General features: G+C 71.8%; 48 protein-coding genes, 1 pseudogene and 1 riboswitch (2 of these 50 only partly in view). Of the genes and pseudogenes, 20 read left to right on the top strand and 29 right to left on the bottom strand.

Annotation, left to right across the window (positions count from 1 at the left end; all coding sequences use genetic code 11):
• The 3 genes from rsmH to NAG42_RS12885 form a co-directional block, all read right to left on the bottom strand.
• Nucleotides 1–127, bottom strand: the start of a protein-coding gene (gene rsmH, locus NAG42_RS12895) for a 16S rRNA (cytosine(1402)-N(4))-methyltransferase RsmH (RefSeq protein ID WP_250030471.1). The gene continues 947 nt to the left of window position 1, outside the view; the window shows 127 of its 1,074 coding nt (coding positions 1–127); the start codon lies at nt 125–127; the stop codon falls past the left edge of the window.
• A gap of 262 nt (nt 128–389) precedes the next feature.
• Nucleotides 390–821, bottom strand: a complete 432-nt coding sequence (gene mraZ / locus NAG42_RS12890) for a division/cell wall cluster transcriptional repressor MraZ (protein ID WP_250030470.1) — start codon at nt 819–821, stop codon at nt 390–392.
• A 659-nt stretch (nt 822–1,480) separates the two neighbouring features.
• On the bottom strand, nt 1,481–2,122 hold the full coding sequence (locus NAG42_RS12885; protein WP_250030469.1) for a C40 family peptidase: 642 nt from the start codon (nt 2,120–2,122) through the stop codon (nt 1,481–1,483).
• A gap of 180 nt (nt 2,123–2,302) precedes the next feature.
• Nucleotides 2,303–2,479: riboswitch (cyclic di-AMP (ydaO/yuaA leader) on the bottom strand.
• Between the two features lie 466 nt (nt 2,480–2,945).
• On the opposite strand from NAG42_RS12885, the gene NAG42_RS12880 reads away from it, so the two are divergent.
• The 3 genes from NAG42_RS12880 (at nt 2,946) to NAG42_RS12870 (ending at nt 5,724) form a co-directional block, all read left to right on the top strand.
• The gene (locus tag NAG42_RS12880) at nt 2,946–4,166 is read left to right on the top strand and encodes a Mur ligase family protein (RefSeq protein ID WP_250030874.1); all 1,221 of its coding nucleotides are present in this window, start codon (nt 2,946–2,948) and stop codon (nt 4,164–4,166) included.
• Between the two features lie 29 nt (nt 4,167–4,195).
• Nucleotides 4,196–4,906, top strand: a complete 711-nt coding sequence (locus NAG42_RS12875) for a type 1 glutamine amidotransferase (protein WP_250030468.1) — start codon at nt 4,196–4,198, stop codon at nt 4,904–4,906.
• 155 nt (nt 4,907–5,061) lie between these two features.
• Entirely contained in the window at nt 5,062–5,724 is a 663-nt protein-coding gene (locus NAG42_RS12870) for a TVP38/TMEM64 family protein (RefSeq protein WP_250030467.1), read from the top strand.
• A gap of 437 nt (nt 5,725–6,161) precedes the next feature.
• Here NAG42_RS12870 and leuS read toward each other — a convergent pair whose 3' ends face one another.
• Both leuS and NAG42_RS12860 read right to left on the bottom strand, forming a co-directional pair.
• On the bottom strand, nt 6,162–8,972 hold the full coding sequence (gene leuS / locus NAG42_RS12865) for a leucine--tRNA ligase (RefSeq protein ID WP_250030466.1): 2,811 nt from the start codon (nt 8,970–8,972) through the stop codon (nt 6,162–6,164).
• A 173-nt stretch (nt 8,973–9,145) separates the two neighbouring features.
• Nucleotides 9,146–11,977, bottom strand: a complete 2,832-nt coding sequence (locus NAG42_RS12860; RefSeq protein WP_250030465.1) for a M36 family metallopeptidase — start codon at nt 11,975–11,977, stop codon at nt 9,146–9,148.
• Between the two features lie 307 nt (nt 11,978–12,284).
• On the opposite strand from NAG42_RS12860, the gene NAG42_RS12855 reads away from it, so the two are divergent.
• The 3 genes from NAG42_RS12855 to NAG42_RS12845 are packed head-to-tail and all read left to right on the top strand — an operon-like array spanning nt 12,285 to nt 17,070.
• Nucleotides 12,285–13,334: an AAA family ATPase gene (locus NAG42_RS12855; protein ID WP_250030464.1), complete on the top strand. Its 1,050-nt coding sequence runs from the start codon at nt 12,285–12,287 to the stop codon at nt 13,332–13,334.
• 2 nt (nt 13,335–13,336) lie between these two features.
• Entirely contained in the window at nt 13,337–14,635 is a 1,299-nt protein-coding gene (locus NAG42_RS12850) for a DUF58 domain-containing protein (RefSeq protein WP_250030463.1), read from the top strand.
• Nucleotides 14,632–17,070, top strand: a complete 2,439-nt coding sequence (locus NAG42_RS12845; protein WP_250030462.1) for a transglutaminase TgpA family protein — start codon at nt 14,632–14,634, stop codon at nt 17,068–17,070. The genes NAG42_RS12850 and NAG42_RS12845 overlap by 4 nt, the downstream gene beginning before the upstream one ends.
• A gap of 56 nt (nt 17,071–17,126) precedes the next feature.
• Here NAG42_RS12845 and NAG42_RS12840 read toward each other — a convergent pair whose 3' ends face one another.
• From NAG42_RS12840 to NAG42_RS12775, 14 genes and pseudogenes are all read right to left on the bottom strand, one after another.
• The gene (locus tag NAG42_RS12840; RefSeq protein WP_250030461.1) at nt 17,127–17,588 is read right to left on the bottom strand and encodes an STAS domain-containing protein; all 462 of its coding nucleotides are present in this window, start codon (nt 17,586–17,588) and stop codon (nt 17,127–17,129) included.
• 289 nt (nt 17,589–17,877) lie between these two features.
• Complete coding sequence (locus NAG42_RS12835) at nt 17,878–18,264, bottom strand: SCO2097 family morphological protein (RefSeq protein ID WP_250030460.1); 387 nt, start codon at nt 18,262–18,264, stop codon at nt 17,878–17,880.
• 100 nt (nt 18,265–18,364) lie between these two features.
• Nucleotides 18,365–19,660 (bottom strand): DNA polymerase IV, encoded by a 1,296-nt coding sequence (dinB, locus tag NAG42_RS12830; RefSeq protein WP_250030459.1) that lies wholly within the window; start codon nt 19,658–19,660, stop codon nt 18,365–18,367.
• Between the two features lie 82 nt (nt 19,661–19,742).
• Nucleotides 19,743–20,903 carry an alkaline phosphatase family protein gene (locus NAG42_RS12825; protein WP_284045307.1) on the bottom strand — a complete coding sequence of 387 codons (1,161 nt, stop codon included), beginning with the start codon at nt 20,901–20,903 and terminating at the stop codon, nt 19,743–19,745.
• A 169-nt stretch (nt 20,904–21,072) separates the two neighbouring features.
• Nucleotides 21,073–21,819 (bottom strand): methyltransferase domain-containing protein, encoded by a 747-nt coding sequence (locus NAG42_RS12820; RefSeq protein WP_250030457.1) that lies wholly within the window; start codon nt 21,817–21,819, stop codon nt 21,073–21,075.
• Between the two features lie 32 nt (nt 21,820–21,851).
• Nucleotides 21,852–22,235 carry an SSI family serine proteinase inhibitor gene (locus NAG42_RS12815; protein WP_250030456.1) on the bottom strand — a complete coding sequence of 128 codons (384 nt, stop codon included), beginning with the start codon at nt 22,233–22,235 and terminating at the stop codon, nt 21,852–21,854.
• 35 nt (nt 22,236–22,270) lie between these two features.
• On the bottom strand, nt 22,271–25,618 hold the full coding sequence (locus NAG42_RS12810; RefSeq protein ID WP_250030455.1) for an error-prone DNA polymerase: 3,348 nt from the start codon (nt 25,616–25,618) through the stop codon (nt 22,271–22,273).
• An 11-nt stretch (nt 25,619–25,629) separates the two neighbouring features.
• Nucleotides 25,630–27,450, bottom strand: coding sequence for a DNA polymerase Y family protein (locus NAG42_RS12805; protein WP_250030454.1), 1,821 nt, complete (start codon nt 27,448–27,450; stop codon nt 25,630–25,632).
• Nucleotides 27,451–27,881: 431 nt separating this feature from the next.
• Nucleotides 27,882–28,562, bottom strand: a pseudogene (gene imuA' / locus NAG42_RS12800) (DnaE2-dependent mutagenesis accessory factor ImuA'); the annotation flags it as partial.
• An 805-nt stretch (nt 28,563–29,367) separates the two neighbouring features.
• Nucleotides 29,368–29,769 carry an SAV_6107 family HEPN domain-containing protein gene (locus NAG42_RS12795; RefSeq protein ID WP_250030452.1) on the bottom strand — a complete coding sequence of 134 codons (402 nt, stop codon included), beginning with the start codon at nt 29,767–29,769 and terminating at the stop codon, nt 29,368–29,370.
• Nucleotides 29,770–30,744: 975 nt separating this feature from the next.
• Nucleotides 30,745–31,740, bottom strand: coding sequence for an NAD(P)-dependent alcohol dehydrogenase (locus NAG42_RS12790; RefSeq protein WP_250030451.1), 996 nt, complete (start codon nt 31,738–31,740; stop codon nt 30,745–30,747).
• A gap of 313 nt (nt 31,741–32,053) precedes the next feature.
• Nucleotides 32,054–32,710 (bottom strand): response regulator, encoded by a 657-nt coding sequence (locus NAG42_RS12785; RefSeq protein ID WP_250030450.1) that lies wholly within the window; start codon nt 32,708–32,710, stop codon nt 32,054–32,056.
• On the bottom strand, nt 32,711–33,814 hold the full coding sequence (locus tag NAG42_RS44875; protein ID WP_250030449.1) for a sensor histidine kinase: 1,104 nt from the start codon (nt 33,812–33,814) through the stop codon (nt 32,711–32,713). It lies immediately after the preceding gene.
• Nucleotides 33,815–33,853: 39 nt separating this feature from the next.
• Nucleotides 33,854–34,735, bottom strand: coding sequence for a bifunctional helix-turn-helix transcriptional regulator/GNAT family N-acetyltransferase (locus NAG42_RS12775; RefSeq protein ID WP_250030448.1), 882 nt, complete (start codon nt 34,733–34,735; stop codon nt 33,854–33,856).
• A gap of 39 nt (nt 34,736–34,774) precedes the next feature.
• Between NAG42_RS12775 and NAG42_RS12770 the strand changes: the two genes are divergently transcribed.
• The 8 genes from NAG42_RS12770 (at nt 34,775) to NAG42_RS12735 (ending at nt 41,899) form a co-directional block, all read left to right on the top strand.
• The gene (locus NAG42_RS12770; protein ID WP_250030447.1) at nt 34,775–35,569 is read left to right on the top strand and encodes an SDR family NAD(P)-dependent oxidoreductase; all 795 of its coding nucleotides are present in this window, start codon (nt 34,775–34,777) and stop codon (nt 35,567–35,569) included.
• A 75-nt stretch (nt 35,570–35,644) separates the two neighbouring features.
• Nucleotides 35,645–36,910, top strand: a complete 1,266-nt coding sequence (locus NAG42_RS12765) for a ferredoxin reductase family protein (RefSeq protein WP_438872400.1) — start codon at nt 35,645–35,647, stop codon at nt 36,908–36,910.
• Nucleotides 36,911–36,920: 10 nt separating this feature from the next.
• On the top strand, nt 36,921–37,409 hold the full coding sequence (locus tag NAG42_RS12760) for a YbaK/EbsC family protein (protein ID WP_250030446.1): 489 nt from the start codon (nt 36,921–36,923) through the stop codon (nt 37,407–37,409).
• Nucleotides 37,409–38,053, top strand: a complete 645-nt coding sequence (locus tag NAG42_RS12755; RefSeq protein ID WP_250030445.1) for a monooxygenase — start codon at nt 37,409–37,411, stop codon at nt 38,051–38,053. Before NAG42_RS12760 ends, NAG42_RS12755 begins: the two co-directional genes overlap by 1 nt.
• A 7-nt stretch (nt 38,054–38,060) precedes the next feature.
• Entirely contained in the window at nt 38,061–38,639 is a 579-nt protein-coding gene (locus tag NAG42_RS12750; RefSeq protein WP_250030444.1) for a GNAT family N-acetyltransferase, read from the top strand.
• Nucleotides 38,626–39,381 carry a carotenoid biosynthesis protein gene (locus tag NAG42_RS12745; protein WP_250030443.1) on the top strand — a complete coding sequence of 252 codons (756 nt, stop codon included), beginning with the start codon at nt 38,626–38,628 and terminating at the stop codon, nt 39,379–39,381. The genes NAG42_RS12750 and NAG42_RS12745 overlap by 14 nt, the downstream gene beginning before the upstream one ends.
• A complete protein-coding gene (locus NAG42_RS12740; RefSeq protein ID WP_250030442.1) occupies nt 39,378–40,466 on the top strand; it encodes a glycosyltransferase family 2 protein in 1,089 nt (362 codons plus the stop codon). The genes NAG42_RS12745 and NAG42_RS12740 overlap by 4 nt, the downstream gene beginning before the upstream one ends.
• Complete coding sequence (locus NAG42_RS12735) at nt 40,463–41,899, top strand: phytoene desaturase family protein (protein ID WP_250030441.1); 1,437 nt, start codon at nt 40,463–40,465, stop codon at nt 41,897–41,899. The genes NAG42_RS12740 and NAG42_RS12735 overlap by 4 nt, the downstream gene beginning before the upstream one ends.
• A 217-nt stretch (nt 41,900–42,116) precedes the next feature.
• Here NAG42_RS12735 and NAG42_RS12730 read toward each other — a convergent pair whose 3' ends face one another.
• Nucleotides 42,117–42,884, bottom strand: coding sequence for an SDR family NAD(P)-dependent oxidoreductase (locus NAG42_RS12730; RefSeq protein ID WP_250030440.1), 768 nt, complete (start codon nt 42,882–42,884; stop codon nt 42,117–42,119).
• Nucleotides 42,885–42,982: 98 nt separating this feature from the next.
• Here NAG42_RS12730 and NAG42_RS12725 point away from each other — a divergent pair, with 98 nt between their 5' ends.
• Nucleotides 42,983–43,585: a TetR/AcrR family transcriptional regulator gene (locus NAG42_RS12725; protein ID WP_250030439.1), complete on the top strand. Its 603-nt coding sequence runs from the start codon at nt 42,983–42,985 to the stop codon at nt 43,583–43,585.
• Nucleotides 43,586–43,606: 21 nt separating this feature from the next.
• Here NAG42_RS12725 and NAG42_RS12720 read toward each other — a convergent pair whose 3' ends face one another.
• A complete protein-coding gene (locus tag NAG42_RS12720) occupies nt 43,607–45,292 on the bottom strand; it encodes a substrate-binding domain-containing protein (protein WP_250030438.1) in 1,686 nt (561 codons plus the stop codon).
• Nucleotides 45,293–45,760: 468 nt separating this feature from the next.
• Nucleotides 45,761–46,108: a class I SAM-dependent methyltransferase gene (locus NAG42_RS12715; RefSeq protein ID WP_250030437.1), complete on the bottom strand. Its 348-nt coding sequence runs from the start codon at nt 46,106–46,108 to the stop codon at nt 45,761–45,763.
• Between NAG42_RS12715 and NAG42_RS12710 the strand changes: the two genes are divergently transcribed.
• Complete coding sequence (locus NAG42_RS12710; RefSeq protein ID WP_250030436.1) at nt 46,107–46,814, top strand: maleylpyruvate isomerase family mycothiol-dependent enzyme; 708 nt, start codon at nt 46,107–46,109, stop codon at nt 46,812–46,814. The genes NAG42_RS12715 and NAG42_RS12710 overlap by 2 nt on opposite strands.
• Here NAG42_RS12710 and NAG42_RS12705 read toward each other — a convergent pair.
• A complete protein-coding gene (locus NAG42_RS12705; RefSeq protein WP_438872407.1) occupies nt 46,811–47,734 on the bottom strand; it encodes a LysR family transcriptional regulator in 924 nt (307 codons plus the stop codon). The two genes, NAG42_RS12710 and NAG42_RS12705, sit on opposite strands and share 4 nt — an antisense overlap.
• A 71-nt stretch (nt 47,735–47,805) precedes the next feature.
• Here NAG42_RS12705 and NAG42_RS12700 point away from each other — a divergent pair, with 71 nt between their 5' ends.
• Genes NAG42_RS12700 through NAG42_RS12690 form a run of 3 tightly spaced genes read left to right on the top strand, consistent with a single transcriptional unit; the run spans nt 47,806 to nt 51,229 of the window.
• Nucleotides 47,806–48,534 carry a succinate dehydrogenase cytochrome b subunit gene (locus tag NAG42_RS12700; RefSeq protein WP_308201146.1) on the top strand — a complete coding sequence of 243 codons (729 nt, stop codon included), beginning with the start codon at nt 47,806–47,808 and terminating at the stop codon, nt 48,532–48,534.
• Between the two features lie 2 nt (nt 48,535–48,536).
• Nucleotides 48,537–50,483, top strand: coding sequence for a fumarate reductase/succinate dehydrogenase flavoprotein subunit (locus NAG42_RS12695; RefSeq protein WP_250030434.1), 1,947 nt, complete (start codon nt 48,537–48,539; stop codon nt 50,481–50,483).
• Nucleotides 50,483–51,229, top strand: coding sequence for a succinate dehydrogenase/fumarate reductase iron-sulfur subunit (locus NAG42_RS12690; RefSeq protein ID WP_250030433.1), 747 nt, complete (start codon nt 50,483–50,485; stop codon nt 51,227–51,229). Before NAG42_RS12695 ends, NAG42_RS12690 begins: the two co-directional genes overlap by 1 nt.
• 225 nt (nt 51,230–51,454) lie before the next feature.
• On the opposite strand, the gene NAG42_RS12685 is transcribed toward NAG42_RS12690, so the two are convergent.
• The 5 genes from NAG42_RS12685 to NAG42_RS12665 all read right to left on the bottom strand — a co-directional run bounded on the left by NAG42_RS12685 (nt 51,455) and on the right by NAG42_RS12665 (nt 56,862).
• A complete protein-coding gene (locus tag NAG42_RS12685; RefSeq protein WP_250030432.1) occupies nt 51,455–52,657 on the bottom strand; it encodes an MFS transporter in 1,203 nt (400 codons plus the stop codon).
• Between the two features lie 60 nt (nt 52,658–52,717).
• Nucleotides 52,718–53,206: a DUF2857 domain-containing protein gene (locus NAG42_RS12680; protein WP_250030431.1), complete on the bottom strand. Its 489-nt coding sequence runs from the start codon at nt 53,204–53,206 to the stop codon at nt 52,718–52,720.
• A gap of 41 nt (nt 53,207–53,247) precedes the next feature.
• Nucleotides 53,248–54,096, bottom strand: coding sequence for a deoxyribonuclease IV (locus tag NAG42_RS12675; RefSeq protein WP_250030430.1), 849 nt, complete (start codon nt 54,094–54,096; stop codon nt 53,248–53,250).
• On the bottom strand, nt 54,087–56,033 hold the full coding sequence (gene pknB, locus NAG42_RS12670; protein ID WP_250030429.1) for a Stk1 family PASTA domain-containing Ser/Thr kinase: 1,947 nt from the start codon (nt 56,031–56,033) through the stop codon (nt 54,087–54,089). Before pknB ends, NAG42_RS12675 begins: the two co-directional genes overlap by 10 nt.
• A 115-nt stretch (nt 56,034–56,148) precedes the next feature.
• Nucleotides 56,149–56,862, bottom strand: coding sequence for a hypothetical protein (locus tag NAG42_RS12665; protein WP_250030428.1), 714 nt, complete (start codon nt 56,860–56,862; stop codon nt 56,149–56,151).
• A 33-nt stretch (nt 56,863–56,895) separates the two neighbouring features.
• Between NAG42_RS12665 and NAG42_RS12660 the strand changes: the two genes are divergently transcribed.
• The gene (locus tag NAG42_RS12660; protein WP_250030427.1) at nt 56,896–57,246 is read left to right on the top strand and encodes an Rv2175c family DNA-binding protein; all 351 of its coding nucleotides are present in this window, start codon (nt 56,896–56,898) and stop codon (nt 57,244–57,246) included.
• Nucleotides 57,247–57,266: 20 nt separating this feature from the next.
• On the opposite strand, the gene NAG42_RS12655 is transcribed toward NAG42_RS12660, so the two are convergent.
• Nucleotides 57,267–57,671 carry the 3' portion of a polyprenyl synthetase family protein gene (locus tag NAG42_RS12655; protein WP_250030871.1) on the bottom strand. The gene runs 651 nt beyond the window's last position, so only the last 405 of its 1,056 coding nucleotides appear in the window; the start codon falls outside the window, past its right edge; the stop codon is at nt 57,267–57,269.

The raw sequence follows: 57,671 nt of genomic DNA, 5'->3' as shown, positions 1-57,671 counted from the left end.
CCAGACCCAGCGTGAAATCGACGTGCACGGCGCCCGGCAACTGGAGGGCCGGGGTGAGCAGCTCGAGGCAGCGCTCGAGCAGCACCGGCACGTGCGTGCCGCGAAGCTCCCCCATGTCGACCCCCACTCGCTGTCACGCGCGCCCCGCACCGGCACCGACCTGCCGGCTGTTCAGTCACACCGCCGCGTCCGTCACCGGACGCGGTTTCCCGGGCGCCCGTCCGTACCGCCAGATCCCCATCCGCTCGTGCCCGTTGCCACCGGGCGCGCCCTTGGCCGGACACGCGCCTGGCGCCGGGGAAGAGGCGCCAGGTGCGGGAGCGGCTGGAGATCTCGCAGTACGGAGAGGGTGACGTCCGGGCCATCGCGGACCGGCCGAGTGCCACGCCTCACAGTCCGCCGGGCAGCACCCCCTCTTCGATGTCGGCGAACTCGTCCTCGCTCGCCGCGAGGTAGTCCTCCCAGGACTGCTTGTCCCAGATCTCCACGCGGGTGCTCGCCCCGATCACCACGAGCTCACGGTCGAGACCCGCATAACCCCGCAGATGGACGGGGATGGTGACCCGCCCCTGCTTGTCGGGGATCTCGTCGTGCGCGCTGGCGAAGAAGACCCGGCCGTAGGCCCGGGCCGCCTTGTTGGTGACCGGCGCCTCCCGCAGCTGGCCGGCGATGCGCTGGAACTCCGGCATCGGGAACACGTACAAGCAGCGTTCCTGCCCCTTGGTGATCACGACACCTCCCGCCAGCTCATCACGGAACTTCGCCGGAAGGATCAGCCGACCCTTGTCATCGAGGCGTGGGGTGTGCGTGCCGAGAAACATCGGCGCCACCCCCTGCCCCCGGGCGGTTCGCGGTCCGCCTGTCAACTCGGGCCGGCAGGCCCCTCAGGTGAGGTTCTCCATCGGCCCTGCCACTGCGCTCCACTCTACTCCACTTCCCTCCACTCGCAAGCGGAATGGGCGGGGTCGCGAAGGTTGCTCGCGCACGAATTCCCAGCTCAGCGAGGTGGGGGGAAGGTGGAGCGGCAAACCATGATCAACCCCGTCCGGTTTCCGACATCCTCCAAGTCCGCAGTCTAGAATCGTCACGAACACGCCCAAAACTCCCGGCCGAGATCACTGTCAACCCCCTCCGGGGAGGAAAGTGGAGGGCCGCGGAGCGGATGGTGGAGCGCGCCGGGGAGTGGGCCGGGGAGGACGGCAGATGGGCGGCCAAGTCGCCGGACGAGGCCGCGCAGGGCGTCGGGCACGCGCGGGAACGCGTCGTCCGGCCCGAGACGACGCCGGGCACGCGCCGCAAGACGGCGGGCGCGGCCAAGGCCACGAGAAGACGTGGGGCGGTGTGGAGAGGTTGCGATCGCCGTGGGTACGGCGAAGGGCTCGACCGGTGGTGTCGGTCGAGCCCTTCGCGAGTCGGTGGGCGGAGACAGAAGGGCGCGACCGAACCGGTCGCGCCCCGCTGAGTCCTGGTCCGTGCTTGGCTAGGCCAGGCGGCGGACCACGTAGTTGCTGCCGATCATCTTGCGCTTGGAGACGCGCGCGCCCGTGTGCGGCGAGTCGTACATGTAGCCGCTGCCGGCGTAGATCCCGGCGTGGTACCCGTACGAGCCGTTGCGGAAGACGATCAGGTCGCCGATCTGCTTGTTGCCCTTGGCGACCGACTTGCCGTAGTTCTGCTGCGAGTTGGCCTTGTGTGGCAGCTTCTTACCGATGGTCTTCCGGTAGACGTACATCGTGTAGCCGGAGCAGTCGAAGCGCGAGGGGCCGGCCGCACCGAACTTGTAGAGCGACCCGACGTGCTTCTTCGCCTCGTTGATGATCTTGTTGCCGTTGGGCACGACGCTGATGTACGTCTTGCCGCCCGCCAACGAGGAGAACTTCGAGGAACCGGCGTAGACGGCCCGGAGATAGCCACTGGTCTTCGGGGCCATGGAGAGCGCCACCGAGCCACTGCTGCCGAGCTTCTTCGACGTCTGGTTGACCCACTTGCCCTTGCGGAACGCCTGCAGGCGCACCGTGCCGGACGTGACCACCTTGCCGTTGGCAGGGTTGATGTACTTGGCGGTCACCTTGACCTTCGCGCCCGACTTGATCTTGCGAGTCGAGTACGTGGTCTTGACCACGGGCCTGACCTTTGCCGCCGCCGAAGCCGACACCGCCGTGATGGGGGTGGCGGTGGCAGCACTCGCGGGCGAGCTGCCGATCAGCTGGCCGGCGCAGAGGCAGAGACCCAGTGACAGTGCGATGGTGCCGGCGCCGCGCGTGCGGCGTCCACGGCTCGAACTGTGCTCGTGCACGGTAGAGATATCCCTCCGGCACGCCTGCGAGGTTAGCTGTCGGGTTCGGGCGGGAAGGCTTGCCCGGTCGCCGGGTGGCGACTTCACCCCAAGGTCTTCTCCGTGGTCGCCACCGGAGCGGGTGACGCGGAGAGGACCACAATTGGGTCCCCCGTCCCTGCCCCCGTTTGCCTGTCTTGGTCGTACGTGGTGCTCGGGTGGTCGCGTCGACCGGCCCGGGGCAGGGCTCGGCGTGAACCAGGTCGTCGCGAGTCGGGCAGCGGGCGCTGCCGGCCAGACCTTGCTACCCGAAATCCCGGCCGCCTGCTGGGAGCGATCCCGTGACTCTGCGTGTTTGGCATGAGGGTCGCTGTCCGATTTGTTATCGAGCGCAAACAAATGCCATTACGACTCGTAATAGGTGAGCTACGTAGCGTCGAGAGTTACGGGTGAAACACAACACAAAATTCTTCACCACCAATCGGGTGAGGGGACTCCGATATTCACTCTTCCGCTGTTTAAACCTTTCTCACCGGCCGAAATGGGTTCCGCCGAACGGCTGATCTCGATGCCTCACCGGAGCCGTCGGCCCGGGACGCTGAAATCGGACTCTCGGCAACTCGACGTAACGTCCGGTTCCGGTACCCTCGTCGCCGTGACGGACGGGAAAATGCCCCTGAGAGCAAAGGTCGCGACCTCGGTGTCGAAGACCGCGGCCGCCCTCTCCCGGGCAGCGGGACGCGGCGACGGCTCGGTCATCGGCGGCTGGATCGGTCTCAAGATCGACCCGGAGCTGCTGAGCCACCTGGCCTCCGGCCGGGCGATCGCGCTGGTGTCCGGCACCAACGGCAAGACCACGACCACCCGGCTGGCCGCCGCCGCGCTCGGCGTGCTGGGCCCGGTGGCCACCAACTCCTTCGGCGCCAACATGCCCACCGGCCACACCTCGGCGCTGGCCAAGGCGGGGGCCACCCCGTTCGCGGTGCTCGAGGTCGACGAGCACTACCTGGCCCGGGTGATCGACGAGACCCAGCCCCGGGTGGTGGCGCTGCTCAACCTCTCGCGCGACCAGCTCGACCGGGCCAAAGAGGTCGCGATGATGGCCCAGATGTGGCGCACCGCGCTGGCCGGTCACCCCGACGTGGCCGTGGTGGCCAACGCCGACGACCCGATGGTGGTCTGGGCCGCCCGGGGTGCCTCCCACATCACCTGGTTCAGCGCCGGGCAGCGCTGGCACGACGACTCCTTCGTGTGCCCCGAGAGCGGCGACCCGATCGAGCGGGCCAACGGCGACTGGTGGTGCACCGGCTGCCCGCTGCGCCGGCCGCAGGCGCAGTGGCGGGTCGAGGACGACGGTGTGATCGACCCGCGCGGCGACTGGCACCTGGTCAAGCTGCAGCTGCCCGGCACGGTCAACATCGGCAACGCGGCGACCGCGCTGGCCGTGGCGGCCGAGTTCGGGGTACGCGCGATCGAGGCCCTCCCCCGGCTGTCCACGGTCGCCTCGATCGCCGGCCGCTACGCCCAGGTCGACCGGGACGGCCGCAACATCCGTCTGCTCCTGGCCAAGAACCCGGCGAGCTGGCTGGAGGCGTTCGACATGGCCGAGCAGTCGCCCACGCTGCTCTCCATCAACGCCCGCGACCCCGACGGTTTCGACACGTCATGGCTCTACGACGTCGACTTCTCGCCGCTGCACAACCGGCCGGTGCTGATCACCGGCGATCGGGCGTACGACCTCGCGGTCCGCCTCGAAGTGAACGGAATCCCGTTCCGGCACGTGTTGAGTTTCGAGGAGGCCATCCGGTCGGTGCCGCCGGGCCGCCTCGAGGTGATCGCCAACTACACGGCATTCCAGGACATCCGAGCGGAGCTCGACCGTGTCAACTGATCGTTCCCGCGACGGAGAACCGAGGAACCATGAGTGACAGCACGCTACGCATCGTCTGGATCTATCCGGACCTGCTCTCCACCTACGGCGACCGGGGCAACCTGCTGATCCTGGGCCGGCGCGCGGCCATGCGGGGCATCCCGGTCGAGACCTATTCGGTGCGCTCCGACCAGCCGATGCCCTCGACCGCCGACATCTATCTGATCGGCGGCGGCGAGGACGGTCCGCAGGCGCTCGCCGCGCAGCGGCTGATCAACGACGGCGGTCTGCACCGCGCGGTCAACCAGGGCGCCGCTGTCCTGGCGGTCTGCGCGGGTTACCAGTTGTTCGGTCACTCGTTCTTCGCCAAGGGCACCAAATGCCCCGGGCTCGGCCTTCTGGACCTCTCCTCCGACCGTGGCGAGACCCGCGCGGTCGGTGAGATCCGCGGCGACATCGACCCGCGGCTGGGCCTGCCCCCGCTGAGCGGTTTCGAGAATCACGGCGGGCGCACCCACCTGGGCCCGGGCGTCGCGCCGCTGGCCCGGGTGACGGCCGGCATCGGCAATGACGGGCAGACCGAGGGAGCATGGCATGGAAAGGTCCTGGGGACGTACAGCCACGGCCCCGCGCTCGCTCGCAACCCAGCTATAGCCGATCTGCTACTGCGTTGGGCGATCGGCGCGGATAGTCTTGCCCCGGTCGACGACACCTGGCCCGAGAGACTGCGAGCCGAGCGGCTCGCCGCAGCGGGCGCCTGACGACCAGCACCTGACCGACCAGCACCTGACCGACCAGCACCTGACCGACTAGCACAGGGCGGTAAGACTGCATGACTGACATCCTGATCGCCCCGCGGGGCGCAAACCTCGCGACGGACCCTCAGGTTCAGCCTTCGCAGACACAGCCGTCGCCGATGACCTGGAAACGCCGGCTTGTCCGGTTCGGGGTGCTCGGCCTGGTTCTGGCCGGTGTGGGCACCGCGGCCGTGGTCCTGCCGCTTCAGGACATCGCCGACCAGTTCGCCCGGCTCGGTCCGGCTGCCGCGGTCGTCATGGCCGTCGTCGGTGGCCTGCTCCTGTCGGTCCTGGTCCCCCGCACGGCCATCACGCTGGCCTGTGGCGCGGTGCTGGGCGCGGCCACGGGCGCGGCGACCGCGCTGGCCGCCGCGGTGATCGCCGCCGCCGCCACCTACTACGCCGGCCGCTGGGTCGGCCGGGGCGCGCTCGCGGCCCGCACGGGTGGCAAGCTCGAGCGCCTCGACGGCTGGCTCAACCGCCGCGGCCTCTCGGCGGTGCTGCTGGTCCGGTTCCTTCCGCTGGCCCCGTTCGGCCTGGTCGGCTACGCCTACGGCACCACCAGCGTCTGCCGCAAGCGCTACCTGCTCGGCACCACACTGGCCTCGATCCCGTCGGCCGTGTCCTACGCCGTCATCGGCGCCGCGGTGGTGCGACCGGGCGAGATGAGCCCGTTCTCGCTGGCACCGGCCCTGATCGGTTTCACGCTGACCACCTCGATCGTCATCTGGTGGAAGCGCTCCGCCAAGAAAGCCGCAGCAGCGACAGCAGCCGCCGCCTGACCCGCCCCGAGCAGACCCGCCGCGTTGATCACGGCGGGTTTTTGCTTGCCCAGCACACAACGCTCCAGCAAACCAGTCACGCCGCCAGACAGCCCAGCCGCGCTCTGCCCGAATTGTCCCCCGTCAGGCCGCTCGACGCCATTCCGCGTGAAACGCCCCTTCCTCAGACCACTCGGCCGCACTCCGACCGAATTGGCGCAGCGGCAGGGCGCTCGGCCGCACTCCGGCCGAACCGTCACGCTGCCATGGCGGTCGGTTGAGCTCCGGCTGAATTGGCGCGGCGACAGAGCCCTCAGTTGCGCTCCAGACAATTTGGGCGCGCCGGCGGGGTGCTCGGCCGTGCTCCGGCCGAACTGTGCGCCATTAGCCCGTACGAAAAAAAAGCCCAAGCAAAAACCCGCCGCAACAGCACGACGGGTTTGCATTTTGAAGACGAACTAGACGACGACGCTCACCAGCCGCCCACTCACGACGATGACCTTCTTGGGGTCGCGGCCGGCCAGGGCCTCCGCCACCGCGGCCAGGGCCGCCTCGCGCACCTCGGACTCGGCAGCCGTCGGGGACACTTCGACGCGCGCCTTGACCTTGCCGTTGACCTGCACCGGGTAGGTGATCGACTCGGCTTTCAACTGCTCCGGGTCGGCCACCGGGAACGGCGAGTAGGCCAGCGTGCCCTCGTGACCCAGCTTGGCCCACAGCTCCTCGGCCAGGTGCGGGGCGAACGGCGACAGCATCAGCACCAGCGGCTCGATCGCCTCGCGGGAGACGGTGGGCAGCGGGGTCAGCGTGTTGGTCAGTTCGATCAGCTTGGCGATGGCCGTGTTGAAGCGCAGCTCGTCCAGGTCTTCGGTGACTCCGGCGATGGTGCGGTGCAGGTGCTTGCGGACGGCCGGCTCCAGCGGCTCGTCACCGACCCGCACCGCGCCCGACTCCTCGTCGACCACCAGGCGCCACACGCGCTGCAGGAAGCGCTGCGACCCGATGACCGCGCGCGTCTCCCACGGGCGGGAGACGTCCAGCGGGCCCATCGCCATCTCGTACACCCGGAACGTGTCGGCCCCGTACTGCTCGCACATCTCGTCGGGGGTGACGACGTTCTTCAGCGACTTGCCCATCTTGCCGTACTCGCGGATGACCTCCACGCCGTCGAAGACGTACTTGCCCTCACGCTCGGTCACCTCCTCGGCCGGCACGATGACGCCGCGGGTGTCGCGGTAGGCGTAGGCCTGGATGTAGCCCTGGTTGAACAACTTGCGGAACGGCTCGAACGACGAGACGTGGCCCAGGTCGTACAGCACCTTGTGCCAGAACCGCGCGTACAGCAGGTGCAGCACCGCGTGCTCGACGCCACCCACGTACAGGTCGACACCGCCGCAGTCGCCGTCGCGCCGCGGGCCCATCCAGTAGGCCTCGTTGTCTTTGTCGACCAGAGCGGCGGAGTTGTGCGGGTCCAGGTAGCGCAGCTCGTACCAGCAGGAGCCGGCCCACTGGGGCATGGTGTTGGTCTCGCGGGTGTAGGTCTTCAGGCCGTCGCCCAGGTCCAGCTCGACGTTGACCCAGTCCTTCTTGCGGGACAGCGGCGTCTCGGGCTCGCTGTCGGCGTCGTCCGGGTCGAACGTGCGCGGCGAGAAGTCGTCGACGTCGGGCAGCACGACCGGCAGCATCGAGTCGGGCAGCGACACCGGCAGCCCGGTCTCGTCGTAGACGATCGGGAACGGCTCGCCCCAGTACCGCTGCCGGCTGAACAGCCAGTCCCGCAGGCGGAAGGTGGTCGCGCCCCGGCCGTGGCCGTGCTGCTCCAGCCAGGCGATCATCTCGGCCTTGGCCTCGACGACGCCCTTGCCGTCCAGCCAGTCGCTGTTGATCGCCACGTCGTCGCCGGTGAAGGCGCCCTCGAATCCGTCCGGGGCCCTGACCGTACGGATGATCGGCAGCTCGAAGACCTCGGCGAACTCCCAGTCGCGGGTGTCCTGGCCGGGCACCGCCATGATCGCGCCGGTGCCGTAGCCGGCCAGCACGTAGTCGGCGATGAAAACCGGGATGCTGGCGCCGTTGACCGGGTTGGTCGCATACGCGCCGGTGAAGACGCCCGTTTTGTCCTTGCCCTCGGTGCGCTGTTCGTCGGTTTTGGCCGCCGCCTCCGCGCGGTATGCCGCAATAGCCGCATTCGGTGTGGCGTGTCCCCCCGTCCACTTCGCGTTCGTCCCGGACGGCCACTCGGCGGGCGCGATGCGCGAGACCAGCTCGTGCTCCGGCGCCAGCACCATGTAGGTCGCACCGAACAGGGTGTCGGGCCGCGTCGTGAAGACGGTGATCTTGTCGTCGCCGACCGCGAAGTCGACGTGGGCGCCCCGCGAGCGGCCGATCCAGTTGCGCTGCATCATCTTGACCGGCTCGGGCCAGTCCAGCGTGTCCAGATCCTCGACCAGGCGGTCGCCGAAGGCGGTGATCCGCATCATCCACTGCTTCAGGCTGCGCTGGAAGACCGGGTAGTTGCCGCGCTCGCTGCGCCCGTCCGGCGTGACCTCCTCGTTGGCCAGCACCGTGCCCAGGCCGGGGCACCAGTTGACCGGGGCCTCGCTGACGTAGGCCAGGCGGTGGTCGTCGATCAGCTTGCGGCGCTCGACCGGCGACAGCGCGGCCCAGGGCCGGCCGTCCGGCGTGGGCTTCGACCCTTCCTCGTACGCCGAGATCAGCGTCGCGATCGGGCGGGCCTTGCGGACGGCCGGGTCGTACCAGGAGTTGAAGACCTGCAGGAAGATCCACTGCGTCCACCGGTAGTAGTCCGGGTCGGTGGTCGCGAACGTGCGGCGGTCGTCGTAGGCCAGGCCCAGGCGGCGCAGCTGCGTCTTGTAGCGCTCGACATTGGCCGCGGTGGTGACCGCCGGGTGGGTGCCGGTCTGCACCGCGTACTGCTCGGCGGGCAGCCCGAAGGCGTCGAAGCCCATCGGGTGCAGCACGTTGAAGCCGGCCATCCGCTTGTAGCGGGTGTAACTGTCGGTGCCGATGTAGCCGAGCGGGTGACCCACGTGCAGGCCCGCACCGGACGGGTACGGGAACATGTCCTGGACGTGCAGCTTGGGCGCCCCGGCCCGCGGGTGCTGGGGGTCGGCCAGCTCACCGGCCGGGTTGGGCGCCTGGAAGGTCCCGTTCGCGGCCCAGTAGTCCTGCCAGCGCGGCTCGATCTCGTTGGCCAGCGCGGCGGTGTAGCGGAACTTCGGGGTCTCTGACTCGCTCATCGTCGGCATCCGTCTTCTCGTCTCATGGTGGCTGGGCACAAAAAAACCCCTCACGCAGGAGGGGTCGCCGTGCTGGTCCGCTAGACGCGGGAGCAGCACGGCCGGCTAAGAAGCAGGAAACGCCGAGCCATGTGTTGCATGATACCGGTCGCCGCCCGGAAGCGGCGACCGGTATATGTGCGTTACGCCGCCGGTCCGTAGACCGCCAGCTCGGTGCTGTCCTGGAACACGCAGCCACTGGCGGCCGGCGGCTGGCCGACCGGGCAGAGGCCCGCGTCCTGACCCTGCGTGGTCAGCATCGTGTAGCGGACGAACTGGATGCCGTCACCCGTGCCAGCGGCCAGCGCGACCGGGGTCGGCGTGACGGTGCCGACCGGGAAGGTGCCGCTCCCGGCGACCGCCCAGGTCGTGCCGTCGACCGAGGTCTCGACGCGGTAGCCACCGGTCGAGGCGGTCTCGTCGTCACCACAGGTGGCCGACGGGTTGATGACCAGCTCGGACACGTCCACCGCGCCGGACAACCGGATCACGGCGTTCACACCCTCCGGCGCGACGTCCGAGCCCCAGCCCGCGATCTGCGACTGGTCGATCAACTGCGCCGGGCCACAGCCGAACGAGGAGTAGTCGGGCCCGGTGAAGCTGACGATCCCGGCGCCGCCCGAGGAGGCCGCCCAGTCCTTGCGGACCGACCAGTTCTCGGTCTTGGTGCCGGAGTTGATCGACAGTGTCTTCACGACGATGTCGTAGCCGGCACCGCGGGCGAAGACCTTGGCGTACGTGCCCGGGATGATCCCCGAGATCGCGTAGGTGCCGTCCGCGGCCGTGGTGGCCCGGTAGTCACCGGCGAAACCGGAGGCGTGCCCACCGAAGGCGACGGTCAGACCGGCCACCGCGGCACCGGTGTCCGAGTCGGTGGCCTTGCCCTTGAGGGTGCCCCGCGGCGTGTTGGCCGACGGCGGCGTCGAGAAGTCCTCGACCGGCTGCGCGTCGTCACCGTCGATCGAGGCGGCGAAGTAGCCCATGCCCCGCTTGGCGAAGACCTTCCACAGCGCCTTGGCGTTCTTGCCCTTGTTGACGACCAGGTCGGCGGCCAGGATCGAGTTGCGCATGTCCAGGAAGGACGGGTTGTTGGGCGAGAGCTCCATGCTCCGCGTCACCAGCGACTGCGCGGTCTTGCTGCCGACTGCCTGACGCAGGTCCCACAGGGTCTGCGCCCAGATCTCACCGTCGGCGTGCACCTCGGGGCCACCGGCATAGACCTTGCCGTAGTCGCCGTAGGTGTAGCCACCGGAGCCGGCGCCCGCCGTTCCCGGGCAGGCCGTGGCGCTCGCGCCGACGGCGCAGTCCAGGGCCTCGGAGCGGATCGTGCCGCCCGCGGTCCAGTACTTGCCGACCAGCACCTCGCCCGGCTTGGCGGTGTCCTTCTCCAGGCCCTTGGCGACCAGGTAGTCCCAGCCCAGGAAGTCGCCCCAGGCCTCACCCATGGCGCCGCCCTGCTGGCCGCTCAGGGTCGAGTTGCCGTCGGCGTCGACCACCAGGCGGTTCGACAGGCCGTGCGAGTACTCGTGGAACACCACGTCGGCCTCGTCACCGGTGTTGGCGGCGACCGACTCGGGGCCCGGCGTCAGCAGATACATCTGCATGGTCGGCGGGATGCCGTCGGGCGGGGTGTTCATGTTGGCGTTGTCGACGTGCGCCGGGTCGGGCAGGCCGGCCGCGGTGTTCGCGCCGTCCATGGCCTGGCCCTGCACGGCGTCGCCGTCCCGTGCCTCGAAGTTGCCGGCGGCCCGGGTGAAGCCGAGCGGCGCGGCCTTGAGGTGGTCGTGGAAGGTGCCCAGGAACGTGAACAGCTGCACCGCGTTCTGCTTGCGGTTGGTCTGCCACGAGTTGGGCGTCTCCGGGTCCCACGAGCAGGGGAACGCGTCGGAGCAGAGGCCACCGACCTCGTCGTTGAAGTCGACGAACGGGTAGTCCCACTGCCGTACGCCGGACGGGCCGACCTCTTCCGCGGCGTCCGGCAGGTCGTTGTCGTTGACGTCCGACCAGACGTGCGCGACGTTGCCTGACAGCTGGCGCGCGTTGTTCGGCAGCCAGCCCTTGGCGGTCAGGTCGACCGGCTGCTGGGTGCCGCCCTTGGCGGCGCCCGGGTAGTTGCGCCACACGTCGGCCGAGTCGTTGGCGATCGTGCTCTTGCGGTAGAGCACCTCGCCGGTGGCCGCGTCGATCACGTGCACGTAACCCTCGTCGACGGCGATCGTCTGCCAGGCCAGGCGCACGCCCGAGGCGGTCTGGAACCAGACCTTCTTGGCGTTGCCCTGGTCGCTGAAGGTCGTCTTGGCGGCCTCGGTCTTGGTGACCTTGGCGGTGGAGGTGCCGAAGACGTCCTTCACGGCGGCGGCGCGGGCCGCCGTGGCCGAGAGCTTCGCGGCGCCGGCGGTCGCGGGCAGCGACTTGAGCGGCGCGCCGTCGACCTGCACGAGCCGGCCGTCCTTGGTCACGTGCGCCTTGAGGCCGTTGCCGAAGACCGGCACGCCGTCGGCCACCTGCACCCAGCTGAGGTGGTGGGTGCCCTCGATGTCGACGTAGTCCTGGCGGAGCACGAGGCTCGCCAGGTCGGCCGCGTCGAGGCCGAAGACCTCGGGGTGGGCCTTGACGTAGTCCAGCGCGATCTTGGTCGGCTTCTGCTTGCTGGGCCCGGTGAGGAAGCCGTCCAGCTTCGCCACCCGGCGCGGGGTGCCGGTCGCGTTGTTGATGTCGACGATGCCCTGCACCCCCAGGGAGTCACGCAGGGTGTTCACCGCGGCGGCGGCCGGCGCCGGGACGGCGGCGCGGCTCAGGGCGGCGGTCGGTGCGGCGGCCGCGGCGGCGGCCAGGTTCTGGCGGGAGTCGTAATCGGCTCGCCGCTGCGACTTGCTGTCAGTCGCCCCGGTCACGGCCCCGGGTAGCGGCGCGGCCTGAGCCTGCGCCGGCAGCAGCGATGCGAGCAGGAAGACACCTGCGGCTGCCGCCCCCACCCTCCGGGTCGCGGACGGTACGGATAACGGATTCAATTCAGCCCCTCTCGACCGGGCCACACTTGTGAGGCCCGTCGATGGGTGACTCTTGTTGCTGATCGGCAAATATAACTAGAGCGATGTCTGATTCTTTACCCATCTGATACTCATGTCCGGTTGACGGGTGTCGAATCAGCCCGGCGGCCGACCTCGGCGAGTTGCCGTGATCGGGCTAACCTGTGGTGATGGGGTGGGGCGCCCGGCTCTTTCGCCGCCCTTTCGCCCCGGGTGCCCACGATGGGCGCGCATACCAACCTGGAGGAGGCCCGTGACAACCCCGACCTGGGACGAGCCCGGAGGACCGCTGCCGAGCGAGGAGTTCCGCGCCGCGACGCACGCCATCATGGCCAACATCGAACAGGTCATCGAGGGCAAGGGCGCAACGGTCCGGCTCGCGCTGGCGGTTCTGCTGGCCGAGGGCCACCTGCTCATCGAGGACGTGCCCGGTGTGGGCAAGACCAAGCTGGCCAAGGCGCTGGCGCGGTCCATCGACTGCTCGGTGCGCCGCATCCAGTTCACCCCCGACCTGCTGCCCAGCGACGTGACCGGGGTCAGCGTCTACAACCAGGAGACGCGCGACTTCGAGTTCAAGCCGGGCGCGGTCTTCGCCAACCTGGTGGTCGGCGACGAGATCAACCGGGCCTCCCCCAAGACCCAGTCCGCCCTCCTGGAGTGCATGGAGGAGCGGCAGGTCACCGTCGACGGCACGACCTACGAGCTGCAGGCGCCGTTCATGGTGATCGCGACGCAGAACCCGATCGAGATGGAGGGCACCTACCCTCTTCCCGAGGCGCAGCGCGACCGGTTCACCGCCCGGATCGCCATGGGCTACCCCGACCCGCGGGCCGAGCTGGCCATGCTCGACGGGCACGACGCGCACGACCCGTTGAACGATCTGCGCTCGGTCACCGACGCCGCCACGGTCCGCCGGCTGATCGCCACCGCCCGTGACGTGCACGCCGCCGAGGCCGTCCAGCAATATGCGATCGCGCTCGTCACCGCGACCCGGGAGGCCCCGGAGCTCCGGCTCGGCGCGTCCCCGCGGTCGACGCTGCAGCTGATCCGCACGGCCAAGGCGGTCGCCGCGCTCGAGGGCCGCGACTACGTGCTGCCCGACGACCTGCAGGCGCTGGCCGTGCCGGTGCTCGCGCACCGCATCATCCCGACCGCCGACGCGCAGCTCAACCGGCGGACGACCGACGCCATCGTGTCGGAGATCGTGCACCGTCTGCCGCTGCCGCACGACCGCGGGCGCTCACCGTACGACACCCGCAACGGCGGTCCGGCCACCAACCAGTACGAGTCCCGGGGGCGCTGACCATGCGGGAGGCCTTGCGCGGCCTGACCACGCGCGGCCGTTCGTTCCTGGCCGCGGCCGCCGCGGCCGGCATCTCGGCGATCATCCTCGGCGAGCGGGACCTGCTGCGGGTGGCGATCCTGCTGGCCGCCCTGCCGCTGCTGGCCGCGGCATATGTGGGCCGCAGCCGTTACAAGCTGGCCTGCACCCGCTCACTCGACCCGGGCCGGGCCGCGGTCGGCTCGAGCGCGCGGGTGATCCTGCGCCTGCAGAACATGTCCCGCCTGCCCACCGGCACGCTGCTGCTGGAAGACCGGCTGCCCTACGCACTGGGCAGCCGGCCGCGAGTGGTGCTGGAGCGCCTCGGCGCCCACCAGGCGAGCAGCGTGGCCTACACGGTGCGGGCCGACGTGCGGGGCCGCTACCCGATCGGCCCGCTGGTGATCCGGCTGACCGACCCGTTCGGCCTGTGCGAGCTGACCCGCTCGTTCCCGAGCGTCGACCGGCTCACCGTCATCCCGCAGGTGGTCACCCTGCCGGCCGTCCGGCTGGCCGGGGAGTACGCGGGCACCGGCGACAGCCGCGCCCGGTCGGTCGCCACGCACGGCGAGGACGACGCCGCCACCCGCGAGTACCGGCGCGGCGACGACCTGCGCCGGGTGCACTGGCGCTCCACGGCCCGCACCGGCGAGCTGATGGTGCGCCGCGAGGAGCAGCCCTGGGAGAGCCGGGCCACCGTGGTGCTCGACACCCGGGTCTACGCCCACCGCGGCGAGGGCCCGACGGCCAGCTTCGAGTGGGCCGTCTCGGCCACCGCGAGCATCGCCATGCACCTGCGCCAGGCCGGCTACAAGCTGCGGCTGGTCACCGGCTCGGGCATCGACATCGACGCGGCCGAGGCGACCGGCGAGGGCATCATCCTCGACACCCTGGCCGATGTGAAGCTCGCGCAGAACGGTGACCTCTCGGTGCTGGTCGAGCAGGTCCGCCGCCGCTCCGACGGCGGCCTGGTGATCGGCATCTTCGGCGCGCTGACCGTGCCCGAGGCCGAGCTGCTGGCCGGTCTGCGCGGCAACGGGGCGACCTGCATCGGCTTCGCGATCGACAGCTCGACCTGGATCAACCTGAGCCCGGGCGAGCGGCAGGAGGCCGACCGCGAGCATTCCGCGGCCGCGCTGGCCCTGGTGCACAGCGGCTGGCGCTCGGTGCCGGTCGTGCACGGGTCGACGCTGCCCGCATTGTGGCCGGCGGCCGCACGGGGCTCCAGCGGCTTCGCGTGGCGGGCGGCCATGGCCGAGACAGTGAGTGGAGTGAACCGATGAGCGGCCGGCGCCGTCTCGGGCTCGTCGCGGCGGGGGCCACCATCCTCGCGGCCGCGCCGATCTCGTCAATCTTCGACAGTTACACCTGGCTGATGCAGTGCCTGCTGACCGTGGGCCTGATCGCCGGCGCCGCGGTCGGCGCCCGGACACTGCGGTTCCCCGCGTGGGCCCAGGCGCTCAGCATGATCGTGGTGCTGCTGCTGACGCTGACCTGGCTGTTCCCCAGCGGCGAAGAGTTCCTCATCCCGACGCCGTCGACGTTCGGCCACTTCGCCGACCTGTTCACCCAGGCCGGGCAGGACACCCGGTCGTACGGCGTGCCCGTGCCCGACCGTGACGGTCTGCTCTTCGTCACGGTGCTCGGCATCGGGTCGGTGGCGATCGCGGTCGACCTGCTGACCGTCGTGGCGCGCAAGCCCGCCCTGGCCGGCCTGCCCATGCTGGCGATCTATTCGGTGCCGGTCGCGGTCTACGTCGACAGCGTCCCGGTCCTCCCCTTCATCATCGGCGCCTTCGGTTTCCTCTGGCTCCTGGTCAGCGACAACATCGATCGCGTACGACGATTCGGGCGCCGCTTCACCGGCGACGGCCGCGACGTCGACGTGTGGGAGCCGTCGCCACTGGCCGCGGCCGGGCGCCGCCTCGGCGTCGTCGGCGTGGTGGCGGCCGTGCTGCTGCCGCTGCTGGTGCCCACGATCAGCGGCGGGCTGTTGTCCCGGCTCACCCAGACCGGCTCCGGCGTCGGCGTCGGCCCGGGCAACGGCACCGGCGGGCGGATCAACCTGTTCGCCTCGCTCAGCGGGCAGCTCAGCCGCACCGACGAGGTCGACCTGGTCCGCCTCAAGACCGACGAGGCCACCCCCTACTACCTGCGCTTCGGGGTCGCCGACCAGCTCACCGCCAACGGCTTCGGCAGCACCACGCCGACCGGCGAGAACATCGCGCAGGGGCTGCCCGACCCGCGCACCGGCACCGCCGGCGGCACCTTCACCGAGCACCGCGCGCAGATCGAGATCACCGACAAGCTGGCGCAGGGCATGCTGCCGGTCTACCAGAACACGGTGGGCGTCGACGGACTGCAGAACGGCTGGTTCTTCGACGACAACCAGCAGGTCGTCTACTCCAACCGGCGGTCGACCCGGGAGCTGAACTACACCTTCGACTACGTGCGGGCCCGTTATACCCCGGCCCTGCTGCGCCAGGCCGAGCAGCTCAGCCCGGACGACCCGATCTTCAAGCGCAACACCGCGCACCCCGATGACCCCACGGTCACCGCCGAGGTCAAGCGGCTCACCGCGGGCAAGACCACCCAGTACGACAAGATCCGCGCGCTCTACGAGTTCTTCTCGACCAAGAACGGCTTCACGTACCGGTTGTCGACCCAGCCCATCGCCAACAGCTCCGAGATCGCCGCGTTCCTGCAGACCAAGGTCGGTTACTGCCAGCAGTACGCGGCGGCGCTGGCCTGGATGGCCCGGGAGGCGGGCATCCCGGCCCGGGTGGCGTTCGGCTTCACCCGGGGCGAGAAGGACGGCGACACGTACGTCATCAGCAACCGCAACGCCCACGCCTGGACCGAGGTCTACCTCAAGGGCTTCGGCTGGGTCCCGTTCGACGCCACCCCGGCGGCGAACGTGGCCGGCGCGGCCCGCTCGGACTACGCGCCCGACGTCGACCTGCCGGAACCGTCCACCACGGCCTCCGAGACGGCCGCGGTGCCGGGCGCCGACCCGTCGGCCGCCGCGGGTGGCGTGGACCGGCCCGACCGGCCCGACTTCCGGGACCCGAGCACGGCCGGTTCGTCCGGACCGGAGACGGCGGGCATGTCGGGCACGAGCCTGACCATCATCGGCCTGGCCGCCCTGCTGCTCGCTCTGCTGCTGGTGCCGGCCCTGCGCCGGGTGCTGGTGCGCCGCCACCGGCACGCGGTCACGGCGCCCAAGCAGCCCAAGGTCAGATCGCTCGAGGGCCCCGGCGACATCGTGGTGACGGCCGAGGTGGTGAAGGCCCGGGCCGACGCGCACGCGGCGTGGGACGAGCTGATGGACACGATGGTCGACTTCCGCATCCCGATCGACCCGAGCGAGACACCACGGGTCACGGCCCGGCGGCTGGTCGACGACGCGATGCTGCTCGAGGAGCCGGCCACGGCGGCGACCCTGCTCGGCACGGCGGAGGAGCGGGCCCGTTACGCCCGCAAGCCGCTGGAGGGCGGGGAGCTGACGGTGGCGCTGAGCCGGGTGCGCAAGGGACTGGCCCGGTCGGCCAACCGGCGGACACGGATCGGGGCGGTCCTGATGCCGCCCTCGGTGCTGATGCGCTGGCGGCTGGGTCTGGCCGACGCGTCGGCGCGGCTGGTCGGCGTCGGCGGGCGGGTCCGCGAGGTGCTGGCCAAGGCCAGCCCGCGCCGGCTGCTGCCGCACCGCAGCCGCTGATGCCCTGACGGACGCTGCCGCCCCCTCCGGTGAGGGGGCGGCAGCTTTTTATGGGGTCAGAAGTTACGGGTGTCGTGGGCGACGCGCCGCGACACGGCAAGGACCTCGTAGGCGCGGGCGATCACGGCCTCCGACCGGCCGGGCGACCGGACCGGGCGCCGCCGGGACCCCTCACCACCACGGCGGCGACCGCACAGGGCGGTGAAGGTGCCGGTGGCGACCAGGATCCGCTCGATCAGCGGGTTGCAGTTGAGCAGGCTCAGGGTGCGGCCCTGGACGCGGGCGTCTTCCTCGCAGTTGACCAGCGCGTTGACGACCGACGCGTCGATGAAGGTGACCCGCGCGACGTCCAGCGCGACGTCCGTGTGCCCGTCGACGAAAGCCGACTCGACGGTGGCGATCAGAGTGTTGCGATTGTCCCGGTCGAAGTCACCGCGAGCGGACAGCAGCGCGTGACGACCGTCGGAAGCAGCGAGGGTGACGGCACCCTCGGGCGAAGGCCTTGCCGTGACGTCCATGCTCCCCCCTGTCGGTGAGCTGGCCTGGTTCCGTTGCTCATACTTCTCCGAGTCGGCCGTGAGGACTATGCGCGGCGCGAATTTGGCACACGAAAAACCGATGGCGGCCGATGGCCGCCATCGAAGAGCTCGTGTTCAAGTGCCGCCGGCTGCCCTGGGGAGCGCGGTCGCGTCAGCCGCTGACCTGTATGCCGGTCAGCGGGTGGCCTGTCGTGGCCGCCCGCCGCTGACCTGTATGCCGGTCAGCGGGTGACCTGTCGTGGCCGCCGGCCGCGGACCTGTCAGCCGGTCAGCGGTGTCCCTCGGGGCGCTGGCGCCAGCGATCCTCGAGGCGATCGAGGAAGCCGGATTTGCGGGTCTGGCGCGTGCGGCGCGTGGCGGTGCCGCCCACGGCCTGCAGGTCGGGAGCCGAACCCTTGCGGCGGGACTGCATCGCGAACGCGGCGGCGCCCAGCATGACGACGAAACCCGCGACGCCCAGCGGCGTGGTGCGGCTGACCGTGCCATAGACGACGAGGCCCAGACCCAGGACGATGACGAACGCGGCGACCAGAATCCGGCGTCGCGCGTGAAAACGCGGGTCGCTGGCCCGCACAGCCGAGGCGAACTTAGGGTCCTCGGCAAGCGACCGCTCGATCTGATCGAACAGCCGCTGCTCGTGCTCCGAGAGCGGCACGGCATTCCTCCCCGGGCGCAGATCCAACCCCCCAGGCGGGGTCGGGGTGTCACTGAGGTAAGTGGCGCGGGACAGCCGTCGGCTGCCTTACCGAGCAAGTCTACGAGGGGGTTGGCGGGTCGGAAAGCGGGACGACCGTCGAGTGCGGGTGATTTTCGGTTCGGCGAAGGTCACTTCGTCCCAAAAGACTGGCTGGACCGAGGCCGCCGGGACCGAAACGGGCGATGACGGCGTCGCGCGCGGCCTCCGCCTCACGCCAGCCGCGCTCGGGCTCACCCAGGCTGAGCTGCCGTGACGTGGTGGCCGTGGCGGTGAGGCCCTCGACGCGGACGCCGACGAGGCGAAAGTGCTCGCGCGCACCGAGTGCGGTGAACAAGGCCCAGGAAATCTCGAATATCTCTCGTGCCACATCGGTGCTCGTGTGCACCGTGCGGGAGCGGTTGACCGTGCGGAAGTCGGCCAGCCGGACCTTGATCGCCACCGTGCGGCCCACGACGCCGGCCGCGCGCAGCCGGGCACCGACCTTGTCGGCCAGGGCGAGCAGGCTCGTGCGGATCACCTCGGGATCGGCGATGTCGGTGTCGAAGGTCATCTCGGCGCCGATCGATTTCTCCTCGCGCTCGGTGCTGACCCGGCGCGGGTCCCGCCCCCAGGAGAGCTCGTGCAGGTGGACGGCGGCCGCCTCGCCCAGGGCGCCGCGCAGCATGCCGACCGGCGCGTGGGCGATCTCGCCGACGGTGGTCAGGCCCAGGCGGCGCAGGGACTCGGCGGCGCGCTCGCCGACACCCCACAGCGCGTCGACCGGCAACGGGTGGAGGAAGTCGAGGACCAGGGCGCCGGGGACGACGACCACGCCGTCGGGCTTGGCCCGGGTGGAGCCGAGCTTGGCCACGAACTTGGTCGGGGCGACGCCGACCGAACAGGTCAGCCGCTGCTCGTCGTGCATGCGCCGGCGGATCTGGGCGGCGATCTCGGTGGGGCGGCCGAGCAGGCGCTGGGCGCCGGCCACGTCGAGGAACGCCTCGTCGGAGGAGAGCGGCTCGACCAGGGGGGTCACGTCCCGGAAGATCGCCATGACGGCCCGGGACGCCGCGCCGATGGCGGGGCCGTCGACGGGCAGGAAGACACCGCGCGGGCAGAGCGCGCGGGCCCGGGCGGTCGGCATGGCGCTGCGGACGCCGAAGCGGCGCGCCTCGTAACTGGCCGAGCTCACCACGCCGCGCGGGCCGACCCCGCCCACGATCACCGGCCGGCCCCGCAACTCGGGCTGGGAGCGCACGGCGACCGAGGCGAAGAACGCGTCCATGTCGACGTGCAGGATCGTGCAACCCGCGTCGTCGGCGCCGGGGCCGAAGCGCGGATCACGTGCCCTCGGCAAGGCCTGGCTGCGTCCCACGTCAGGAGGTTAGCCCGACCCCCCGACAACAACGGATCACCGCAGCTCAGCGTGGCTGTCGCGGCGCCCGGTCAGCGGGCGATCAGCGGGCGATCAGCAGGGGGATCTCCATCTCGGCGGCGGTTACCGAGGCGTGGTAGGCGATCAGGCGGCCGACCGTCGGCGGCTCCCAGCCGCCGGCCAGGGCGACGGCCCGGCCCTGACAGATCACCGCGACGTCGCCGATGCGGTCGCGGTGATCGGACGGCACCGGACCGAACCAGCCGCCGTCGATCGCCTCGTCGCGGGTCAGCACCCAGGCCGCGTCGCCGAGGACCCCCTGCCAGGCGGCGACCACGTCGTCCAGGGCGCCGGGAGCGGCGTAGAGATAGCGGACGCGCGGCTCCCCGGCCACGCCCGTCACCCCGGCCTGCAGGGCGGGAATGTCCGCCATGTCGAAACGTGCGTCAGACGGAACATTGAGCTGGCCGTGATCGGCGACGACCAGCAGCGCGGAGTGGGCCGGCAGGCCGTGCACGAGCCGGTCGATCAGGGCCCCGGCGTCGCGGGCGGCTTCCCGCCACGGGCCGGAGTCGATCCCGGAGCCGTGGCCGTGATGATCGAGATCGGCGAAGTAGCCGTAGACCAGTGCCGGGCCGGTCGCGGCGCGGAGCTCTTCGAGCATCCGATCGGCCAGTGCCCCGGTGGCGGGGCGGTAGGCCGAGCCGCGGTAGGCGGAGACGGTGAGGCCGCTGCCCTCGAACTCGGGCCGGCTCACCACCGTGGTGGCGACGCCGGCCGCCGCGGCGAGCTCGAAGCGGGTCGGCACCGGCTGCCACTGTGCGGGGTCGGGGTCGCGCTTCCACTGGATGTGGTTGAGCACCCGCCCGTCCGGCCGGCGCGTGGTGAAGCCGAGGATGCCGTGCACACCCGGCGGTACGCCGGTGCCCAGGGTGACCAGGCTGACCGGCGTGGTCGACGGGAAGCCGGCGGTCAGGGTGCGGCCGCGGGCGGCGAGGTCACCGATGACCGGGGCGTGCGAGGCCACCAGCGGGATCTGGTGCGCGCCGAGCCCGTCGACCAGGAGCACGGCCACCCGGGTGATGCCGTCCAGTTCGTCCCGCAGACCGAGGGGGTCGGGCGCACCGGGCACCCCGAGCACCGCCGACACACTGGGCAGCACCTCGGCCAGGCTGCCGGAGCCGTACGCGGGCCGTACCGGCTCGAGCGCCGACGCCGGCAGGTGATCGGCCGGCACGACCAGCGGCGCGGCGGTCACGACACCGGCCCGACGCCGGCCGACGTGGCGGACAACCCGGCGGACAACCCGGCGGCCGACGTGGCGGACAACCCAGCGGGCAACGTGGCGGACAACCCAGCGGGCAACCCGGCGGCCGACAACCCGGCGGGCAACGTCGGGGGCGGCGCGGCGGTCATGGCTTGCGGGCGAAGAGGTGCAGCTGGGAGGCGATGTCGCGGAACGGGGGCCGGGCCGACAGCTCCAGCTCCAGGTCCAGCAGCGCCTGCGGATCCTCCTCGACCACAGCGGCCGGCAGCAGGTCGGCCAGGACCCGGACGCCATGGGTCTGCTCGATCGTCAGCCCGGCCGCGGCCAGCAGGTCGGTCGCGGTCTGCGCGTCGTAGCGCCGGCGCAGGGTGTCGCGGGCACCGGCCCGGCCCTCGGGGTCGGCCGCCACCGCGCCGGCCGCTCGCAGGTGCCCGTTGATCGCCCGGCCCAGGATGGCCGCCGCCCGGCCCGCGACCAGCACGCTCACCGCTCCCCCGGGGCGCAGCGCCGTGGCCATCGCGGTGACCACGCCGACCGGGTCGTCGACGACCTCGAGCACGGCGTGGCAGAGGATCAGGTCGACGCTGCCCGGCGCGACCAGCCCGGCCAGCGCGTCGCCGTCACCCTGCACGGCCCGGATGCGGCCGGCCATCCCGGCGTCGGCCGCCCGGCGGGTCAGCGCGGCCAGCGCGTCGGGGCTGGCGTCGACGACGGTGACGGAGTGCCCGGCCTCGGCCAGCGGAACGGCGAAGCCGCCGGTGCCGCCGCCGACGTCCAGCACGGTCAGCTCACGGCCGGGGTCCCGCTCCAGCTCGCGGCGCAGCACCGCCCACACGGCGGCGGTGCGGGCGGAGACGAGCGGGCGCGCTGTCCGCGTCGATGCGTTGTCCACAGGGGCAGAGTAACGGCAGGCGGGTGCGACTCTCAGAACCGGAACAGCACGCCGGTGGCGCGGCGCATCTCGCAGCTGTTGCCGAAGCGGTGGGTCCAGCTGACCTCGCGCCCCTGCCAGGTGCCGCTGAGCGTGGCGGTGACCGGCTTGTAGAGCAGGACGCAGGCCGTCGACGTCTGCGTGATCCGGCCCGGGTCGGCGCCGACCTGCTCGAGAGTGGCACAGGCCTGCGCGGCGCGAGGATGGCCGCCGCCGGGCGGGCCGCAGGTGAGCTTGACCGCCATCGCGAAGCCGGCGTCGGCCTGGTAGCTGAGCGTCACCGCGCTCTCGGTGGTGGGACGGGGCGGGGAGCCGTAGGTGGGCGGCGGGTCGGGCACGGGACCGATGAGTGCGGCGGCCAGAAGAAGAGGGAGCATGTCATCAAAGGTACAAAATCGGGCGAAAGGAATGTCTAGCGGAAGTCCCGGGAGGCCGGGGTCACCGGTGGGGTGAGCGCTTCGAGCCGGTCCGCGACCAGGTTGAGCACGCCCTCGGACTTCTCCAGCCGGCCCCGCACGATCAGTGCCGAGCTGGTGCGGGCCACCCGGCGGTAACGCTGCCACAGCCCCGGCGAGCAGGTCACGTTGAGCATCCCGGTCTCGTCCTCGAGGTTCACGAAGGTCACGCCGCCCGCGGTCGCCGGGCGCTGCCGGTGCGTGACGATCCCGCCGACCCGGATGCGGGTGCCGGCGTCGACCCGGCCCACCCGGGCGATCGGCAGGGCGCCCACCTTGTCGAGATCGGCCCGCAGGAACTGGGCCGGGTGCGTCTCGGGGGACAGGCCGGTGGCCCAGACGTCGGCCACCAGCTCGTCGACCGCGCTCATCCCGGGCAGCATCGGCGCGTCGGTGCCGGTCACCGTGCCGGGCAGGCGGTCGGGCCGATCCTGCGCGGCCGCCCCCGCGGCCCAGAGCGCCTCGCGCCGGGTGAGGCCGAAACCCGCGAAGGCGTCGGCTGTGGCCAGCGCCTCCAGGTGGGTGGTGGAACATCCCGTACGCCGGGAGAGGTCGGTCATGCCGCGGTAGGGACCGTGGGCCCGGCGCTCCTGCTCGATGCGCTCGGCGAGGTCCTCGCCGAGCGTACGGATGCTGGCCAGACCCTGCCGCACAGCCGGACCGCCGAGACCCCACGCGTGGGGCGGCTCCCCCGGCAGCGCACCCCACCGGGTCTGCGGCGTCGACTCGAGGGTGGCCCGGGCGTCGCTCAGGTTGATGTCGGGGCGGCGCACCTCGACCCCGTGCCGGCGGGCGTCGTCGACCAGCGACTGCGGCGAATAGAAACCCATCGGCTGGGCGTTGAGCAGGGCCGCGCAGAAGGCCGCCGGGTGGTATCGCTTGAGCCAGGCGCTGGCGTACACCAGATAGGCGAAGCTCATCGAGTGGCTCTCCGGGAAGCCGTAGTTGGCGAAGGCGGAGAGCTTCACGAACAACTCGTCGGCCAGCTCGCCGGCGATCCCGTTGGCGGCCATCCCCGCGTACAGCCGGCTCTTGATCTTCTCCATCTTCTCGACCGACCTCTTGGAGCCCATCGCGCGGCGCAGCTGGTCGGCCTCGGCCGGTTCGAAGCCGGCCACGTCGATCGCCAGCTGCATGAGCTGCTCCTGGAAGAGCGGCACGCCGAGCGTCTTCTCGAGCGCGTTGCGCATCAACGGGTGCGGATAGGTGACCGGCTCCAGACCGTTCTTCCTTCTGATGTACGGGTGGACCGAGCCGCCCTGGATCGGGCCGGGACGGATCAGCGCGACCTCCACCACCAGGTCGTAGAAGCAGTTCGGCTTGAGCCGGGGCAGGGTCGCCATCTGGGCCCGGCTCTCCACCTGGAAGACGCCCACCGAGTCGGCCCGGCAGAGCATCGCGTAGACCTCTTCGTCGGTGAGGTCCATGGTCGAGATGTCCAAGTCAGACTCGATCATCTCGTACGCGTACCGCAGCGCCGACAGCATGCCGAGGCCTAGCAGGTCGAACTTGACCAGCTCGATCGCCGCACAGTCGTCCTTGTCCCACTGCAGCACGGTGCGGCCCGGCATCCGTCCCCACTCGACCGGGCAGACCTCGATGATCGGGCGGTCGCAGATCACCATGCCGCCCGAGTGGATCCCCAGGTGGCGGGGGAAGTCCTGCACCTGATTGGCGAATTCGACCACGGAAGCCGGGATGTCCTCGACGTCGACCGTGGCCACGCTCCCCCACCGGTCGATCTGCTTGCTCCAGGCGTCCTGCTGCCCCGGCGAGAACCCGAACGCCTTGGCCATGTCCCGCACCGCCGAGCGCGGCCGGTACGAGATGACGTTGGCGACCTGGGCGGTGTGCTCGCGGCCGTGCAACTCGTAGACGTGCTGGATCACCTCCTCCCGCCGGTCCGACTCGATGTCGACGTCGATGTCGGGCGGGCCGTCGCGCTCCGGGGCCAGGAAGCGCTCGAAGAGCAGGTTGTGGGCGACAGCGTCCACATTGGTGATGCGCAGCGCGTAACAGACGGCGGAGTTGGCCGCGCTGCCCCGGCCCTGGGCATAGATCCCCTGGTCCCGGCAGAACTGGACGATGTCGTAGACGACCAGGAAGTAGCCGGGGAAGCCGAGCTCGTCGATCATGCGGAGCTCGTACTCGATCTGCTCGTAGGCCTTCGGATGCGCCTGCGGCGGGCCGTAACGCTCCTGGGCGCCGCGCATGGTGAGCTCGCGCAGCCAGGTCATCTCGGTGTGGCCCGCGGGGATCGGGAAGTCGGGCAGCTTGGGAGCGACCAGGTCGAGGTCGAACGCGAGGTCCTCGCCGAACATGGCGGCGTTGGCCACCGCGCCCGGATAGGCGGCGAACCGGCGGGCCATCTCGTCGCCGCTGCGCAGGTGGGCGGTGCCGGCCGCGGGCAGCCAGCCGTCGATCTCGTCGAGGCTGCGGCGCGAGCGGACGGCGGCCAGCGCGGTGGCCAGCCGGCGCCGGGCCGGGGTCGCGTAGTGCACGTTGTTGGTGGCGACCACCTCGAGGCGGCGGCTTCCGGCCAGCTCGAAGAGCGCGTCGTTGCGGTCGTCGTCGTACGGGTCGCCGTGCGAGGTCAGCTCGACGGCGACGTTCGGCCGGCCGAAGAGGTCGACCAGGCGATCGAGCTCGGCTGCGGCCGCGTCCAGGCCCCCGGTGGCCAGCGCCGACGGGACCGGGCCCTTGCGGCAGCCGGTGAGGATCAGCACGTGGTCGCGCAGCGTCTCGGCGAGGTGCTCCAGATCGCCGTACTCGGGCTTGCCCTTCTCGCCGCCGGCGAGCTGACCGCGGGAGATCACGGCGGCCAGCCGGGCGTAGCCCTCGTGACCGTGGGCCAGGGCGAGCAGGTGGCGGCCCTCGGGGTCGGCCTCACCGTTCTGCGGCTTGCTCAGATCGAGCGACAGCTCGGCGCCGAAGATGGTGGGCAGGCCGAGCTCGCGGGCGGCCTGAGAGAAACGGACAACGCCGTAGAAGCCGTCGTGGTCGGTGACGGCCAGCCCGTTCAGGCCGAGGCGGGCGGCCTCCTCGGCCAGTTCCTCGGGGTGGCTCGCGCCGTCGAGAAAGCTGAAATTGCTGTGGCAGTGAAGTTCCGCGTACGGGGTGACCTGCTCACGCCGCACCAGGGCGGGCGCCTCGTAGGGCTGCCGCTTGCGCGACCAGGCGGGCGAGTCGCCACCGTCACCGTCGACGGCGAGCGGGTCGACGACCGGCTGCAGGTGCCGCTCACCCTTCCCGGTGAGCGACCTCTCCAGGTCCGACCAGGACATCTTGGGGTTATGGAAGCCCACAGCCACTCCCCTCAGTCATAGAGGGCCTCCACGGCCCAGTGGCCGCCGGCCAGGCTCAGCAGCAGGGCGCGGCCGTCCGCCACGACCACCTGGAAACGTGCCCGGCGGCGGGACTCGGCGGGAGCCCACCAGCGCTCGTCGACCGGCCACGGCCCGGCCCACCCGGTGACCGCGACGGGCCGGGCACGCTCGACGATCAGGGCCGCGGGGTCGGCGGTGAGCTCCAGGCGGGCGCTCACCCCGACCGGGGTGCCGTCCCGGTCGAGGACCACGGCCGGGAGCGGCCTGGTCAGCACCAGGGCCGGGGCCGGCTTGGGCAGCCGGCCGGGCCAGGGCGGCAGCGCGAGTGACGGAGCCGTCCGCCGGCGACGCCGGCCACCGGGCGGCACCGCCACCATGGTCACGCCGGTCTCGTCCTGGGGACGCGTGTCTCCTGGGGTGCGGCTTTCCGATCCGTCGGCCGGCTCTGCCGGGGTGCGGTCCGATCCGTCGGCCGGCTCTGCCGGGGTGCGGTCTGATCCGTCGTCCGGCTCGGCGATGGTGAGCGGGGGCGGCACGTGGGCCAGGACCGGGTGGGTCCGGATGCCGGGGACCGGCTCGGCCTGGGGAGCCGCGGGGCGGTGCGGGTCACGCTCGTCACCCCAGGGGACCAGGCGGATCTGGTCGTCGGCGTTGCGGCCGCCGCTGAACACCGGGGTGACCACCGATTCGGGGCCGAGCAAGCCTTGTACCCGGCTGAAGGCACGGTGGGCCCGCTCGCGGTCGGCGCCGGCGTCACCCCAGAGCCCCGGCTGCAGTCCGAGGTGGACGAGCACACCGTCCGGGACCAGGCGCAGCCGCACGAGGCCGGCGGTGGGGCGGGCCGGGGCGCCGCGGCGGGCGCCGGTGAGCCAGCCGTCGAGCTGCCAGCGGACCCGCTCGGCGATGGCGGCCGCGGTGAGCGTGCCGTCGTGGCGCCAGACGCGATGCAGTTCCTGGCCGTTCGCGGTGACCGCCTCGATGCCCAGGCGGGTGCAGGCCAGCCCGTGCGCGGCGAGCTTGTCGTGCAGCCGCTCGGCCAGCGCCCGGCCGGCGAAGGCAGCCATGTCCACCCGTTCCAGAGGCTCGTCGTACGTCTCGGAGACCTCCAGATCGGGCGGCGGCCGGCGCACCGCGAGCGGCCGATGGTCGAGGCCGGCGGCGAGCCGGTGCACGAGCGCGCCGTCGAAGCCGAACCGGGTCAGCACGTCACCGGCGGGCAGCGCCGCGAACTCACCCAGCGTCTGGAGGCCGAGCCGCCGGAGCAGGTCGGTCAGCTCGGGTCGCTCGATCGCCTCGATGGGCTGCGACCGCAGGAAGGCCGGGGTCCCGCCGGGCTCGATCACCCGGCCGCCGCGGGCCGCGAGCCCGGCCGCGAACACCCCTTCGGCGATGCCGACCTGACTCTCCACCTCACAGGCCTGCGCGACCTGCTCGACGATCCGCTCGGCCGCGGCCTCCTCCCCGCCGAAATACCGTGACGGCCCGCGCGCGGCGAACGCCAGAGCCCCCGGCCGGATCACCTCGACACCCACCGCGACCTCCTCGACGGCGGCGACGACGGGTTCGAAGGCCCGCGCGTCCCGCCCCGGGTCATGCTCGACGGCGGTGACCTGAGGGCATCGGCTCTGCGCCTCCCGGCGTCGCAACCCCCGGCGTACGCCTTCCCGCCGAGCCACCTCGGAGCAGGCGATCACCCGGTTGCCGTGCACCACGACGACGGCCTGAGCAGCCGGAATCCCCAGCACGATCTCGGCCGCGACCACCGGCCAGTCCGGGCACCAGAGCAACATCGTCCGCCCACCGGCACTCATCACATCACCGCCGCCGACCCGGACCCGGAGCGTTCTGCCCTCTCCCCCGGCCCAGCACCGTCCTCGTCCTCACCGTCGACCGGCCGTTCGAGCGAGGGTACGAGAGTGAGCTGCACCGAATGCCCGGAACGCACAACGGGCAGCTGCTGGGAGACGCCGACGGGCGCCGAACCGTTTGTCCTGGCCGCCTTGGACGGAGGCGGCCGGACGCCGGTCAGGCGCGAACCGGGAACAAGCCCCGCGGGGCCGCTCGCCTGCGCCGCTGGAGACGAAGACGGCTGGGAGACGCCGGTGGGGTGCGGAGCGGGAACAGGCTCCGCCGAGCCGCTTGACTGCGCCGCGGGGGACGGCGGTTGCTGGGGGATGTCGGGGACGGAGGCGAGCCGAGGACGAGTGGGTTTGTCCGCAGTGGACTTGACGGGAGGGGTTCGGCCGGGGGCTGAGGGTGGGGTGAGGGGGCGGATCGTGACGCCGGGCATCCACATGGTGATCTCTTTGGGGCGGGCGGCGGCTCCGCGGCCGCGGGCCAGGACTCTCACCTGGCGGCGGCGCAGGCGGCCGTGGCCTTCGTCGAGGCCCTCCCAGTGGGCGTCGAGCACCCGCAAGGTCACGTCGGCGCCGGACCAGTCGCCGTAGGGAACCAGGACGCTGCCCCGCTGCCGGGCCCGGGCCACCAGGCGGGAGGCGATCGAGGCCGAGACGCCACCGGGAACGGCCAGGACGATGAGGTCGACGCCGTCGATCAGGGCCGCCACCACGGTGGGCCACTCCGGGCCGGGGTCGGGCACCAGAGCCAGCCGGTCGAGGGCGATCCCGTTCTCGGCGGCGGCGATCGCGCCCAGCGACGGCACGCCGACCACCGCGCACCAGGAGCCCGTCCGGGAGGCCTCGGACAACAGAGCCAGCAGCAGGGACGTCCCACCGGCGGCGGTGGCGGACTGCCCGGCGGCCACCGCGACGGTGCTGCCGCGGCGCAACCCGTGACCGGGCAGCAGCGAACTCAGCTCGGGCGCCACCGGCAGCGTCCGGTGCAGGCCCGCCGTCTCCGTCTCACCCGCCGCCCGAACCAGCTCAGCAAGGGCGGCCGCACCGCTGATCATGCGTCCCGCCATGTGTTGCCTCACTCTGTTGCTCAGTTTCGTGCTCGCCCGCCACGAGCCGTCCGGTTTCCGATGTCCCGCTCAGGCCATCCGCCCCTCCTCCACCCGCCACCCACCACGCTCACCACCGGCCGACTCGAAGCGAGCCAACCGACAACCCACCGCCAACCCGAAGCCACCAACCGACACGACGCTCCCCACACCACAACCACCCGGCGCCGAACCAAAGCCACCAGCCGACACGAAGCCCCCCACACCACAACCACCCGGCGCCGAACCAAAGCCACCAGCCGACACGAAGCCCCCCACACCACAACCACCCGATGCCGAACCAAAACCGCCAGCCGACACGCCCCCTCGCACCACACCACCCAAGCCGAATGAAGCCGTCAGCCGGCACGCCTTCGAGCCACAACCACCCCATGCCGAACCGAAGCCGCCGGCTGACAGGACACCTCTCGCGCTACAACCACCCGGTGCCGTCAACCGGCACGCCGCCCCTCGCGCCACAACCACCCGGTGCCGAACCGAAGTCGTCGGCCGGCGCGACGCCAAGCACCCCGTGATCAGACCCACTGCTCGCACCTCCATGGGCTGTCGCCGGTCTCATCAGTGGTTCTCGCTGATAGCTCAGTCGCGGAGGGGCTCCGACGCGGTCGGCGGGCGACGGCGGGGGCCGAGTGCGCTGGATGGCTGCACCGGCGACGGCGCCGGCGTCGGCGTCGGCTCGAAGCCACGACGACGAGACGCTCGCCCAGGGTTAGCGGGGAGCGTCAGGCCGAAGGCTCGATCTCGCCGGTCGTGCCGGCGGCGACGCTCAGGCGGCCAGCGGAGGCTGGTAGGTGAGGCCCAGCGTGGACTCGACGACGGCCACGAACTGCTCGGCGGCTCGCAGGAGATCGTCGGCCTCGCGGGGGCTGACCACGCGCGGGATGCCGGCCTCGGCCGCGGCGCGCTTGGAGGCTCCCAGAGCGAAGTAGTTGGCCCACTCGCCGAAGTCGGGCGCCACCAGCACCAGCAGCGACCAGACGCTGGTCACTCGGCTGCGGCGGCTGGCCGGCGCGGGACGGGCTCGAGCCGCGAGCACGGCCGCCGCGGCGCGCAGAGCGGCCAGGTGAGCCGCCGCGTAACGCAGGCCGTCGGGCCCGGTGCGAGCCGCCTCGGCGAGGCCGTCGCGCGCGATGGTCAGCAGCTGGGCGGGTGTGCGCTGAGGCAACATGTGCGCCGGCACGGTGGGGGCGTCGGCCCGGACAGCCGCGGTCGGCGCATGCGCCAGCCCAGGAACAACCGGCCCGGGAGCAACCGCGCCGGGCGCAGCCTGGTGGGGCGCAACCGCGCCGGGCGCAGCTTGGCGGGGCGCAGGCGCGGCTTGGCGGGGCGCGGCTTGGCGGGGCGCGGCTTGGCGGGGCGCGGCTTGGCGGGGCGCGGCTTGGCGGGGCGCGGCTTGGCGGGGCGCGAGAGCGCCGGGGGCAGCCTGCCGTGACTCAGCCTGGCTGGGCGCAACAGTGCCGGGCGCAACAGTGCCGGGCGCAACAGTGCTGGGCGCAACAGTGCTGGGCGCAGCCTGGCGGAACGTGGTCGCGCCGGGCGAAGTCATGCCGGGTGCCGCCGGACGGGCGGGGGCCGAGCCGTGGGCGACCGGACGGGCTGGGGCCAGGTCGGTGCCCGTGGGGCTGGACCAGGCCGGAGCCAGGTCGGGAGCCGGCCAAAGGCTTGGCGCTGTGTGGCTCGCCATGTGTTTCTCCTCGCGTGTCTCGCATCCGACGTGCCGGGTCGAACCGAGGCGCTGCGGAGGAAGGCGCAGCAGCCCGTGGTGGGTGACCGGCCGGGTGTGAAGCTTCCCCACACCACACCCGGCCGGACCTGCCGGCGGGTCCGTCGCCCGCCACCCGGGGGTCGGGGGCAGCGGACGACGGTCCTGCCTTGTCTGAAGGCCCGGACCCGCGAATGCCCGGAACCTCACGCGCGGCACTTCGCGGGTGCCGCACCGGGAGCCGCGCCGCGAAACACCGCTCCCGTTCGCCAGCCCGGATGCTTTCATCCTGCGAAGCTCAGAATCCCCCAGGTCGAGATCAACCCAGCCCGGGATCTTCCAGTTCGAAGGCGTTCGAACATCCGTTCTAACTACTGAGAAGACTAGCACTGACGTACGACAAAAACGCAAGACCGCGAGCCTGAGGCGAACCGGAAGAGTTCACACTGTGATGACGACCTTGGCCCGGGCGTGCTCCTCCTCCACGTACCGGATCGCCTCCGGCACCTCGGCCAGTTGGTAGGTGCGATCGATCGCCGGGGTCAACCGGCCCGACTCGGCGAGTTCCCGCAAGCCGGCCAGCAGCTCACGGCTCGGCCGCGTCGCCGGCACCACGATCCGCGGGCCCGAGCGCGACAGCCGGGCCACGAGCTGCCCGCCGATGATCAGGCGCATCGGCCCGAAGACCTGGGCCCGCCCGCGCGACGTGCCGCCACCCGAGAGCACCAGGGTTCCGCCCGGCGCGGTCACCCGGCGCAGGTCACTCAGCGACCTGTTCCCGACCAGGTCCACCACCACGTCGAAGCGGCGCCCGAGGCGGACGAAGTCGCTCCTCCGGTAGTCGACGACCTCGTCGGCGCCGAGCGAGCGGACCAGCTCGACGTTGCGGGTGCTGCACACGGCCGTCACCGATCCGCCGAGCGCCCGGCCGATCTGCACGGCGAACGTGCCCACCCCGCCCGAGGCTCCGTTGATCAGCACGCTCCGGCCGGCCCGCACCCGGCCCACGTCGCGCAGGCTCAGCAGGGCCGTCCCGCCGGCCAGCGGCATCGCCGCCGCCTGCTCCCAGCTCAGCCCACCCGGCTTGAACTCGATCTCGTCCGCGGAGGCGCACACGTATTCGGCGAACGCCCCGTGCGCGTCGCCCAGATCACCGAACACCTCGTCACCGGGCTGGAACCGGTCGACCCCGGCGCCGACCGATTCGACCGTTCCCGCGAAATCCGTACCCCGGATCCTGCGCCTCGGTCCGCGCGGGCCCATCACCGCGGGCAGCAAGAGCCGCCCCAGATAGGGGTCACCGCGCATCACGTGCCAGTCCCGCGCATTGACCGAGGCAGCCCGCACCCGTACGCGGACCTGACCCGCACCGGCTACCGGCTCGTCGACGTCCTCGAGCCCCACTACACCGTATTTCTCCTGATAGATCGCCTTCATGCGCTCATCGTGACAACCGAAGACGTCCGTCCTCATCGGAGCACAGGCCGGAACACGACCGTTCCTTGGCACCAGGCAACCCGGCCAAAAGAACGAGCAACGTCAGCGGAGAACGACCGCATGGCGGGGCGGCGAGACGCGGGGCAAGGCCGGGCAAGAGGCGGCGCGGCGTGGGGCGAGGCCGGGCGAGGGGCGGCACGGCGTGGGCGCGGGGGCAACGCGGGGCGAAGGGCAGCGCGGCGTAGGGCGCGAGAGCAACACGGAGCGAAGGCGGCGCGGCGGAGAACACGAGGAGGGGCGAAGACGAGAGGGGCTAGCGGCGGCCGGTTTCGTAGGCCCACATGGCGATCTCCACCCGGTTTCGGACCAGGAGCTTGGCCATCAGGCTGGTCACGTGGGTCTTCACTGTGCTGAGGCTGATGTGCAGCTCGGCGGCCACCTCGGCGTTGGTGCGGCCACGGGCGACCGCCACCAGCACCTCTTCCTCGCGGTCGGTGAGGGGGTCGATCGGCTGGCGGTGGGGCGTGGCGGGGCCGGTTTCGGCGAAGGCCCGGAGCAGCCGGGTGGTGACACTCGGCGCGATCAGGGCATCGCCGCGGGCGGCGGCGTGGACGGCCTGGCTCAGCAGCGCTGTGCCGGCGTCCTTCAGCAGGAAACCGCGGGCCCCGGCGCGCAGCGCGGCATAGACGTGGTCGTCGAGGTCGAACGTGGTGATGACGACCACCGCCAGCGGGTCGGTGACGGCCGGGCCGGCCAGGCGGCGGGTGGCCTCGATACCGTCCATGCCGGGCATGCGGATGTCGAACAGGCACACGTCGGGACGCAGCCGCTGGGCCAGCTCGACCGCCCGGCGCCCGTCGGGGGCCTCGCCGACCACCCGGAGGCCGGGCTCGGCGTTGAGGATCATGACCAGTCCGGTGCGCACGATCTCCTGGTCGTCGGCGACGAGCACCCTGATGTCGTCCGGCATTCAGGCGGCCGCCCCGGTGCGCGGCAGCGCCGCGGTGACCGTCCACCCTCGACCCGGGCCGGGCCCGGCCTCGCATGTGCCGCCGAGCAGCCCGGCCCGCTCGGCCATGCCGGCCAGGCCGAACCCGCCGGCCGCGGAGGCCCGCGCACCCTCGCCGTCGTCGCTCACGTGGAGACGCACCAGCTCACCGTCGGCCGCCACGCGCACCGAGATGCGTGTGGCGTGCCGGGCGTGCCGCCGGGCGTTGGTGACCGATTCCTGAGCCAGGCGATAGATGGCCGTGCCGACGGTGGCCGGCACGTCGTCGAGGTCACCCGACAGCGCGACGTCGATCACCGGGCCGGCCCCAGGCCCGCCGGCCAGCGTGGTGAGATCGGCCAGGCCGGGGCTGGGAGCCAAGTCGTCGGCCTCGAAGGAGCGCAGCGTCCGCACCATCGTGCGCATCTCGGCCAGCGCCCGCGTCGCCTCCGCTTCGATGACCCGCAGCGCGTCGACCGCGGCCTCGGGTTGCCGCTGCGCCACCGCTATGCCGGCCTGGGCCCGGATGGCCATCGCCGAGACGTGGTGGGCCACGGTGTCGTGCAGGTCGCGGGCGAGCCGTTCGCGTTCGCGCAGCTTGGCCTCGCCGAGCCGGCGCTCCAGCAGGCGGGCGCGGTAACGGAACGTGGTGGCCAGTGCGAACGCCGCGATCATGGCCACGAACCCGAGCAGCATGTCGGGCACCCCGAGGTGACCGAGGGCGGCCGACACCGAGATCTTGGCGAAGATCAGCCCGGCCCCGGCCACCGCCTCGCGCCCGGAGCCCCAGCGGAACAGCGCATAGGGCAGCACCAGCAGATAGGCCAGCGTGCCGTTGCCCGGGTCGGCCCAGAACAGGCAGACGAGGAACGCGATCGCGACCATCAGCAACGGCCGGCGGCGACGCCACAGCAGGGTGGGCGCCAGCAGCAGCCCAAGGATCATGCCCGACCAGGCGGAGGTCAGCAGTCCTTCGAGGACGGTCGCCACCACGACGACACCGAGCAGCACCCAGTCACGCCGGACGCGGATTGGTGCGCCGGGCGATCGGGGTTCCCGCCAGACCGAGCGGAGTGTCTCGTGCACGCCCCGATCGTACGAAGGATGCGCCGGAACCGGACCGGCCTAAAGTACTAGCTCCTTGAGGAAAGCCAGCTGGTTGTAGGGCGAGGAGTCGTAGGACGGGATCTCGCGGTAACCGCAGGCGCGATAGAGCGCGATCGCCTCGGTCAGCGCGGGGTGGGTGCCCAGCCGCACCGTCGTCACGCCGTGCCCGGCCGCGTCCTGCTCGAGGGCGGTCAGCAGCCGCCGGCCGAGCCCGATACCGCGTACCGAAGGGCTCACCCACACATGGCGGATCTCCGCCCGCGAAGACGGCGAAGCCGAGGACAGAGCCCCCTGCCACAGCCCGCAGCCAACCGGCTGACCATCCTCCCGGGCCAGCAGGAAGGTGCCCTCGGTCAGGGTGCCCGGCGCGATGAGGGTGCCGGTGTCGTACCCCTCGGGGAAGCGAAGGTCCAGTTCCGAGGCGTACGCCCGGAGGCAGGCGCGAGCCTCGGGCGCGTCGTCCGGAACCGCCTCGAGGGTGACCGTGGCCAGGCGGATCAGGCGGTGGACCTGGCTTTGCGCCGCGAGCAGCCGCTCCCGCTGGGCATCGGTGAGCGGGTCCAGCAACGCGGCCACGCTCTCCCGGGAGCGCGCCTGGAGGTCGGCCCGTTCCCGCTGCCCGGCCGCGGTCAGCGTGGCGATCCGCACCCGGCCGTCGGTGGGGTGCGGCCCGACCGTGACCAGGCCCTCGGCCCCCAGCGCGCGCAGCAGCCGGCTGAGATAGCCGGAGTCGAGACCGAGCCGGGTGCGCAGGTCGCGCAGGCCGGCCCCGTCGCCGATCTCGAAGAGCAGCCGCGCTTCGCCGAGCGGTCGCCGCTGCCCCAGGTAATGATCGTGGAGTACGCCGAGGCGCTGTGTGTAGAACCGGTTGAAGTCGCGCACGCGCTCGATCTGATCCACAACCTCTGACCTTAGTCAGAGAAATGCCGGGGAGGAAGCATGAGCCGGACCGTGGTCATCACCGGAGGCAGCTCGGGCATCGGGCTGGCCGCCGCCGAGCAGTTCAGCGCCGCGGGTGACCAGGTCGTGCTGGTCGGCCGCACGCCGTCCCGCCTCGAGGAGGCGGCCCGGAAGGTCCGGAACGCGGAAGTGCTGCGAGCCGACTTCGAAGACCTCGATCAGGTACGCGAGCTGGCCGCGAAGATCAGGGACAGGTACCCGAGGATCGACGTCCTGGCCAACAACGCCGGCGGCATGGTCGAGCACTACCGCCGGACGAAAGACGGGTTCGAGGCGACGATCCAGGGCAACCACCTGGCGCCGTTCCTGCTCACCCACCTGCTCCGCGACCGGCTCACCGGCGGGCGGGTGGTGAACACCGCCTCGCGGGCCCACATGCGCGGCGCACCCGACCCGCGCGACTTCGCCGGCGATCCGCGCCGGTTCAGCTCCTTCCCGGCCTACGGCGCGGCCAAGACGGCCAACATCCTGTTCGCCGCCGAGGCCGCCCGCCGGTGGCCCGAGATCACCAGCGTCTCGTTCCACCCGGGTGTCGTCCGCAGCAACTTCGGGGCGGGCCAGGTGACCCGCTTCTTCTACAAGTACGCGCCCTTCCTGGTCACGCCCGAGAAGGCCGGCGCGCTCCTGGTCTGGCTGGCCACCATCGATCAGATCCGCAACGGCGCCTATTACGTCGGGCACGAGGTGGCCCGGACCTCGGCCCCCGCGAGCGATCCGGCCGCCGCGGCGGCGCTCTGGGACGCCAGTGAAGAGGCCACCGGCGTACGGGAATAACGGAAACCCGGGAAACCGAGGGCTTGTTCACCGACCCCTGCCGCGGCGGCCGGCGGAAACGTACGGTCACGCCTCGTGCGCTATACGACGGCCCTGTCCCTGCTCCTCGTCACCGCACTGTGGACGGTGGGCCTGGACGAGGCGCCGGCCGGGATGGCCGCCGGGGGCCGGCTGGCCGCGCTGTGGTCGGCCGACCTGCTGCTGATCCAGGTCGTGCTGATGGCGCGCATCCCGTGGGTCGAGCGCGCGTACGGCCAGGACACGCTGGCCCGGTGGCACCGCTGGACCGGCTTCGCGTCGTTCCAGCTGCTGCTGGCCCACGTGGTGCTCGCTGTCATCGCGTACGGGAAAAGGTCGGTCACCGGGCCCGAGATGCTCCTGGCGATGGCCGCCACGGCCGCGTTGGTCCTGGTCGTGGTCACGTCGGTGCGCCGGGTGCGCCGGTCGATGCGGTACGAGTCGTGGCACCTGCTGCACCTCTACGCCTATCTGGGGGTCGGGCTGGCGCTGCCGCACATGCTCCTGCTCGGCAGTGACTTCCGGGCACCGGTCGCCCGCGCGTTCTGGTGGACCGGCTACGCGATCGCGGCCGGCTCGGTGCTGGTGTTCCGGCTCGGGCTGCCGGTGTGGCGGACGCTGCGGCACCGGCTGACCGTCGACCACGTCGACCCCGAGGCGCCCGGCCTGGTGTCGGTCTATCTGAGCGGGCGGCGGCTCGACCGGCTGCCGGTGCGCGCCGGGCAGTTCTTCGTGTGGCGGTTCCTGGACGGGCGGGACGGTCTGCGCGGTCACCCGTTCTCGCTGTCGGGGCCGCCGCGCAGCGACAGCCTGCGCATCACGGTCAAGGTGGTGGGCGACGGCACCTCCCGGGTCGCCGGGCTGCGGCCGGGCACCCGGGCGCTGATCGAGGGGCCGTACGGGCGGATGACCGCGACCACCTACGCCGGTGGCCCGGTCACCATGCTGGCCTGCGGGGTGGGGGTGACGCCGCTGCTCGCTCTGCTCTGGGATCTGCCGTACCCGAACGGCCGCGCGACCCTGGTCTACCGCACCCGGCACCCGCACGAGGTGGCGTTCCTCAAGGAGCTCGAATGGCTGGCCGAGCACCGCGGGGTCCGGCTGGTGCCGCTGGTCGGCCCGCGGGCCGAGGCCGGGTCGTGGCTCCCGGCCGAGTACGCCGACTACGACGACACCCAGGCGCTGCGGTCGCTCGCCCCCGACCTCGCCGGCCACGACGTCTACGTCTGCGGACCGGATCCCTGGACCGCGTCGGTGTTCCGGGCCGCCCGCGCGGCCGGCGTTCCCCCGGCCCGCCTGCACCGGGAACGGTTCGGGTGGTGAGAATGGGCTGATGAGGGAACACCCCAATGTCATCGCCGTGCAGGATGCCCTGGACGCCGCGGGCGCGCACACCGCCGACGACGCCCCGTCGCAGGTGATCATCCTGGACGCGGCCGCGCACACCGCGGCGGCGGCGGCCGAGGCGCTGTGCGTCGACGCCGGGCAGATCGCCAACTCACTGATCTTCGACGCCGACGGGGAGCCGCTGCTCGTGCTGACCTCGGGCGCGCACCGGGTCGACACGGCCAAGGTGGCCGCCTCGCTCGGCCTCGGGAAGCTGCGCCGGGCCACGCCCGAGTTCGTCCGCGAGCACACCGGGCAGGCGATCGGTGGGGTCGCTCCGCTGGGACACCCCAAGCCCGTTCGTACGCTGGTCGACACCGCACTCCAGCAGTACCGCGACATCTGGGCGGCCGGCGGGGTGCCGCACGCGGTCTTCCCGATCACCTTCGCCGAGCTGGTGCGGGTCACCGCGGGCACGCCGGCCGACGTGGCCTGATGCCGGTCACGCTGCACGTCTGGCGGGTGCCCCGGCACCGGGTGGGGCTCGCGATGTTCCGTCTCGCCTTCCCGGGCCCGCACCGGACGCGATTCGCCAAGTTCCTCGGCACCGCCGACGGATTCGGCCCCACCGATGCCGACTGGACCCGGTACGCGGCGATAACCGTCAGCGAGCGACCGGTCGTCCTGCACCACTGGGACAAGATCGCCGCCGCCAAGGCCCGGATCGACCTCACCCCCCTCTCGAGCCGGGGCAGCTGGTCGGGCCAGGAGCCTTTCGCAGTGACAAATCGGAAATCGGAGGGCATGGTGCTGGCGCTGACCCGGGCCCGGCTCCGGCCGACGCGGGCGGTCAGCTTCTGGCGCGCCATCCCGGCCGTGGTCCCGGAAGTCGATCGAGCGCCCGGCCTGCTGGCGCACTTCGGCATCGGTGAGGCCCCGCTCGGCTTCCAGGGCACGGTCAGCGTGTGGCGCAATGCGGCGGACCTGGCACGATTCGCGTACCGTCAGCCGGAGCATCGAGCGGTGATCGCACGGACGCCGACCGATGGGTGGTATGCCGAGGAGCTTTTCGCCCGATTCGCGGTCGACGACATCTCGGGCGACCGCGACGTGCTGAGCTGGACCGTAAGAGGGGCGTGACTCGACGATGAGGCTCGTGGCGTGGCAGCCGGACGATCTGCTGCGGCGGCTCGACGACGTGGTGAGCGTCTACGGCGAGGCCATGGGCTACCGCCAGGAGCTGTTGCAGACCCGGCGCGGTTACATCGGCGCCCACGTGCGGCGGGCCGGTTTCCGCGCGGTCGCCACCCTCACCACCGACGGGCGGCTGGCCGGTTTCGGCTACGGCTACACGTCCGGACCCGGCCAGTGGTGGCACGACCAGGTGCGCTCCCACCTGGCCGACGACAACCGGCACCGCTGGCTGAGCAACTGCTTCGAGGTGGTCGAGCTGCACGTCCGCCCGGCCGCGCAGGGGCATGGGGTGGGCGCCCGCCAGCTGCGGGCGCTGCTGGCGATGGCCGACGGCGAGACGGTGCTGCTCTCCACGCCCGAGGCCGACGAGCAGAAATCGCGGGCCTGGCGGCTGTACCGCCGGTTCGGCTTCACCGACGTCCTGCGCCACTTCCACTTCCCCGGCGACGAGCGCGCCTTCGCCATCCTCGGCCGGGATCTGCCGGTCGTCGAGCGGCCCGCGGAAGACGCACCCGGCATTGTCGGTCTCTAAAGTCGCACCCTGGGCTCTGCTCGGGGCTCTGATCCTCGCTCAGATCTGCTATCCGCTGACCTCCGGCGAGACCCGGGCCGCGTTCACCGTGGCCACCGTCGTGCTCGGCTACGTGCTGTCGGTGGCCCACGCGCTGCTCACCCGGGGCACCCGGGCCGCGCTGGCCCTGATCGGCACGGCCACGCTGGGCGGCTTCGCGGTCGAGGCGCTCGGGGTGGCCACCGGCTTCCCGTTCGGCACCTACGACTACTCGGGCCAGCTCGGTCCCAAGCTGCTCGGCGTCCCGCTGATCATCCCGCTGGCCTGGACCTGGATGGCCTGGCCGGCCTGGCTGGCCGCGCAGCGCCTGCCGATCGCCCGCTGGGCCCGGATCGGGCTGGCCGCGTTCGGGCTGGCCGCCTGGGATCTCTTCCTCGACCCGCAGATGGTGGCCGAGGGCTATTGGCGCTGGCTCTCCCCCACCCCGGCCCTGCCCGGCGTGCCCGGCATCCCGGTCGGCAACTACCTGGGCTGGCTGGGCTTCGCGGTGGTGCTGATGACCGCGCTGAGCTATTTCTCCCGGGTGCATGAGCCCCGGAGCGAGGACAAGCCCATGCTGGTCCTCTGGCTGTGGACGTACGCTTCGTCGGTGCTCGCCCACGCCGTCTTCCTCGACCTGCCCGCCTCGGCGGCCTGGGGTGGCGTGCTGATGGGCCTGGCCGTCCTGCCCGTGCTGGCCGGCCTGCGGAGACGACGGCCATGAGGTGGCTCGCGTTGCTCCCGTGGGTCGCCCTGACGGCCCACACCGCGGTGAACGCGCTGCTGCTCCGGCGGCCGGTCGCGTCGTCGACGGGCGAGCGTGTCGCGGTCCTGCTGCCGGTGCGGGACGAGGCCGGGCGGGTCGGCGCCTGCGTGGAGTCGCTGCTGGCCCAGCGTGTCCCGGAGCTGACGATCCATGTGCTCGACGACGGGTCGACCGACGGGACAGCCGAGATCGTGCGGTCACTGGCGGGAGACAAGGTGCGGCTGCACACCGGGGCCGCGCTGCCGGCCGGGTGGCTGGGCAAGCCGTACGCCTGTCAGCAGCTCGCCGACGCGGCCGGGGACGCCGACGTGCTGTCCTTCGTGGACGCCGACGTGGTGCTCGAGCCGGGGGCGATCGCGGCCGCGGTGACCGAGTTGCGCCGGGCCGGGGCGGGGCTCCTCTCGCCGTACCCCAGGATCGTCGGCGCCGGGCGGCTCGTCCAGCCGTTGCTGCAGTGGTCGTGGCTGACCTTCCTGCCCCTGCGCGCGATGGAGCGCTCGCCGCGCCCGTCGCTGGCCGCGGCCGGTGGGCAGTGGCTGGTGATCGACGCGGCGGCGTACCGGAAGGCCGGCGGTCACGCGGCCGTGCGCACCGAGATCCTGGAGGACATCGCGCTGGCCCGGGCGGTCAAGCGGACCGGCGGCCGGATCGCGCTGGCCGACGCGTCCGGGTGGGCCACCTGCCGCATGTACGACTCGTGGCCCGAGCTCACCGCCGGTTACGCCAAGTCGCTCTGGGCCTCCTTCGGCACGCGGTCCGGGGCCGGCGCCGTCGTGGTCACGCTTCTTTTCCTGTACGCCGTTCCGCCGCTCGCCGCCGTCGGGCTGGCCGTGGCCGGTGAGTCCGAGTGGGCGGCGATCGCCCTCACGGCGTACGCCCTCGGGGTCGCGGGCCGGGTGGTGGCAGCCCGGGCGACGGGTGGGCGCGCGTGGCCCGACGCCCTGGCCCACCCGATCTCGATCGGGGTGTTCGCCCGCCTCGTCGCCCGGTCCTTCCGGTTGCGCGCGCGAGGCGGCCTGACCTGGCGGGGACGGCCGGTGTGAGCCGGATCGTGGTGATCGGCGCGGGAGTCGGCGGGCTGACCGCGGCCGCCCGCCTGGCCGCGGCCGGCCACTCGGTGGTCGTGTTCGAGCGCTCCGGCGAGGTGGGCGGCAAGCTGGCGGTCTACGAGCGGGACGGCTTCCGCTTCGACACCGGCCCCAGCCTGCTCACGCTGCCCCAGGTCTTCACCGACGCCGGGCCCGAGCTGGTGCCGCTCGACCCGGTGGTGCGGCACGTCTTCGCCGACGGCACAGTGCTCGACTCGTCGGCCGTGCACGCCGAGTTCCTGGCGCGCATCTCGGCCGCGCTGGGTGAGGAGGCGGCCCACGACTGGGACCGGTTCTGGCGGCGCGCCGGGCGCATCTGGGACGCGTCGTGGCGATCGGTGCTGCGTAAGCCGGTGACCCCGGCGTCGCTGGCCGCGCTGTCGTGGCGGGTCGGTGACCTGGCCGCGATCGCGCCCGGCCGGTCGTTGCGCGCGCTGGGGCGGCGCTACCTGCGCGACCCACGGCTGCGGACGATGCTCGACCGGTACGCGACCTACACCGGCGCCGACCCGCGCCGGGCGCCGGCCGCGCTGGCCGCCGTCCCGTACGCGGAGCTGGCCTTCGGCGGCTGGTACGTGCCGGGCGGGCTGGGCACTCTGGCCACGGCCCTGGCCGGGCGCTGTTCCGCGGCCGGGGTGGAGATCGTGCGGAACGCCGAGGTCCGGAAGATCACCACCGAGGGCGGCCGGGTCACCGGCGTCCGGCTGGCGGGCGGAGAATTCGTGCCGGCCGGCACGGTGGTGTCGAATGTGGACGCGCTGACGGTCTATCGCGATCTGCTGCCCGAGCCGCGGCGGCTGGCCGGGCTCACCGACCGCAGCCTGGGCGGTTTCGTGCTGCTGCTCGGCGTGCGCGGGGAGACGCCGTCGCTGGCCCACCACACAGTGTTCTTCCCCTCGCACTACGACGGCGAGTTCGACGACATCTTCGGGTCGGCGTCGCGACGGGCCCGGCCGGCCGGCGACCCGACGGTCTTCGTCACCCGGGCCGCCGACCCGGCCGTGCACCCCGCGGGCTGCGAGGCCTGGTTCGTGCTGATCAACGCGCCCCGCCACGGCACCGGCTGGCGCAGTGTGGACTGGCGGCGGCCGGGGCTGGCCGACGCGTACGCCGACCACGTGCTGGCCGTGCTGGCCCGGCGCGGCCTCGACGTCCGGGACCGGCTGGTCTTCTCGGAGACCCGCACACCCTTCGACCTGGCCGAGGCCACGGCCGCTCCGGGCGGAGCCATCTACGGCACCGCGGGCGGGCTGATGCGGCCGGTCAACCACGGGCCGGTCGACGGCCTGCACCTGGTCGGCGGCTCGGTGCACCCGGGCGGCGGCCTGCCGATGGTGACGCTCTCGGCCCAGATCGTCGCCGACCGCATCGGCCCGGCGGACCGCTGACCCGCACGCGCCAGAGCCGGCGTTTCCGGCTGGTGCTCCGTCCACAAATGTCGGCCGAGCCGAGCCGAGCCGAGCCAGGCCGAGCCGAGCCAGGCCGAGCCGAGCCAGGCCGAGCCGAGCCGAGCCAGGCCGAGCCGAGCCGAGCCGAGCCGGGCCGGGCCGGGCCGGGCCGAGCCAGCGCCGCCCGCCGGTGCCGGTCGACCTCAGGTGGCCCTGCTCAGAGCGCGGTGCCGCCCGAGGCGTCGATGACCTGGCCGGTGACCCAGCGCCCCTCGTCGGAGGCGAGGAAGGCGATAACGCCGGCGATGTCCTCCGGCTCGCCGAGCCGGCCGAGGGCGACGCGGGCCACCTGTTGCGTCGCCAGTTCCTCGTTGTCCCGCAGATACTGGCTGTTCCTGGTCATGACGATGCCGGGTGACACCGAGTTGACGGTGATCCCGCGCGGGCCGAGGTCCGCCGCCAGATCCCGGGTGAACGTGTTCAGCGCCGCCTTGCTGACGCCGTAGGCCAGCAGTTCCGGACTCGCGACGGTGGCCGCGAGGCTGGAGACGTTGATGATCCGGCCGCCGTCACGCAGGCGCGGCAGCGCGAGCTTGGTGATGAACAGCGGCGCCTTCACATTCACCGCGATCACCTGGTCGAACTCCTCCTCGGCGAGGTCGGCCAGCCGGGCGAAGCTTCCCAGGGCGGCGTTGTGGACGAGGATGTCGAGCTTGCCGCCGGGCACGTGCTCCCGGCCCGCCTCGTCGAAGGCGTCCCAGAAGCGAGCCGCGTCCCCAGGAGTGCCGAGCTCCGTGTGCACGGCGAAGGCACGCCCGCCGTCCTTGCCGATGCGCTCGACCGTGTCACGGGCCGCCGCCTCGTCGTGGCCGTAGCCGACCCCGACGATCGCCCCGTCCCGGGCGAACCGCTCGACGGTCGCCCGGCCGATCCCGTGACTGCCGCCGGTGACGACGGCGACTTTGTCCCGCAGTGCTCCTGACATGACCGCTCCTTTGTTGAATGATCGCTCAAGAAGCACCGTAGCTCATTCTTGAGTGATCGACCAAGAACTGTCTTGAGCGATCGTTCTAAAATGGGAAGGTGGACACATCGGAAGTGCGGCGAGGCCGGCCGCCGGCCTTCGACCGGGCGGCGGCCCTGGCTGCCGCGACCCGCCTGTTCTGGGAGAACGGGTACGAGGCGACCTCGATCAACGACCTGACCCGGGTGATGGGCATCCGGCCCGGCAGCCTCTACGCGGCCTTCGGCGACAAGAGGTCGTTGTTCACCGAGGTCATCGAGGCGTACGGCCACTCCCCGGCCGGCGAGTTCATCTGGGCCGCCATGGCCCGCGAGCCCACGGCCTACGCCGCTTTTCACCGCATCCTGTTCGACGCGGCGACGATGTATACCGACCCCGCGACACCGGCCGGAAACCTGCTCTGCAGCGCGGCCGCGGCCGACGTCGATGTCGCCGTCTACATGCGCGACCTGCGCAACGCCAGCGTCGCGACCTTTGAGAAGCGCTTGGCGACGGCCCGGCAGGAGGGCGAGATACCGGCGACAGCCGACCCCGGGAAGCTGGCCGCCTACTTCACCGCCGTCATGCACGGCATGTCGCAGCGAGCCCGGGACGGCGCCACCGCCGCCGAGCTCACCGACACCGCGGAACTGGCCATGGCCGCCTGGCCGGCAGCCGCCTGACCGGTCTCGGCCGGGGTGGCTCTAGCGCGGGGCGTGGGCGGCCAGGAAGGCCTTGGCGATGGCGGAGGACAGGTCGGCCGGGTTGGTGGCCGGGAACGCCTTGCCACCGGTGGCCTCGGACATGGCGTTCAGTGCCTTCATGTCGACGTCGGGACCGTAGCCGAGGGCGAGGACCGGGACCGGGCGGCTCGGGTCCTGCTCGGCGGCCAGTTTGGACATGAACTGGGCCTGCGTCATCTTGAACGTGGACTCGCCGTCCTCGCCGTCGGTCAGCACCACGACCAGCGTGACCGTGCCGGGTGAGACCTTCTCGCGCATCTCGGCCACCCCGTCGAGCACGGACTTGTAGAGCGGGGTGCCGGAGTTGTCGGCCGCCCGGTATTCGTCCATGGCGTTGCCCAGCGCGTCGCGCCGCGACTTGCCGTCCAGCGGGCCGGTGATCGGCCCGTAGGACACGACCTCCTTGTGCGGCGGGCTGGTCGGCGTCGGCTGACCGAAGAACCACAGACCGACATTGGTGTCCTCGGCGAACAGCTCGGCCGCGAACTTGCCCGACTCGCGCAGCAACCCGGCTCGGGTCGTGGTGCGGCCGCCGGGGGCCGCGATCTTCTTGTTCATCGAGCCGGACGCGTCGATGAGCAGCAGCACCTGGGTGCTGAGCGACTTGTACTGGCTCCACATGGTGGCCGGGGCGAGCAGGCCGGCCGGCTTCTTGGGCAGCGGGAGCGTGCCGGGCAGCGAGGCCGGGCGGAAGCCGGCCTTGGTGAGCGCCGTCCGGGTGATCGCCGCGCGCAGCTGGGCGGTCAGCTCGATGTCCTGATTGTTCTTCGCAACTGCGAACGGATAATCGGCCTCCACCATCCCATCAGCTGGGAACGCACCGTTGAGCTTCACCGTGTGCTGGCCCCGCTGATAGGTGCGCAGCTGCTGCTCGGTGGTCGGGAAGACGCCGACGTCGTAGATCACGCCGTTGGTGTTCCACTGCTCGGCCACCCGGGCCAGCGTCTTCGTCGGATCGGCCGAGGCGTCCTTGAGGCGGCTGCGCAGGGTCAGGGCGCGCAGCTGGGCGATGCCGCTGTCGGGCGTGGTACGGGCCATCGCCGCGTTGACCGCATACACCGAGAGCAGGCCGATGGTGCTGGCCTGGGCATCGGGCATGGACACCGCGGGGACCCGGCCGGCGGCCACGGCGCCGGTCAGCTTCGCCCACGACGTCCGGTCGCCGGTGGCCAGCCCGTTGGTCACCCCGGGCGGACCGGCCAGCACGATCGGCGAGTGGGCCAGCGGCTCACCTTGGGCCCGGAAGGCGGCACCGCCCGCGTTGGCGATGCCCACCCAGGCGGTGCTGGAGGGGATCCAGACGTCGGGTTTGGCGGCGTTCGCGACGGTGAAGCCGGGCTCCTCGGCCACGACCTCGATGGGGTCGCACGGGTTGGCCTCGTTGTCGTCGAGCGTCTTGGCCGCGGTGGTCACCACCGGCGCGATCTCGGGTGCGGCGACGACGCGCAGCTTCACGCCGGGGCAGGTCGTGGCCGAGGGCGACCGGGTCGGGCCGGCCACGTTCGACGTGGGAGCGGGATCGCGGCTGTACATCCACCAGGTCGTCCCGCCGGCCACGGCCACCAGCAGCAGCACGATCACGGTGGCGAGCAGGACCCGGCCGGCGCCGCCGGCGGGCGGTCCGTGGTGGGCGACAGGGTCGTCCATCGGTCGCTGGTTGTCTCTCGGCATCTCCGACATCGCACCCACCTCTCCCTCTTGTCTGCGCTGCTCCGATCGCCCGGATCGCGGGCTCGATCAAGATCAGCGCATCGAGCAGCCTCGCTCGAACGTGAGCGAATAGTAATCACATATCGGCGGCCGATGACGGCCGGGCCCTATTGGCACATTGCCGATAGACATAGAGTGGCGCATCACCTACCCTGCGGCCGGGCCATCGCGATCACGATCAATTCCCCATCGTCACCTGTACCAACAGGCTCTCGGGCCCACCCGCCACAGACCCGGTCCACATCGAAGCCCGCCGCTTCGACGGTGGTCCGGAGCTGACTTTCGGACCGGAAGCGCAGCGTGGCCGAATGGGCACGCTCGTCACTGTGAGTAAATACATAGTGCCGAGCTACCGTGACCGTCTCCCCACCTCGAGAATCTACGTTCATCCATGTCTCGACGATCTCACCGTCCGGCAGCACGACGGACCGACGTGAGCCGACGGGATCCCAGCGCGCCCACGCCCGGGCCTGGAGGATCCCGGCTGTCGAAGATCAGGCGGCCACCGGCGACGAGCGAGCGGCGCAAAAGCCGCAAGGTCGACAACCACTGCTCGTCACTGATGAAGAACTGCGCCACGTGACCTGTCATCAGGACCGCCTCGAACGACCGCTGCGGCAGCACCTCGGCCGCGCCCTCGACCCAGCGCACACGCCCGGTCCCCGGCTTGCGCCGCGCCGCGTCGAGCGCCAGGCGCGCCGGCTCGACGGCACCACGCGAAATGTGCGGTTCCGCCGGTAGAGTCCCGGCCATGGACTGGCTCGCCCCGGAGCGGTACGCGGCCGAGCTCGAGGCGGAGGCCGGCCGCCTGGGCCGCGCCGCCACCGGGCTGAACCCGGACGCGGTCGTGCCCACCTGCCCTGATTGGACAGTCCGCGACCTGATCACTCACGTCGGATCGGGTCATCGTTTCGCGGCCGAGATCATCGAGACCGCCGGCCCGGTCGAGTACGGGCGGGTCCCGGCACCCTTCGACCAGGACGCCTGGACGGCCTGGCTGCTCGACGGCGCCCGGCGGCTCACCGCGGCGGTCGCGGCGCGCGGCTTCGGCGCCGAGGTGTGGAGCTGGCACCCGGAGCACCAGACAGCCGGTTTCTGGCTGCGCCGCATGGTGCACGACCAAGTCGTCCACCGCTTCGACGCCGACCCGGACGGCATCCTGGCGCCCGATCTGGCCGCCGACGGCATAGCCGACGTGCTGCTCAGCTTCGAGATGTTCGAAGCCCTGCGCGGCGCCGGCGAGACCCTCCAGTTCCGCGCGACCGACATCCCCCGGAGCTGGCACGTCACCCTGACTGCCACCGGCATCTCCTGGACCGACGGCGACCATCCGGCCGACGCCACCGTGGCCGCCCCCGCTCAGCAGCTGCTGCTGATCCTCAACCGGCGCCGGCCGGCGCCGGCCGTCAGCGGGGACCCGGCGCTGTGGGAGCGGTGGCGGGAGAGCTCGCGTTTCTAGAGCGGGCGGACACCCAGGGGAAGCTCCTGGGTGGCCACGTGGTGCAGGAGCGTCGCGCGCAGGGCCTCGGCGGCATGCGGGAGGACCGAGCGCTTGCGGTGGGCCAGCGCGATCGTGCGGCGCATGCCGGGCGGGGCCAACGGGGTGGCTCGCAGCAGCGGGCGGTTGGCCAGCACCATGCTCGGCACCAGGGCCACGCCCAGCCCGGCCTCGACGAAGGCCAGCACCGCGTCCATCTCGCCCCCCTCGACGGCGAACTTCGGGGTGAAGCCGGCCTTGCGGCAGGCGTCCAGGGTGACGCCGCGGATGTCGTAGCCGGCCCGGAACATGACCAGCGGCGTGTGCTCCAGCTCGGCCAGCGCGATCTGCGGGTTGGCGGTCGGCGCCGGACCGTCGGCGACCGAGGCCACGACCAGGCTCTCCCGCAGCACGGGAGCCGCGCTCAGCGCCTCGTCGATCCCCTCCTCGGGCTGGACGATCAGGGCCAGGTCGAGCGTGTGGGCCTGCAGGTTCTCGATCAAATCCTGCGAGCCGCCCTCGTTGACGTAGAGCTGGATGTCGGGGTGCTGCGCACGGAACGTGCGGAGCACCTCGGGCACCAGCGACGAGCACAGACTCGGGGTGGCGCCCAGGCGCACCTCGCCCCGGCGCAGGCCGACGATGTCGGAGACCGCCTCCTGAGCCGCGTCGGCGTCGGCCACCATCCGCTGGGCGAGCGGCAGCAGCGTCCGACCGGCGGCCGTCAGGGTCACGTCGCCCCGGATACGTTCGAACAGCGGCGCACCGAGGGTCGCTTCGAGCGTGTGAATTTGCTTACTGAGAGTCGGCTGGGAGACGCCCAGAATGTCCGCTGCTTGGGTGAAATGACGGGTTCGTTCCACGGCGAGGAAGTACCGAAGCTGCTGGAGCTGCACGTCGATAGCCTATCTCTATGATGACTGCGTCGATCATGCATTAGACGAATCGTCGTGCGATACCTACCGTCCAGAGTGTGGCGGTAGATACTTCGACCCGGAAGACGCCGGCGGTCTCGCCGGCGCCGGGCAAGACGACGCGGCGGCGCTCCTCGGTCGCCCTCAAGCTCTTCATGGCGGTGACCGGCCTGCTGCTGGTCGCCTTCCTGTACGTGCACATGATCGGCAACCTGAAGATCTTCTTCGGCGCCGAGACCTTCGATCACTACGCGCACTGGCTGCGGAGCATCGGCACCCCGCTGCTCCCCGAGGCCTGGTACCTCTATATCCAGCGCACTGTGCTGACCGTGGCCGTGGTCGGGCACATCGTGGCGGCGACGATCCTGGCTCGCCGGGCCCGGCTGGCCCGCCCGGTCAAATACGCCCACCGGCCCAAGGTGCAGGGCAGTTACGCCGCCCGCACGATGCGCTGGGGCGGCGTGATCGTCCTGCTCTTCGTGATCTACCACATCCTCGACCTGACCACGCTCACCCTGAACCCGAACGGCGTGCACGGTGAGGTCTACCGCAACGTGGCCGAGGACTTCGCGCCCGGCCGCTGGTACGTGACGCTCTTCTACACGCTGTCGATCGTCGCGGTCGGCTTCCACCTGCGGCACGGCCTCTGGAGCGCGGTGCGCACCTTCGGCCTGCAGAGCCCGCGCGGCGAGGTCTACGCCCGCGCGACGGCCCTGGTGCTGTCGGTGGTGCTGGTCGTCGGCTACCTCTCGGTGCCGTTCGCGGTTCTCGTCGGATTGGTGGATTGAGCATGGGTGACTTCTGGAACGACGGCGACCCGATCGCCGACACCGCCGCCCCCGAGGGCCCGATCGAGACCCGCTGGGACCGCCGCAAGTTCAACGCCAAGCTGGTCAACCCGGCCAACCGGCGCAAGCTGACGGTGATCGTGGTCGGCACCGGCCTGGCCGGTGGCTCCGCGGCGGCCACGCTGGCCGAGGCGGGCTACCACGTGAAGTCGTACTGCTATCAGGACAGCCCCCGGCGGGCGCACTCGATCGCCGCCCAGGGTGGTATCAACGCCGCCAAGAACTACCGCAACGACGGCGACTCGATCTACCGCCTGTTCTACGACACCGTCAAGGGCGGCGACTTCCGCGCCCGCGAGTCGAACGTCTACCGCCTGGCCACGGTGTCGGTGAACATCATCGACCAGTGCGTCGCCCAGGGCGTCCCGTTCGCCCGCGAGTACGGCGGCCTGCTCGACAACCGCTCGTTCGGCGGCACCCAGGTGTCCCGCACGTTCTACGCCCGGGGTCAGACCGGTCAGCAGCTGCTGCTCGGCGCCTACCAGGCCATGGAGCGCCAGATCGGCCTGGGCAACATCGAGATGAACTCGCGCCACGAGATGCTCGAGCTGATCGTCGTCGACGGCAAGGCCCGCGGCATCGTCGTACGCGACATGGTCACCGGCGAGATCACCACCGAGATGGCCGACGCCGTCGTGCTCGCCTCCGGCGGCTACGGCAACGTCTTCTTCCTCTCCACCAACGCCAAGGGCTGCAACGTCACCGCGTCGTGGCGCGCGCACCGCAAGGGCGCGCTGTTCGCGAACCCCTGCTACACCCAGATCCACCCGACGTGCATCCCCGAGTCCGGCACGCACCAGAGCAAGCTCACGCTGATGAGCGAGTCGCTGCGCAACGACGGCCGGGTGTGGGTGCCCAAGCGGGCCGAGGACGGCCAGAAGCCGGCCAACCAGATCGCCGAGGACGACCGCGACTACTACCTGGAGCGGATCTACCCGTCCTTCGGCAACCTGGTCCCCCGCGACATCGCGTCGCGCGCCGCCAAGAACGTCTGCGACGAGGGCCGCGGCGTCGGCCCCGGCGGGCTGGGCGTCTACCTCGACTTCGCCGACGCGATCAAGCGGCTGGGCAAGAAGGCGGTCGAGGCCAAATACGGCAACCTCTTCGAGATGTACCAGCGGATCACCGGCGAGGACCCGTACGAGACGCCGATGCGCATCTATCCGGCGGTGCACTACACGATGGGTGGCCTCTGGGTCGACTACGACCTCCAGTCGACCATCCCCGGCCTGTTCGTCGTGGGTGAGGCCAACTTCTCCGACCACGGCGCCAACCGGCTCGGCGCGTCCGCGCTGATGCAGGGCCTGGGCGACGGCTACTTCGTGCTCCCCACGACGCTGGGCAACTACCTGGCGGCCGGCCCGTTCGAGAAGATCTCCCCGGACCACGAGCAGGTCGTCGCGGCCCGCACCGAGGTCGAGGCCCGCATCAAGCGGTTCCTGGAGATCGACGGCGACCGTACGGTCGACAGCTTCCACCGCGAGCTCGGCCACATCATGTGGGAGTACTGCGGCATGGAGCGCACCGAGGAGGGCCTGACCAAGGCCATCGGGCTCATCCGCGGGCTGCGGGACGAGTTCTGGTTACGTGTCAAGGTGCCCGGCACCGGCGAGCAACTCAACCAGAACCTGGAGAAGGCCGGCCGGGTCGCCGACTTCTTCGAGCTGGCCGAGCTCATGTGCATCGACGCGCTGCACCGGCGCGAGTCGTGCGGCGGTCACTTCCGCGGCGAGTCGCAGACCCCGGACGGCGAGGCCCTGCGCCACGACGACGAGTTCAGCTATGTCGCGGCCTGGGAGTACGCCACCGGCGAGAGCGCCAAGCCGACCCTCCACAAGGAACAGCTCGAATTCGAGTACGTCCACCCGAGCACCCGGAGCTACAAGTAATGGACATCAAGGTCCGCGTGTGGCGTCAGGAGAACTCGTCCGACAAAGGCCGGATGGAGACCTACGACGTCAAGGACATCTCCCCCGACGCCAGCTTCCTCGAGATGCTCGACGTGCTGAACGAGAAGCTGATCCTGGACGGCGACGACCCGATCGCCTTCGACCACGACTGCCGCGAGGGCATCTGCGGCGCGTGCAGCATGGTGATCGACGGCGTGGCGCACGGCCCCGAGAAGGCCACCACCGCCTGCCAGCTGCACATGCGCCACTTCAAGGACGGCGACAAGATCGATGTGGAGCCGTGGCGGGCCGCCGCCTTCCCGGTGATCAAGGACCTGGTCGTCAACCGCGGCAACCTCGACAAGATCATCGCGGCCGGCGGCTACATCACCGCCCCGACCGGCGCCGCTCCCGAGGCGCACGCCACCCCGGTGCCCAAGAAGGACGCCGACCTGGCGTTCGAGGCGGCCACCTGCATCGGTTGCGGCGCCTGCGTCGCGGCCTGCCCCAACGGCTCGGCGATGCTCTTCACCGCGGCCAAGGTGGCCCACCTGGGCCTGATGCCCCAGGGCCAGCCCGAGCGCGACACCCGCGTGATCGACATGCTGCAGGCGCAGGACGACGCCGGCTTCGGCGGCTGCACCAACATGGGCGAGTGCTCCCAGGTCTGCCCGAAGGGCATCCCGCTCACCCTGATCGGCCGCCTCAACAGCGACTACCGCAAGGCCGTCCGCAAGCAGCTCTGATCGCCACGTCCCGGGGCCGGTTCCGTTGTCGGGAGCCGGCCCCGGTCCCGTTGCCGGCGCTCCCGGCGCGCCCTGGTCCCGTTGCCAGCCCTCTCGGCGCGTCCTGGTCCCGTTGCCAGCCTTCCCGGCGCGCCCTGACTCGGCCGCCCTGCCGGACTGGCCGGGCCCGGACCGGACAGTCGAGCCGGCGTCCCGTTGCCAGCCCTCCCGGCGCGCCCCGCAACATCACCGCGCACCCGAGGTCGCTTCACGCGCCGGGTGCCGGGTGACGCCGGGTTCCCGAGGGCCCCGCAGGGCGATGAGGGCGGCGGTGACGCTGACTGTGGCGGCGAGGATCAGGGGTGTGACCGCGCCCGCGTGGATCAGGGCGGCGCCGAGCGGGATGCCCGCCGCCACCGGGCCGAACATGACCATGGTGGAGGTGGCGGCGACCCGGCCGAGCAGCGGACCGGGGGTCAGCGTCTGGACGGCGGTGACCGCGGCGATCAGCGTCCAGGGCAGCCCGATGCCGATCACCACCGCGCCGAGGATCATCGCGGGCCACCAGGGCAGGGACTGGGCCAGGCAGCCCGCGGCGAAGACGACAGCTCCGGTCGCGGCCACCGTGAGCGGTGTCAGCCGGGCCAGCACCCGGCCGGCGACCAGACCGGCGACGACCGATCCGGCGCCCTGAGCCGTGCCGAGCCATCCCAGGAAGGTCGCGGGCAGGTCCAGATCCCGTACGAGATGAGCCAGCACCGCCGCGTCCTTCAGCCCGGAGGCACCGATCGCCACGCCGGCCACCAGCACCGGCCCGCGCACACCGGCCACGCCGAACAGCGCCCGCAGCCCCTCCCGCACCCCGCGACCCTCGACCGCGACCGTCGCCTCCGGCTGGGATGCGTGCAGGCGCACCAGGGCGTAACAGGCCGCGGTCAGCAGGGGCAGGGCCGCGCTGAGCAGGACCACGGCAACCGGTCCCCGCCAGGCGTAGAGGCCGGCCCCGGCCAGGGGCGCCACCAGCTTCATGCCCTCCTGGGCGCTCGATCGCCAGCCGTTGACGTCGGCCAGGATCCCCGGCGGGAGGGCCGACGGGAGGACGGCCGTCTCGCCCGCGTCGATCAGCACGTAGGCGATCCCTCGGGCCAGCAGGACGGCGAAGATCAGCCAGGCCGCGGCGGCGGTGTGCACCGACAGCAGCGTCAGCATCCCGATGCCCAGGCCCAGGTCGACCCCGATGAGCAGCGGGCGGCGCGGCAGCCGGTCGACCAGCGCGCCCAGCCACGGCGCGGCGAAGGTGGGGGCGTAGGTGCAGACCGCGGTCAGCGCGGCCAGGCTCACCGAGCCGGTCAGGTCGAGCGTCCACAGGCTCGCGGCCAGCGTCATGGTCGTGCTGCCGAAACCGGAGAGCAGCGAGATCAGCACGAACAGGACGGCGTTGCGACGCATGTAGCCTCCGCGAGGTTGAGTCTCAAGGACTCACATCCTCCGGAGTTGAGCGTCAATCTGTCAATGTTTCGGTGACGCTTGGATCAGGGCCTCCCGAAGCCGATCAAAGGCAGCCCGCGTCGGCGCCGGTAGCGGGCGGGCGCCGTCGCTGCTGCCGACATCGGCGATCACGGCTTCCACCAGCGCGAACAAGGCACCACCAGTGGCCTCGGGGACGGCCGAGAGAGTCTCGCGGACCAGCACGGCTCGGGTGAAGCGCCGATCCCACCGGCGGTCGGCTCCGACCCGGCGGTGCACCTCGAGGGCAGCCGACCGCAGACGGGCCAGGCTTTCGCCGTACGGGTCCGGGCCCGGAAGCCGACCTCGGACAGCCGCCACCAATCGCAGTCTCCGCTGCTCAGCGGCCTGTCGGCTGCCCAGGCCGAGCGCGTCGGCGATCTCACCCCAGGTGGCGCCCGCGCGCCGGGCCCGGTCGATCAGCTCGAGCTCCTCAGCGTCGATACGTGCTCGCGCCGCGGGCACACCTCTCAGTCCGCTCAGATCGGCCATCCGGCAAGCGTAGAGCCATTGTCAACAGTTCGTTGACAACCTCAGGAGCGAAGCGACTTCAACAGGGCGATGTCGGCCGCGTGGCCCTCGTGTTCGACCGTCGGCGTCTCGACGATCACCGGGAGTCCGGCGGCGGCCGGGTGGGCCAGCAGCTCGGCGAACGGGGCGGCACCGATACGGCCCTGCCCGATCGTCTCGTGGCGGTCACGGGTGGAGCCGCACTCGTCCTTCGAGTCGTTCGCGTGGATCAGCTTGAGGCGTCCCGGGCCGGCCGCGGCCACCAGCGCGTCGAGCGTCTCGGTCATGCCGCCCGGCGTCGCCAGGTCGTGCCCGGCGGCCCAGGCGTGGCACGTGTCGAAGCAGACGCCCAGCCCGGGGTGATTCTCCACCGCGTCCAGATAGCGCGTCAGATCCTGCACCTTGGACGCCAGGCTGCGGCCCCCGCCGGCACTCGGCTCGACCAGCAGTTGCGGCATGCCGTCCCGGTCGAGCAGCGGCAACAGAGCCTCGTGCAGCTGGTGAAAGGCCTTGTCCTCGTGGGCCTCGTCGACCGAGCTGCCCGCGTGGAAGACCACACCGGTGGCCCCGATCGCCTGGCCCCGCTCGAGCGCGTGGGCCAGCACGGCGATCGACTTCTCGACGGTCAGCTCGGTCGGCGAGCCCAGGTTGACCAGCAGCGAGGCGTGGATGTAGGCCGGGATCTCCCGGGAGCCGATGCCGTCGCGGAACAGGACGTCCTGCTTCGGGTCGCCCGGCGGCAGGGCCCAGCCGCGCGAGTTCGAGACGTAGACCTGCAGCGTCTCGGACCCGGCGGCGTCGACATACGGGAGGGCGGCCTTGGCCAGCCCACCCGACGTCTTCGTGTGCGAGCCGATCCGGCTCAGAAGCATTGGAGCGCGACCTCGGTCTGCGGCTCGACCTGGGTGTTGCCGGCCGGCTGCTGGCTGCGGACGAAGGCGTTGCCGTTGAAGTCGATCCGGACACGCAGGCCCAGGCCCTCCAGCGTCTGCTTGGCCTGCGGGCAGGGCTGGTTGGTCAGGTCGGGCACGGTGACCAGCGGCGGGCCCTTGCTGACGTCGAGGGTGATCTCGTCGTCCTTGTTGGCGCCCGTGCCGGCCTTCGGGGTCTGCCCGATGACCGAGTCCTTCGGCTGGTCGCTGTCCTTGTACCGCTCGGCGGCGGTCAGGCCCAGCTGAGCCAGCTCGTTGCGGGCGTCGTTGATGTTCTTGCCGTTGAGGTCGGGCACCCGGATCGGCGCGCGGCCCTTGCTGACCACGACGGTGACCGTCGCGCCCCGCTTGAGCTGGGTGCCGGTCTTGGGGTCGGACGAGATGACCGCGCCCTCGGGCACCGTGTCGCTGTATTGCCCGGCGCCCTCTTTGACCTTGAGGCTGAGCTGCTCGAGCTCACCACGGGCGGCGGCCAGCTCGGCCCCGGCCAGGTCGGGCACCGCGAAGCGCTCGGGGCCCAGCGAGAGCGTCACCGTGATGATGCCGCCCTTGACCACCTTGCCGCCGGGCTCCGGGTCCTGGGCGACCACCGTGTCCTTGGGCACCGTCTCGTTGTACGCGCCATCGCCGTACAGGACCTCGAAGCCCTGCTGCTGCGCGCCCAGCTCGACCTGCGCGCGGGTCTGGTTGATCAGCGACGGCGCGTCGGTGTAGCGGCCCAGCGTGACCCACCACGTGCTGCCGATGACGACCAGCACCATGACTGCCACGGCGGCCGACAGCAGGATGCGCCGCCGGTCGGTGCCGCCGCTGCCGCGTTTGGCCGAGCGCGGGAGCCGGCCCGCGGTGTATTCCTGACCCCGCGGGGCTTGATGGGGCAGCCGCGCCCACGGCGGGCGGTCCCCCACGCCGACGGCCGGCACGACCGTGGTCGCGTCGGTCACCGCGGAGCGCGAGGGCGGGACCTGGCGCAGGAGTGCGGTCTCGACATTGGCCGCGCCCAGATCGTCGCGGACGGTCTGCACCTCGGCCAGCAGCGCGCCGGCGTCGGTCGGCCGGGCGCCCGGGTCGCGGCGGGTGGCGCGGGCGGTCAGGTCGTCGAGCACCTTGGGCAGGCCCTTGACGACGCTCGAGGGCGCGGGCACGTCGTTGTCGACGTGCTCCCAGGCGACCGCGACCGGGTCGTCACCGTCGAACGGGACCCGGCCGGTGAGCATCTCGAACAGCACGATGCCGGCCGAGTAGACGTCGGTGCGCGCGTCGGCGTGGCCGTCGGTGACCAGCTCGGGCGCGACGTAGGCCACGGTCGCCATGAGCTGACCGGACTCGTCGGCCGTGCTGCTCGCCTCGACCGCGCGGGCCAGCCCGAAGTCGGCCACCTTGACCACGGCGTCGACCAGGTTGGCCAGCCCGCCGCTGGGCGCCTCGGCGACCAGCACGTTCTCCGGCTTGACGTCGCGGTGCACCAGGCCCGCCCGGTGGGCGGCGGCGATCGCGGCGAGCATCTGCTCGAGGATCGCCAGGGCCTCGACCGGACTCAGCCGGCGGCGCTGGGTGAGCAGGTCGCGCAGGGTGCGACCCTGCACGTACTCCATGACCAGATAGGGCAGGCCCTGGTGGCGACCCTGGTCGTACACGGCCACGACGTTGGGATGGGTGAGCCGGGCGATCGTCTTGGCCTCGTCGGTGAACCTGTCCACGAAGTGGGCGTTGGTCGCTTGCGACGGGTGAATGATCTTCAGAGCGACGGTGCGCTCGAGTCGTTCATCAGTGGCGGTGTAGACGGTCGCCATGCCACCACGGGCCACCCGACCGGTGATCCGGTAGCGGCCGTCAATCGTCGTGCCGATCAACGTGTCGGCGACTGTGGTGTCCATCGGCGTGAAGTGTATGTGTCTTTCGCGTGGGGGCAGTCCAGGATGTCACAGCTGAGTCCGAACGGGTACGGAGGCATGCGTCACCCGCGCCGGAACTGCCCCGGCAAATGCTGATTTAGTGGTGCCTCCGACGCCGGTGACCATCCCAGGAACGACTTGGTGACACCGAGTCCGACGGCTCCGCCGACTCGCTCGGCGACTCCTGCGGGCTCGGGGAGACCGAGGGCGACGGGGTGGGCGACGCCGCGGGAGCGGTCGGTGTCGGAACCGGCGCCTCACAATGACATTCCGGACTTGCCGGTTTCATGGTCTTCTTCGGACCGGTGGGCCGGGCCGGCGGATCGGTGGCTCGGGGCGCCGCGGCGGGCGGCACCGGGGAGACCCGGACGACCGGCGCGACCTTCGGTGACCCGGCCGGCGCGGGCCGGGCCGCCGCCGTCCTGGTCGCCGCGACCCGCCCGGGCGTCGACGACGGTCCCATCCGCGCCGACGTGGTCACGGCGGCCCGCGGCGGGAAGGTGCCGGCCGCCGCGGACTTCTCGGTCACCAGGGAGCCGAGCCCGTTCACCACGACCAGATAGGCGCCGGTCGCGCCGACCACGGTCAGCATCCCCAACGCGGTCACCGCCACGGCCCGGCGGGGGCGACGGGCGGGCGGGGCGGGTTCGGCCCGCCCGACGAGACCGTCCAGGCCCCAGGTGCCCATCCCGGTCGACGTCACGTCCGGTCCCCCGGCGGGCGGTGCGGCCGGCGGTGTCCGGCCCAGGTCGTAGCGCAGCGAACGCCACGCGCCGGCCACCTCCGTACGGGTCCTGCGCAACAGGCTCATCGGGTTCCTCCCCCACTCTCGTACGCTGTAGTGGTGAGCGATTCCGTAACCGCCGGACCGACCGAGTGGGTCACCCTGCCCGACGTCTCCACGAAGCTCGATGTGTCGATCAGCAAGGTGCACCAGATGATCCGCGACGGGCACCTGCTGGCCGTCCGCCGTGAGGGCATCCGCGTGGTCCCCGCCGAGCTCGTGGCCAACAGCACAGTGCTGAAGCACCTCCCCGGCATCCTGACCCTGCTTCGTGACGCCGGGTACAACGACGAAGAGGCCCTCCGGTGGCTGTACGAGCCGGACGAGACCCTGGACGGCAACGGCGCCAAGGGGCTCGGCGGCGACCGGGCCCGCGAGGTGAAGCGGCGCGCTCAGGCGCTCGGCTTCTGACCGCCGGGGGCGGCGGGCCGTCAGACCGTACGGCGGGTGGCGGCGTCGGCCAGGCGGTGCAGCACGCCGCGGGCCTCGTCGTCGATGGGGGCCGCGGCCAGCGCGGTCAGTGAGGCCGCCATCAGCTCGTCGATGCGCCGCTCGGTGGCGGTCAGCGCGCCGCTGTCGCGGATCAGCGTCCGCAACCGGGTGACGCGGCGGTCGTCCAGGCCCTGGTCGCCCAGCCCGGCGTCGAGCTCGGCCCGCCCGGCCTCGTCCAGTCCGGCGAACGCCGCTGCCACCAGATAGGTGCGCTTGCCCTCGCGCAGGTCGTCGCCGGCCGGCTTGCCGGTGCGCTCCGGGTCGCCGAACACGCCGAGGATGTCGTCCCGCAGCTGGAACGCCTCGCCCAGCGGCAGGCCGAAGCCCGAATACGCCTCGTGCAG

This window comes from Paractinoplanes maris (assembly GCF_023544465.1).
Taxonomy (GTDB): domain Bacteria; phylum Actinomycetota; class Actinomycetes; order Mycobacteriales; family Micromonosporaceae; genus Actinoplanes; species Actinoplanes maris.
Note: the sequence above shows the minus strand (reverse complement) of the source record. Positions and strands in the feature narration are given on the sequence as shown.

Bases quoted from the DNA above. Each gene is read 5' to 3' on its own strand.
- NAG42_RS12690 (WP_250030433.1), top strand. From the start codon at position 50,483: ATGGACATCAAGGTCCGCGTGTGGCGTCAGGAGAACTCGTCCGACAAA.
- NAG42_RS12805 (WP_250030454.1), bottom strand. From the start codon at position 27,450: ATGAGTGCCGGTGGGCGGACGATGTTGCTCTGGTGCCCGGACTGGCCG.
- NAG42_RS12790 (WP_250030451.1), bottom strand. From the start codon at position 31,740: ATGAAGGCGATCTATCAGGAGAAATACGGTGTAGTGGGGCTCGAGGAC.
- NAG42_RS12685 (WP_250030432.1), bottom strand. From the start codon at position 52,657: ATGCGTCGCAACGCCGTCCTGTTCGTGCTGATCTCGCTGCTCTCCGGT.
- mraZ (WP_250030470.1), bottom strand. From the start codon at position 821: ATGTTTCTCGGCACGCACACCCCACGCCTCGATGACAAGGGTCGGCTG.
- pknB (WP_250030429.1), bottom strand. From the start codon at position 56,033: ATGGACACCACAGTCGCCGACACGTTGATCGGCACGACGATTGACGGC.
- NAG42_RS12840 (WP_250030461.1), bottom strand. From the start codon at position 17,588: ATGGACGTCACGGCAAGGCCTTCGCCCGAGGGTGCCGTCACCCTCGCT.
- NAG42_RS12710 (WP_250030436.1), top strand. From the start codon at position 46,107: ATGGACTGGCTCGCCCCGGAGCGGTACGCGGCCGAGCTCGAGGCGGAG.
- NAG42_RS12760 (WP_250030446.1), top strand. From the start codon at position 36,921: ATGAGGGAACACCCCAATGTCATCGCCGTGCAGGATGCCCTGGACGCC.
- NAG42_RS12730 (WP_250030440.1), bottom strand. From the start codon at position 42,884: ATGTCAGGAGCACTGCGGGACAAAGTCGCCGTCGTCACCGGCGGCAGT.
- NAG42_RS12740 (WP_250030442.1), top strand. From the start codon at position 39,378: ATGAGGTGGCTCGCGTTGCTCCCGTGGGTCGCCCTGACGGCCCACACC.
- NAG42_RS12755 (WP_250030445.1), top strand. From the start codon at position 37,409: ATGCCGGTCACGCTGCACGTCTGGCGGGTGCCCCGGCACCGGGTGGGG.
- NAG42_RS12845 (WP_250030462.1), top strand. From the start codon at position 14,632: ATGAGCGGCCGGCGCCGTCTCGGGCTCGTCGCGGCGGGGGCCACCATC.
- NAG42_RS12770 (WP_250030447.1), top strand. From the start codon at position 34,775: ATGAGCCGGACCGTGGTCATCACCGGAGGCAGCTCGGGCATCGGGCTG.
- NAG42_RS12680 (WP_250030431.1), bottom strand. From the start codon at position 53,206: ATGGCCGATCTGAGCGGACTGAGAGGTGTGCCCGCGGCGCGAGCACGT.
- NAG42_RS12880 (WP_250030874.1), top strand. From the start codon at position 2,946: ATGCCCCTGAGAGCAAAGGTCGCGACCTCGGTGTCGAAGACCGCGGCC.
- NAG42_RS12870 (WP_250030467.1), top strand. From the start codon at position 5,062: ATGACCTGGAAACGCCGGCTTGTCCGGTTCGGGGTGCTCGGCCTGGTT.
- NAG42_RS12720 (WP_250030438.1), bottom strand. From the start codon at position 45,292: ATGGACGACCCTGTCGCCCACCACGGACCGCCCGCCGGCGGCGCCGGC.
- NAG42_RS12665 (WP_250030428.1), bottom strand. From the start codon at position 56,862: ATGAGCCTGTTGCGCAGGACCCGTACGGAGGTGGCCGGCGCGTGGCGT.
- NAG42_RS12815 (WP_250030456.1), bottom strand. From the start codon at position 22,235: ATGCTCCCTCTTCTTCTGGCCGCCGCACTCATCGGTCCCGTGCCCGAC.
- NAG42_RS12750 (WP_250030444.1), top strand. From the start codon at position 38,061: ATGAGGCTCGTGGCGTGGCAGCCGGACGATCTGCTGCGGCGGCTCGAC.
- NAG42_RS12850 (WP_250030463.1), top strand. From the start codon at position 13,337: ATGCGGGAGGCCTTGCGCGGCCTGACCACGCGCGGCCGTTCGTTCCTG.
- NAG42_RS12715 (WP_250030437.1), bottom strand. From the start codon at position 46,108: ATGGCCGGGACTCTACCGGCGGAACCGCACATTTCGCGTGGTGCCGTC.
- NAG42_RS12795 (WP_250030452.1), bottom strand. From the start codon at position 29,769: ATGTTGCCTCAGCGCACACCCGCCCAGCTGCTGACCATCGCGCGCGAC.
- NAG42_RS12675 (WP_250030430.1), bottom strand. From the start codon at position 54,096: ATGCTTCTGAGCCGGATCGGCTCGCACACGAAGACGTCGGGTGGGCTG.
- NAG42_RS12875 (WP_250030468.1), top strand. From the start codon at position 4,196: ATGAGTGACAGCACGCTACGCATCGTCTGGATCTATCCGGACCTGCTC.
- NAG42_RS12695 (WP_250030434.1), top strand. From the start codon at position 48,537: ATGGGTGACTTCTGGAACGACGGCGACCCGATCGCCGACACCGCCGCC.
- NAG42_RS12785 (WP_250030450.1), bottom strand. From the start codon at position 32,710: ATGCCGGACGACATCAGGGTGCTCGTCGCCGACGACCAGGAGATCGTG.
- leuS (WP_250030466.1), bottom strand. From the start codon at position 8,972: ATGCCGACGATGAGCGAGTCAGAGACCCCGAAGTTCCGCTACACCGCC.